Genomic DNA, 57671 nt, shown 5'->3' on the forward strand with positions numbered 1-57671 from the left:
GCTTTCATAATTTACTTTTTTCTCTTCCCAACGCTTTCTGTATGATAAATCACTTAACATTCCAAGATGTTCAAGATAAGCAGTTTTTCCTTCATAATTTAGAGTAAAATCAGGGACATAAATTTTGCCATTAACATTTAATGGCTCCTCGTATAAATAATCAACTTTAATTTTATTTAAAATATTAGCAACTATTACCTCAGACTTTGATCTAACCATTTCACCTCGACTTGTTTTATGAATCAGATTTTCTGCAAAGTATCGTTTCTGCTTTCCGATATTTATCTCCGTAATATTTGGAGTTTCGAATAAATCTGTATATCTTTGTTTGGTATCGGAATACCAATCATTGGCATACCGAATTAATTCTTCGACGGATAGATCACTTATGATCACTAATTTTTCCTTTTGACGGGAAAATGCGGTATATAATAGTTCCTTTGTGATAAATAAACTTTTTCCGTTTATAATTACTATGGTTTTTCCAAAACCGGAACCCTGTGATTTATGGACAGTTAGAGCATATGCAAGTTCTAGCTCGGAATCACTATTATCTCCACCAAAATCATCTTTCAAATAGGAAAATTCTTTTCCCTCAAAGGAAGCAAAGCGGAATTTATACCACTTCGTATTCTTATCATTCTTACCGTAATGTCCTGGATAATTTGACATGATTCCAATTTCACCGTTTGCTACATATGCCTTTCCAGATGAACCATCCCAATAGCAGCGTTCGCCATTTACATTTGATATGATTTTGTCTCCATATACTATGTTTTGAATCGATTGAGGGCTATATTTTGAATACCAATATTTATTCCATTCATCAACAATATGTTTGCGATATTTTTCGTGAATCAGACTATTTAAAAAACAACTCCCTACCCCAATAAATTTAGTTGCAGATAAAATCTGCCAATTTTCTATATATTTGCCGGTCGGATAATTGGTATACTTATCTATTGTAGCACCTAAACTAATGTTAAATCCATCAATATCATCTTCATCATCCATATTTGCAATTTGTGGTATTTTTTCAAATAAAACTTTTTTCAGATCTTCTAAATCAGTATATTGAACAAATTGAAAACGACTATCTGTTTCATTATTTTGAATACGATAAATTAGATCCTTATCGATAGAATCTGCGTTGGAAAATATTTGAGCAAATATCAAGTCATCTCCACCCGCTCCCTGCCTCATCTCCGTTTTTAATTTTGCAACATTTTTAGGATAGTAGCCTTCCAAATAATGGATTAAATCTACAAATGGACGTCCCGCTCCTATGGGAGGCAATTGATTAGGATCCCCTATAAAAATAATTCTGACTGCATGCGTACCAACCAATTTTAATATACCGGCAAACATATTCTCCGTCAACATTGAACTTTCATCAATAATTACCGTCTTAGCAATACTGGAACTTGGTTCTGTTGGCATTTTATACGTCATCGTATTCCAATTGAAACCCTTTGAACGAGTAAGAAATTGTGCCACAGTCATAAATTCAGCATTCACTCCATTTTTCTTAAATGAGTTCTCAAGCTGTACTCTCGCTTTACCTGTAGGAGTCAGCGCTAATACTCCACCGGTTTTAATCTCTTCAGAAGAAGCAAAAATACCCAATGCCGATGTTTTGCCCGTTCCGGCTCTTCCTAATAAGACAGATATCCTAGATGCTTCAAGAATTCCTAATGCCGTCGCCTTCTCCTCACGAGCTAGTTTATCATTTTCTTCATTATTTTTCTCCAGCTCTCCAAATTGGTCATCAATAATCTTTCTCCAGTTCTGTTCACTTGATAAACCGTTTTTTAAACGATTATTCACTATATCGACAACTAATTGCTTGTAATCTTGATATTCTTTCAGTTTAATATAAGTATTTTTCTCATCAACATATAATTCACTTTCATTTAAAAATTCAACTATACCTTCAATTTTTTCTATTTTAAAATCAGTTTTATAATCTAATGGTAATTTATTGATTTCTTCAACTATTTGCTCATAGCCAAGTAAAGTATGTCCAGTAGCCGCAGCTTTTTCCAAAACATATATCACCATTGCTCTAAATCGGCGTTTATCATATTTTGTTGTCATTTTAATCGGGTTCTTAAGCGGATACTTATTTATTACCAGTGGATTAACAAACATTGCATTGTCGATTTGAGAAATAGCAATCTGAATACTCTCTTCTTCTTTTCTTGTCAATTCATATAGGAGATAAGGATTATTCAAAATTTCTTCAGATTTACACTTTAACTTGTTCCATGCATAAATAGACTGTTCAACCGAAAGATTTAATCGAGACAACAGTTCGAAATATTGTACTCTTACTTCATCTTTTAACAAGCCGTAAAATTCATCTTCATTTTCAGCCAAACTCTCATCTAATTCTTCATCCTCAGTTATCTTATCTCCCATAAAATATAATTTCAATTCTGAAATCAAATCATTAGTAGATGTATCGATATATTTTGCAATATCAAATCCGTATCTTAAGCCAAAAGCTGAGAGCATAGAGCCAAGTCCCGGAAATATTCCACGCTGATTCCAAATTCTTTCTAATTGAATATCAATATATTTAAGTTGCATATTAACCCATTTATGATTAGCTTTTTTGAGATTAAGTTCGGCTATATTTTTTAATACAGTTTTTGCTTGATTTAGAATATCAATTGCCGCATCATAGCTAACCCATTCTGCTGTATATGAAAACTCTTCTCTAAAACCTGCCGGTTCAAATAATGTAATACTTTCCATATCAAAATGAGGATGACTTTGAGCATAGTCTAATATTTCATGATAAGGCATTAAAAAGCCTTCTTTGCCATCATTTCTTATAGAATGAGCCACATTTGTTTCCCAAATATAGTTCTTTTCTTCGCTACTTCCATCCGATGAATATTCCTGAAGTTCTATATTCGATACGATATTCCCTATTCCGGCAATCACACGCCTATTGTCTTCAATAAATGGTACTTGTTTGTAGTAAGGAAAAATCAGCGAATTATTTGGACTAATCCCTGAAAAAAAATATTCAAAAATCCCTTTTTGAGACTCGCCATGTGATACCCATGCACTCGACCAATTAAGCATTTGCTCTGTCTTTTCTAAATCAAAATAAAAATTATAATATTTTTGCTTTTCTGTAGCATTTTCCTTTAAAGCCCAAGAAAATGGACGCAGCAAAAAAGAATATGGTTTTAACTCAAAATCAGTTTTGGTAAAATGCTTAAACCTTTCGTTCCTTTCTTTATATGGATGGTTCATTTCAAGGCAAAGTTTAGTATCACTCATGAAAGCCGCATTTTCCGTAATCCAACTCTGCATTTTCAATGAGCCTACTTTTTCATATTTTTTACCTTTATTGTCATCTTCAAACTCTAAATCTCTTGATTCCGCAATATTAGGTATTACTTGGGCAGTCACATTAAACTTGGGATTATCGTCAATTCTTCCAGTATAATCATTGTCCTTCCAAGGAATTCTTGTCGAAAAGTGTTGTACATATTTTGTTTTTAATCTACTATCCATTGATCGCGCTCTCCTGGTTTTAATATCAAACACTCTATATGCTATTCGCTATTTTCCCTATCAATATTAAAATAACAATTCTCACATAAAAACCTAACTTAATATATTAATTAAACTATCTGTCTTTTTACAACTTTTGCAAAAGGACAGATAGTTTATTCCATATCTTATCGTGGAAAGTCGATAGAGGCTATTGTTTTAATTATTATTTTTGACAGACTTTTATATTTTAATACTATTAGAATTTTTTAACCTATAAATCATTAACAAGACTTGATTTTAAATTATTTCTTCTACTCCCATTCAATCGTTGCAGGCGGTTTAGAGCTGATATCATAAACTACGCGGTTTATACCGTTAACTTCGTTAATAATGCGGCGAGAGATATTTTCAAGCAGATCATAAGGAAGTCTTGAAAAGCTAGCCGTCATACCGTCGCTCGCATCTACAACACGGATACAAACTGCGTTTTCATAAGTGCGGTTGTCACCCATTACGCCGACTGAATTTACATTTAGGAGTACGCAGAACGCTTGCCAAGTCTTGTTATACCAACCTGTTGATTTAAGCTCGTCACGAAGTATTACGTCAGCCTTGCGAAGAAGCTCAAGGCTAGGCGTATTTACCTCTCCCATTATACGTATGGCAAGTCCAGGACCAGGGAATGGATGACGGAAGACAAGATCACGAGATAAACCAAGTTCAAGTCCGAGTTGGCGCACCTCATCTTTAAAAATTTCTTTTAAAGGCTCAATTAGCTCAAAGCTCATCCAGTCAGGCAAGCCTCCTACATTATGATGGCTCTTTATGGTTTTGCCGGCACCAACGACAGAACTTTCAATAATATCAGTATACAGGGTGCCTTGGGCTAAGAATTTTACATTATCGTGTTTTTTGGCCTCTTTTTCAAAAATTTCTATGAAAGTTTCGCCTATTATTTTGCGTTTTCTCTCAGGATCGGTAACACCTGCGAGTCGATCGAGGAAAGTCTTGCTAGCATCGATACTTACGAGCTCTACGCCAAGCTTAGTTCTAAACGTAGCTTCAACTTGCTCTTTTTCTCCAGTTCTTAAAAGTCCGTTATCAACAAAGACAAGTATTACATTTTCAGGTATCGCATTAGCTAAAAGTGCTGCGGTTACAGAGCTATCCACGCCACCGCTTACAGCACAAAGAACCTTTTTATTTCCTACCTGCTCTTTTATCTTTGCGATTTGTATTTTAGCAAAACTTCCCATATTCCAGGTGCTTTCGCAACCGCAAATATACTTAGCGAAGTTCTTTAAAATTTGTGAGCCAAATTCGCTATGTTGCACCTCTGGATGAAATTGAAGTGCATAAATTTTGCGTTTATCGTCTCCAAATACGCAATAAGGCGAATTTTCGCTAATAGCAAGTGCCTCAAAGCCATTTGGAATATTTTTAACATAGTCGGCATGACTCATCCATACTATCTGTTTTTCAGGAGTTCCTGTGAATAAACCATGCTCTTTAATTATGCTAAGTTCAGCCTTGCCATACTCTTTTTGACTAGCCAATGCAACCTCTGCCTTATTTACATGAGCGATTAGCTGCATACCGTAGCAGATACCAAGGATAGGCACTTTTAGCTTAAAAACACCATCGTCGCAAAAGTAAGCATCGCTTGCATATACGCTTGCAGGACCACCGCTTAAAATGATGCCTTTTGGCTTTTTAGACTTGATATCTTCAAGCTTGGCATTAAATGGCAAAATTTCCGTATATACACCTTGCTCACGCAATCTGCGAGCTATCAACTGAGTGTATTGAGAACCGAAGTCTAAAACGATAATATCTGATGTAGTCATAAAAAATCCTAAAAATTTTATTTAATCGACCATAAAAATGGGCGACATAAACTCTTTTGTCGTAAAATCAAAACATAGCTAAAGCGCAAATGCTTAAAATTTATTAATTCTATCCGTCTTTCTTATACTTTCTTGGCTTTCGCCAGTATCATAAAATGGATTAGCCTTATATCCGCAACCGCTCAATAAAAAGATTAATAAAAAAGATGCTAAAATCCATTTATGAAAGATGCTAAATTTATTATAGGCCATATTCTAAATAATCCTTCGTATAAAGAGCTTAAAAGCCGTAGCGAGTGCTTGGAATTCACCAAACTACTTAGCTTAAACCATCAACGGCTAATAGCTTTTTGCTATGTTAAAAATAACATTTTATTTTTTGCCCTACTTCATCCGCTAGGACTTCAGGAGCTAAAACGAGATAATAATATAAGTATGATAAAAGGCTTATTAAAAATTTATTGCAGCGTTAATAAAGATAGTAAATTGGCTCAAATTTCGGATATAAAATTTTTCGTAACTAAAAATTTACGCTTCAAACAAGAATCAAAAATTTTACTTAAAATTGTAAATTTTGAAAAGTCCAAAGGGGAGTTTATAAATTTAGCTAAAAATCCCCAAATTCATGCCAAATTTGAAGCTATAAGAGAGAAAATAAAAGCGAATTTAGATGCTAATAGATGAAATTCGCTCACTTCCAAATAGTCCAGGGATCTACCAATATTTTGACAAATTTGGCAAGCTTCTTTATGTGGGCAAAGCAAAAAATTTAAAAAACCGAGTCAAAAGCTATTTTAGCTTCACGCCAACTCTTGCGCCTTCATTAAAAGCGGGTCCTAGAATCCATAAGATGATAAGCGAAACCGCCCATCTTGAGTATATAATAACTCCAAGCGAAGCTGACGCCCTAATCCTTGAAAACTCGTTTATAAAGCAACTTAAGCCAAAGTACAATATCTTGCTAAGAGATGATAAGACCTATCCTTATATCTACGTAAATTTGGATGATGAATTTCCAAGGTTTGACATCACGAGAAAGATAGTAAAAGGTAAAAATATCAAATATTTTGGACCATATTTTAGAGGAGGGAGGGAGCTTTTGGAGGCTTTGCAGATGAGCTTTAAACTGGTTCAAAGCAAGGCCGCGCTTAAGGCAAAAGGCTCATACTTGCCATATCAGATAGGATATTCAGAGGCTCCGCTTATAAGCAAAATTTCTCCAAATGAATATTCAAAAGTCGTAAATGCTGCAATATTAGCACTACAAAATCCAAATTCCTTAATAGCAAATTTAACAAATCTAATGACAAAATACGCCCAAAACGAAAACTACGAGCAGGCGGCAAAAATCAGAGACAAGATAAATGCCATAAAAGATCTGGATACCAAAATAGAAGTCGATCTGGCCAAACTTGAAGATTTTGAAGTGTTTGCGATAAATTCTTGCCAAAATATGATCTGTGCGGTTAGATTTAGCGTTCAAAATGGCAAAATAAGCGGAGTAAATCAAAATATTACAAATTTAAAAATGAATCTTGATAACGATACAAACGATGCTTACAAGCAAATCATCTTAGAGAGCTTTCCTGTTGATATGCCAGTAATTAGTTCTAAAATTTACACACTTGATAAATTTGAAGACTCGGGCTTAGTAGAGGAAATTTTAACCGCTAGGCATGGTAAAAAATTTAGCATATCTACACCTAAAATAGGCGAAAAAAAAAGAATTTGCGATATGGCGGGCAAAAATGCGGAAATTTCTATACAAAACTATCTCAAAACTCACGATAATGAACTTTTAAAAGAGATAAAAGAGTATTTTTCGTTTACTCATACTCCATATACTGTCGAAACCTTTGATAACTCGCATATGTTTGGCAAGGCTTGTGTCGGCGCTATGGTAAGGTTTGAACATGGAAATTTTATCAAAGACAAATACCGCCACGTCCATCTAGAAAGCAAAAACGACTATGATCAGATGCGAGAGATGCTCGTAGAAAGGGCTCTTAGGTTTGATAAAATTTCCGCTCCTGATCTTTGGATAATAGACGGAGGGCAGGCTTTACTAGATCTGGCTAATGAAATTTTAAAAAGTAGCGGAGCAAACGTCGATGTCATAGCAATTTCAAAAGAAAAAATAGACTCCAAAGCTCACCGTGCTAAGGGGGCTGCAAAGGATAAAATTTATACGAATTTAGGCTCATTTTTGCTTGCTACAAATGATAAAAAATTGCAGTTTTTTCAAAGACTTCGCGATGAGGCACACAGATTTGCCATAACGTTTCACCAAAAGACTAAAAAAAGAGAGGATATGGAGGCCTCAAGGCTGATACAAGCCGGAGTTTCTCAAGGAAGCATAGCCAAGCTCGTTAAATTTTATGGAAATTTTGAAAATATACTAAATGCAAATTTTGATGAGATAACTAAAATAACAAACAAAAGCGTTGCGGAAAAAATAGAGTTAATAAAAAATAGTATTAAAGATTAGGGTTTTAGCCTTTGAGGAAATTAAACCGCAAAGGCTAAATTTGTATAAATTTATTTTTTGCTATTTTTATCCTGAGGACTGTCGCCCTTAAACCAATTTATAACCTTATCAAATACGCTTTCATCGGCACTACTTTTGCCGTTTTCTATACCAAAGCTCTCTTGAAGCTTTTTAAGTATCTCTACTTGCTCATCGGTTAATTTACTAGGTGACTTTATAGAAATTTGAGCTATCAATCGCCCTACTTTTCTACTATTTACGCTTTTTATCCCCTCGCCTTCAAATACGAATTGTTGCTTATCTTTAGCGCCTATTGGTAGCTTTAGACCTGTTGATCCGTTAAGCGTAGGTATTTTGATAGTTTCTCCAAGAATCGCTTGAGTGAAAAATACAGGAATTTCTATGTATACGTCATTTCCGTTTCTGATAAAATGTTCATCCGGCTCAACCGATATACTCACATAAAGATCGCCTCTGCTTCCATCTACAGAAAGGTTGCCTTTGCCTGCCACTCTCATTCTCATGCCGTTATCTACGCCGGCTGGGATATTTATGGTGACGCTTTGCTTCTCCTCATCATAGCCTCTGCCTTCGCATTTACCGCAAATATCTTTTACGATTTCGCCGGTCCCGCTACAATATGGACACTCTTGAACAAAGCTCATAAAGCCTCTTTGCTGGCTTATTCGCCCTTTTCCTCCACAATGAGGACAAGGCTTATACGCACCGTCTTTTGAGCCTGTGCCTTTGCAACTTTGACAAGGTTTTTTAATGCTAAATTTTACTTCCTTTTCTACTCCAAAAACAGCCTCGTTAAACTCTATATTTACAGGGATTTCAAAATCAAGAGGATACTTATCAAGGCTTCTTTTTCTCCTGCGATCACCTCCAAAATCACCGCCAAAAAACGAGCTAAATATATCTCCTAGATCAAAATCAGCACTAAAGCCTCCGCCAAATCCTCCGGCACTACCCTCAAGTCCTGCCTTGCCGTATCTATCATAAATTCTACGCTTCTCCTCATCGCCTAATACCTGATAGGCCTCATTTACTAGCTTAAATTTCTCTTCGGCCTCTTTATCTCCCTGATTTCTATCCGGGTGATATTTAAGCGCAAGTTTTCTAAATGCTTTTTTTATTGTTTCGGAGTCGCTTGTTCTACTGATCTCTAGAATTTCATAATAATTAATCTCCAAAAATTCTCCTAATTTTTTTAATTTTAAAAATAGATTTTATCCTATTGAAGCTAAAATTTAAATTTTAATTTACAAATAGCAAAACTAGGCGCTAAAAGCTATTTGTCATATAATTTAACAATTTTTAGTTATAATAAGCACCAAATCAACACAGAAAGGTTCATAATGATTAACGTTTTGATGATCGAAGACGATCCAGAATTTGCTCAAATTCTATCAGAATACTTAGATAATTTTAATATAAAAGTCACCAACTACGAAGATCCTTACCTTGGACTAAGCGCAGGCATTAAAAATTATGATTTACTAATTTTAGATCTTACGCTACCTGGCATAGACGGACTTGAGGTATGCAAAGAGATTCGCGAAAAATACGATATACCTATTATTATTTCATCGGCCAGAAGCGATATAAGCGATAAGGTCGTAGGACTTCAAATAGGAGCTGATGACTACCTTCCAAAGCCTTACGATCCAAAAGAGATGCACGCTAGAATAATGAGTCTAATTAGAAGATATAAAAAATCTAATGAAAACGTAGAAGAGGTGGCGGATTCGGCCTTTAGAATAGACGAAAAAAGGCATGAAATTTATTACAATAACGAGGCATTAACACTAACTCCTGCCGAATATGAAATTTTAACCTATCTCATCAAGCAACATAGCTTCTCAGTATCAAGAGAGCAACTTGTCTATAATTGCAAAAGCTTAAAAGACAAGGATTCAAAGAGCTTAGACGTAATTATAGGAAGACTGAGAACCAAGATAGGGGATAACTCAAAAAATCCAAGGCACATATTCTCGGTTCGCGGTATAGGCTATAAGCTAATAGGATGATAAGATACTCTATCACCACTAAAATCACCGTAGTATTCGTAATCGCGTTTTCGCTTGTTTGTATGTTGCTATTTACATTTGGCAACATACAGCTTAATAATATGCTAGAAAAGGTCAAAGACAAGCAAGTAAGCGCAATAAATTACCTTATTACGCTATATGAAAAATCAAATCCGCCAAGCGATTTATCGCACTATTTTAAAAATTTTGGACTATCTTACATAGATAATAAAAATTTAGTCACAGAGATAGTAAATAACGGACATCCGGTATTTGCTAAACAAACTCCTTTAGGGCTTATACAGTCAATTCACTACAGAGATAATCTATTTTTACAGATAAAAAATCCGGCATTTCAAATTTTGCTTGAAAGCAACGATGCAAAAAACATAAACGATCCGCTTTGGATAGGATTTTTTATTACGGTAACACTACTTGTATCACTATATATCTCTGTTATAAACTCTCTTGCTCCACTTAAAAAGCTCAGTAAAGATATACGTAAATTTGCTAGCGGCAATATGGAGGTAGAGCTATCCGCAAAGACTGCGCAAGCTGATGATGAAATTTCGCGTGTAGCAATTGAATTTGATAACGCGGCAGCCAAGATAAGAGAGCTTATAAAATCTAGACAATTATTTTTACGAACAATAATGCACGAGCTAAAAACCCCAATAGGCAAAGGCAGAATAGTAGCCGAAATGGTTCAAAACGAAACTCAAAAAAATCGTCTTATAACTATCTTTGAAAAGCTTGACATGCTAATAAACGAATTTGCAAAAATAGAGCAACTACTCTCAAAAAGCTATGCACTAAACTATCAAGAGTGCTTCTTTTCTATAATAATGGAGCAGGTCAGAGATATGCTTATGCTTGATAAATTTGAAGAGAGAGTTATTTGTGACTTTAATGATGATATGCTTTTGAGAGTTGATTTTCAGCTATTTGCTTTAGCGGTTAAAAATTTGGTAGATAACGCCCTCAAATATGCTGATGATAAAAAAGCCCAGGTAATCTGCACTAAAAATGAAATTTATATTAAAAATTTAGGCAAGCCTCTTGAAAAACCTATAGAATACTACATGCAGGCCTTTATAAGAGAAAAAAATAGCAATAGCGCAGGAATGGGGCTTGGACTTTATATCATAGATCATATATGTCAAATGCACAAATTTAACTTATCTTATTCTTATGAAGATGGATATCATATATTTTGCATCAATACAAAACCCAAGGTAGCCGCTTGAGAAAAGGACTTGAGAAATTTAACGAGCTTATAGCAGCTTTCGAAAAGCTTCCAGGAGTTGGCAAAAAATCAGCCCAAAGATTTGCTTATCATGTTTGTTTAGGAGATAGTTTCGGAGGACTTAAGCTAGCTCAAAGTATAGAAGATGCGGTTAGATTTACTAAGAAATGTCAAATTTGTGGCGGACTTAGCGAAGATGAAATTTGTGATATTTGTAGCGATGAAACGAGAGATAGAGCATTACTAGCAGTGGTAGAAAATCCAAAAGACATCTTAATACTTGAACAAAATGGAATCTATTCAGGGCTTTACTTCGTGCTTGAAGAGCTTACCCCAAAAATCATAGAAGATTTAAAAAACTGCATTATGCAAAATGGCACGGAGGAGATTATATTTGCACTAACTCCAAATATAAACAGCGATGCGTTGATAATTTTCATAGAGGATCAACTTAAAAATTTAGATGTAAAATTTAGCAAGATCGCTCAAGGTGTGCCTACAGGTGTAAGTTTAGAAAATATCGATCTACTCTCGCTTATGAAAGCTATTGAGAGTAGAACGAAAATATAACCTTAAAGCTTATCGCCTAAAATTAATTATTTAGAAGCCTTTTGAATATAGGCAAATTCAGATATCTTGGTCCACTCTCTAGCCTTTGCTAAAAACGATCTTTGAGAGTCTAAAATCTCTTTAAATAGCGGGTCTTTAGCAGCTTCTTGATCCAAAATTTCATTTGCGGCATTTTTAAGAGCGGCCATAACATCATCAGGGAAAGACTTAATCTCTATTCCAGGGAATTCTGATTTCATCTTGCTCCAAAAGTTGATATTATCAAAATAAGCTTTTGCATAAAGCTCACTTGCAACCCTACTAGAAGCAGTCTCTATGATTGCCTTTAAATCGTTTGGAAGCTTCTCGTAAACCTTTTTATTTACAAAAAACTGAGTTTGTGCGCTTGGCTCTTGCCATCCAGTATAGTAGTATTTTGCTACCTTATGAAATCCAAGACCCATATCAAACGCAGGGCTTACCCACTCTACAGCATCTATAGTACCCATTTCAAGAGCCATGTATAGTTCACCTGTAGGAATAGTATTGATAATAGAGCCTATTTTAGCCATTACCTCGCCACCAAATCCAGGAATTCTTACCTTAAGACCCTTTAGATCATCTACACTTTTTATCTCTTTTTTAAACCAGCCGCCCATCTGAGTGCCGGTGTCGCCTGCGCTAAATACTTTGATATTGTGCTTATCATAAACCTTCGCCTCAAGCTCTTTTCCACCACCAAATTCATACCAAGCATGAAGCTCAGCAGGAGTCATACCAAAAGGTAGAGCCGTAAAAAACATAGTCTTAGGATCTTTTCCCTTATAGTAATAAGATGCCGTATAGCCAAGATCATATTGACCGCTTTTTACAAAATCAAGAATACCAAAAGATGACTTATGTTTAGACGGATAGTCAATTCTAATCTCTATCCTGCCACCTGACATATCCTCAACATATGTTTTAAAATTCTTTACGGCATCACCTAAAACAGGTGTTGTGCCCTCCCATGTGCTTGCAAGCTTTAGCTTGTGCTTCTTGCCGTCATTAGCAAACGCAAATGTAGAAACCAACATAGCCATTAAAATAGCCAAAATTTTTCTCATCCACTCTCCTTGAAATTAAATTTTTTGCATTATACTTTTAGAAATTTAAAGTGGCTTTAAAATTACAAATTTAAAAAACACCAAAGATATAAGATGTATATAAATACTACATTTGAGTTTGAAATGTATCCTATTTGTATCCAATTTTTGATAGAATACGAGAAATTTAATAAGGAATATTATGATAAAAAAGACAAAAATTTTAGCCACCATAGGTCCTGCAAGCGAAGGTGAAGAGATAATCGAAAATCTAGTTAAAGCTGGCGTAAATGCCTTTAGACTAAATTTTAGCCACGGCACACACGATTATCATAAGGCAAACATAGAAAAAATAAGAAGAGTCGAAGAGAAGCTAAACTACAGGGTAGGCATTTTTCAGGATATCTGCGGTCCAAAAATAAGAATAGGCAAGCTAGATAAACCCTTTGAGCTTAAATCAGGAGATATTATAGAGGTTCACTCCGGCGAAATAATAGGTGGGCAAATTTCACCAAATCGCTATAAACTTAGCATAAATCAACCTCAAATTTTACCTATGCTAAAAGAAGGCGAATACATCTACTTATATGATGGCTCAATACGCACAAAAGTTATAAAAAGCGGAAATGATGTAGTTGAAACAGTTGTTGAAAATGATGGTTTCTTAAACTCAAACAAGGGAGTAAATTTCCCAAATACAAAGATCAATATTGATGTAATCACAGAAAAAGACCTAAAAGATATGGAATTTGGAGCCAAAAACGGAGTAAATTTCGTAGCAATCTCATTTGTGCAAAACGCCAATGACATCTTAAAGGCGAGAGAAATTTTAAAATCATTCGGCTCAAAAGCTAAAATTTATGCCAAGATAGAGAAATTTGATGCTGTTGAAAACATTGATGAGATTATAAGAGTAAGCGACGGTATAATGGTAGCTCGAGGGGACTTGGGCATAGAAGTGCCTTATTACAGAGTTCCTACAATTCAAAAGCTAATTATAAAAAAAGCGAATGAAGCCTCAAAGCCAGTCATAACGGCAACACAAATGATGCTAAGTATGGCAGAACACGAAACTGCAACAAGAGCTGAGATAAGCGACGTAGCAAATGCTGTCTTAGATGGAACAGATGCTGTGATGTTAAGCGAAGAGAGCGCTATAGGCAAAAATCCTGTCGCGGTCGTAGAGGCGATGAGAAATACGATAGTGCAGGTTCAGCAAATTTATCCTTTTAATAAATTTGATCAATTTGGCTACTTCGACGAGACAGATATGGTGGCTTCAAGCACCACTCGCCTTGCTTCGCAATTAAAAGTTGATGCGATATTATCCGTAACCGGATCTGGAAAATCGGCTATAAAAATGGCAAGATATAGACCAAACATTGATATTATAGCAATTACTCACGATGAAGAGACTGCACACTCACTCACTCTTGCATGGGGGGTAATGCCGGCCTTTACGGTTAAGCTTGAGATGCTAAACATGATAATCGCAAATACGACAAAAAAAGCTCACAAACTAGGATATATAGATCACGATAAAACCTATATAATGACTGCCGGATACCCTGCCGGAATAGAGGGTAGCACAAATATGATACGTATCTTGAAGCGCGACCAGATAGACTACTATCTAAATATAGCCGACGATAATAGCTAAATAAATTTCTCTTTGCTAATGTGAAGTTGGCAAAGAGAGGATAAATTAAAGACTAAAAGCCTCTCTCATATGGTTTTCTATAGTTTTTTCATCCAGTGAATTTGAATAAAATAGATTTAGTGCTAAAACAGCCTGATGAAGCAACATATCAGAGCCATTTTTGCAGATAGCTCCATTTAAAATAGCCATATTTAAAAATGGAGTAGGTCTATTATATATGACATCAAAAGCAAATTTCGCCCTCTTTAATAAAGGCTCTAAAATTTCAATCGGAGCAGGTAAACTATCATCATTTAAGCCCACAGGAGTTGTGTTTGCAACCAACTGAAATTCACCCCCTATAAAAGTATCCCAGCTGAAATTTTTAAATTCACCAAAATTTTCAAGCCTTAATTTGCTTCTATTTAAGATAGTGACACTGGCTCCTGAATTTTTAAGTGCATAGGCTATTGCTTTTGCAGTTCCTCCTGCGCCCAAAACAATGGCTGTTTTAATACTGCCAAATTTTTCAATCGATCGAATAAATCCGGGAGCATCGGTATTGTAGCCGTAAATTTGATCGTTTTTAAGTACTATTGTATTGATAGAGCCTATCTTTAGAGCATTTTCTTCTACCACGTCGCATTGATTAAGAGCTATCTCTTTGTGTGGAATTGTGATATTTGCACCACTTAACTTAAGACTTTTAAATTTGGAAACCAAGCTATTTCCATCTTCAAGCAAAACCCTAGTATAAAATCCATCAAGACCCATTCTCTCCAAAGCTAAATTATGAAGCCTTGGAGAGATGGAGTGCTTTATAGGATTACCAAAAACTGCAAAAAATCGCATTATTTAATATTAACTACAAACGCACCACTTGCGATATTTTTTCTTATATTGGCAAGCTCTGTTGATAGATGTGAGCCACTAAATGGCCCTATTAGAACCTTTATAACCTTTCCACCTTTAATATCTGCCTCATAGAGCTTATACGTATATCCATTTGCTTTTATTTTTTTAATTTCAGACACATTTTCATTAAATTTTTTCACAGAAAAAACTTGAACATAGCTTCCACTTGCAAGTCCTTGAGATTTTACAGTAGAGTTTTGAATGTCTTTTTTAACACTCTCTTTTGGAGACTGTGGAGGTTTTTTATCCTCTTTTGGTTTTACTACTTTTACTTTTTGCTCACTCTTCTTTGGCTCTACCTGTTTAACCTCTACCTTTGGCTTCTCCACACTCTTTGGAGGTGTTACATTTTCTGTAGTAGCAGGAGGATTTGCTGATTTGCTTTGTGCTACAGCTTGTTCTTGCTTCTTAACCTCTTTTTCCTTGAGTGTTTTAACCATATCTTCAAAGCTTTCTTGTCCTTTGTTTTCAGGTATTATAGGCACCTGCTGAAATAGGCTATCATTCTTCTGGCTATCCGAGACGGAATTTGACTGAGTATTTGGTTGAATATCTTTCTCGGCGGTATTTTGCGCCTCATCTTTGGCGATCGTCTGAGGAATAGTTTGTTTGGTTGTATCTGGCTCAGGCGGAAGAATAAGTCTGGAGTCAGGTTGAGAAATTTGATTTCCACTATCACTAGTATTTAAAATTTTCATAACTATCAAAACAGTTAAAAACAAAATAGTAAATGTGGCAATTAGTATAAGAATTTTCTTAAAACTTCTACCTTTTTTATCCTCTTCTTTTTCCAGCATGATATCTCTTAATTCATTGTATTCCATTTTCACTCCTTACATATGCTTTGACCACGATGCCCCGCGCTCTTTTTGATAGACCTTATAAGGCAAAGTAAGTATATTAAACTCTCTTGGAAGATCAAGAGTAGGAAACACTCTCCACTCTTTAACCAAACGCTGAGAGAGTAACAAAGAGAGTTTATTGGCCAGCTGGTATCCCTCATTTAATGTCGTATGCCCTTTATGAATATAAAGATGCAGATGCCCTGGCGTCTTAGTCTCATAAGCTGTAAAATTTATATATCCCTCTTCTCTAAGCAATAATTGTGCCCTATGCCAAAACCTATCTGGCATCCTGCCATTATAATCAAATACAATATTTTCAACTTTATCAGTTGCACTTATTAAAGAGTGAGCGACCACTATCTTGCCTTCGGCATGATCTTTTATAACTTTATAGTTTAAAGGCTCATCAACTCTTTCAAATTTATTGAAAAACACTCTGCCTTTATACTCAATCTTATTTACTATACTATCGCGCTTTATATAGTAATGATTAGTAATCATCTTAATAAGAGCGGTGTCAATGCTTTGCATTAAAATGTCGCTCTATCATAAATTATAAATTTGCTCGCAAGTTCTTTTAACTCGGCTTTTATTTTAGCTTGAACGGATGCATTATTAATATCATCCAGTACATCCGCGATTTTATTAGCAATTATCTCAAATTCGGCCTCTTTCATACCGCGCGCTGTTAACGCAGGGCTTCCTACGCGTATACCGCTTGTTACAAAAGGACTCCTTGTCTCGCCAGGAACAGTATTTTTATTTACTGTAATTCCAGCATTTCCAAGAGCTATATCTGCGTCTTTTCCACTAAATTCCTTATTCAAAAAGCTCATTAAAATAAGGTGATTATCAGTTCCGCCACTTACTAGGTCGTATCCCCTAGAGAGCAATACTTCTGCTAGTTTTTTAGCATTAACCTTAACCTGTTTTGCATAAACTTTCCATTCTGGCGATAGATTATGTTTAAAGCCAACAGCCTTACCAGCTATCACATGAACCAATGGACCGCCTTGAATTCCTGGGAATATAGAAGAGTTTATTTTCTTGGCATACTCCTCATTATTTGTCATAATAATTCCACCTCTTGGGCCACGAAGAGTCTTGTGCGTAGTAGAACTTACGACATCACAATGCGGGAATGGATTTTGATGCTCGCCGGCAACCACAAGACCTGCGATATGAGCTACATCTGCGAACAGTATCGCACCAACCTCATCGGCTATATCTCTAAATCTTTTAAACTCAATCTCTCTTGTATAAGCACTAGCACCGCATACTATCAATTTTGGCTTCACTATTTTAGCAATATCTAAAACCCTATCATAGTTTATACGTCCATCAAGTTCAACACCATAAAAAAAGCTCTCATACATCTTGCCTGAGCTACTTACCTTAGAGCCATGAGTTAAGTGTCCTCCATGACTTAGATCCATACCTAAAATTTTATCTCCGGGATTTAAAAGTGCACCGTATACCCCCTGATTCGCCTGTGAGCCGGAATTAGGCTGAACGTTTGCAAACTCGCAACCAAAAAGCTCTTTGCATCTATCTATTGCGATTTGCTCGATCCGATCGACAAATTCACAACCACCGTAGTAGCGCTTGCCAGGATATCCTTCTGCATATTTGTTTGTAAGAATAGAGCCCATTACTTCCATTACTTCAGGATAAGTAAAATTCTCACTAGCGATCATCTCAAGGTGATCGCACTGTCTTATAAGCTCAAGCTCGGTCAAGTCAAATATAGCTTTATCAAAATCTTTTAAACTCATTTTAATTCTCCTTAATTTCTGTTTTAAGTGGCCTCATAGCAGGGAATAATACTACATCTCTAATCGATTTTTTATTAGTAAGAAGCATCACAAGCCTATCTATACCGATACCCTGTCCAGCTGTTGGAGGCATAGCATATCCAAGAGCCTTTACATAATCCTCATCCATCTCGTGAGCCTCGTCGTCTCCGGCATCTTTTGCTTCAATTTGAGAAGCAAAGCGATTGTATTGATCTATAGGATCATTTAACTCGTTAAATCCATTAGCTATCTCACGTCCTGCGATAAATAACTCAAATCTCTCCGCGACATTTGGATTACTATCGCTTCTTCTTGATAGAGGGCTTATTTCTATAGGAAAATCCATAACAAAAGTAGGATTTATCAGTCTTGCTTCTACATAGTTGTCAAAAAGCTCAGCTTGAAGATGCCCTAAGCTAAGCTTTTCATTAGCCTCAAATCCATCCTCTCTTAATTTAGCCAAAATTTTATACTTATCTTCTACAATATCAGGAGAAATCCTACCTATCTCAATAATAGCCTTTTTGTAATTTATTCTCGTAAAAGGTCTTGAAAAATCAATTTTTAACCCATCATACTCTACAATTTTTTCCATATCAAGCTTATCAAAAAGAACACCGAAAAGCTCTTCTGTTAGTCCCATTAAATCATGATATGTATGATATGCCCAGTAAAATTCAATACTTGTAAACTCAGGATTGTGCGTAAGATCCATGCCTTCGTTTCTAAAGTTTCTGTTCATCTCATATACAGCTTCAAAACCACCTACTATCAGACGTTTTAAATAAAGTTCTGGTGCAATTCTAAGATATCTATCTACACCTAAAGAGTTATGAAAGGTCACGAAAGGCTTTGCATTAGCACCGCCTGGAATCGGGTGCATCATAGGAGTTTCGACCTCCAAAAACCCTTTATCTTCAAAAAATCTTCTAATGGTGCTGATAATTATGGAACGCTTTTTAAAATCATTTCTAACATCGGGATTCATAATCATATCAAGGTATCTTTGGCGATATCTAGTCTCTATATCAACTAATCCGTGATACTTTTCAGGAAGAGGACAGATTGCTTTAGATGCTAGCTTTAGCTCGCTTACATACATAGAGAACTCACCAGTTCTAGTTATAAACGCATATCCTCTTACAAAGATTATATCTCCGACCTCTATCTTTTTTTTAACTACCTTAAACCACTCTTCGTCAAGAGTTTTATTGCTAAAATAAATTTGTAAATTTCCATCTTCATCTTCAATATTGGCAAATATAGCCTTACCAGCGTCTCGTATCAGCTTTATGCGTCCGGCCAAGCTAACAAATTGACCCTCGGCATTCTTGCTTTCAGTATCTTTTATATGAGAAAATTTTAATCTAAATTTTGAGATATCCATATCACGTCTTAAAAAATGAGGATACGGACTTATCCCTATTTGCCTTAGTTCGTCGGCAGTTTGTAGCCTTTGAATTTCCAATTGGTTTTCAAATATCACTTTATTATTCCTTAGTATTTAAGCTTTTTTATTACATTCCTTACAGATTCCATAAAGTTGCATCATATGACCTGTTAATTTAAACCCATGCTCTTTTGCTATATTGGATTGCCTTTTTTCTATCATAGGATCTTCAAATTCTATGATTATGCCACAACGTCTACATATCATATGGTCGTGATGAGGCTTGGTGGCAAGCTCAAATTTTTTACCCTGAGAACCAAAACTTATAGATGTTACCATTTCTGATTCTTCTAGTAAATTTAAGGTTCTATAAACTGTAGCTATTCCTATGTTTAGTTCAGGATGAGCCTCTTTTATAAACAAATACAGCTTCTCCGGAGTAAAATGCTCGTCGTTATTGTAAAGGGTCTTTAACAAAATTTCTCGCTGCTGTGTATATTTAAGCCCATTATCTTTCAAAACTTTCTTAAATTTCTCAAGAAGAGCATCGTATTCTAAATTTTCAATCATTGTTACTACTCCTTCCTTGTATTATTTTGATCTTCGATAATAATAGCACTTTGCATGGTTTTATTATCTTCGAATTTGATACTATTATCTTGCGTGGTTGTATTATCCTCAATTTGAATCATATTATTTTTCATTTTATCGATAGGCGTTTGGATTCTCTCTTCTATACTTTTTTTTACACTATTTACATCTATATTCATTATCCATTTTCCAGCAGTTAAAAGAATAGGATATAGCTTACTATCTTTAAAGTATGGCTCGATTTTACTATTTAAAGCATGGATGTTTGAGACGGTTACCACTAAAACAGAAAAAATAAGGAAAATTTTTAAACTTCCCATTAAAAATCCGCCTACTCTATCTAAAAAACCAAGACCACTTAATCCCGCAAGTTTTGCTAAAAACATTCCAATACCGACACAAGTAATCCAAAAGACGATAAGGATTGATAAAAAACCTGCGAAAAATAGTATAGAATCACCTTCTATTTTATAGACATTGTCACTTATGATTTTACCTGCATCGCTAGCAAATCTACTAGCTACAACTATTCCGCCTATTAGTCCTAATAGTCCAAAGACCTCTCTTATTAGTCCATTTATTATGCCTTTAATGCCTAAAATCAAGACCGCAGCTAATATGCCAATATCAAAAATTGTTACGAAATCCATTTTACATTCCTATTAAATTTCCAAGCTCCTGCTGAGCTGTTGAGTATCTCATAGCCATCTCTTTTGTGATAAGCTTATTTTGAATAGCCTTCATAAGAGATTGTGTCTGTGTAGTCATTCCTGTTGACTGCTGATTAAGTTGCATTTGAGAGTAAATTTGATGCACCTTATTCTCTCTTATCAAGTTTGCAATAGCAGGATTGTTTATTAAAATTTCATGAACAGCCAAACGACCTCCACCATTTTTTGGAAGCAGGCTTTGTGAAATTACTGCAGTAAGAGATACTGAGAGCATATTTCTAACCTGCAGCTGTTCTCCACCCTCAAAGCTATCTATAATACGGTTAATAGTCTGAAGAGCCGAATTTGTATGAAGTGTAGCAAAGACAAGGTGTCCAGTTTCTGCTGCAGTAATAGCAGTAGATATGGTCTCTCTATCTCTCATCTCACCAACAAGTATAATATCTGGGTCTTCACGTAACGAATATTTAAGAGCTCTTGCATAAGAGTGTGTATCCGTGCCTATATTTCTATGGGAAAATAAAGATTTTTTATTCTGATGAACGAATTCTACCGGATCTTCAATCGTAATAACATGTTTTCTTTCATTTAAATTTATCTCATTTAGCATAGCAGCGAGAGTAGTTGATTTACCACTTCCCGTAGGTCCTGTAACAAGTATCATTCCCTTTTCGCGTTTTACAATCTCCTTAAAAATACTAGGAGTCTTTAGATCATCAAGAGATGGGATTTCGGTAGGTATTATACGAAATGCCGCAGCTAAATCACCATTCATAGTATAGTAGTAGTTACCTCTAAAGCGACCTATATTCGGAAGTTCTATCGCAAAGTCAAGCTCTCTATTCTCTTCAAGCTCACTCTTTTGTGCATCGGTAACAAGGGCATAGCATATATCTTGTATGTCATGACCGCTTAAAATTCCGAGCTCAAGAGGACGCAAAGTGCCATCTATTCTTATTTGAGGTTCACTTCTTGATACAAGATGAAGGTCGCTTGCTTTATTGTGAACAACAGTCCTAAGCAGAGCTTCAAGGCTTATATTGCTATCGCTATACTTTTGCATCTTTACTACTCTATAATCTTAGGAACAACAAAAAAATGATCATTTCTTGCAGGCGCATTCTTCAAAATAACATCCACAACTTCAGACTTTATGCTAATATCATCCCTAAAACGAGTTCCGCCTTCTATAGAGCTTACAACAGCCTTTAAATCATCCAAATCAAGCTCATTTAAAATATCTACAAAATTCAAAATCTCACTAAGTTGATTCTTGATCTCTTCACGCTTATCATCTCCAATTTTTAGAGAACTAAGCTTTTCAAGCTTAGTAAGCAAACTATCATCTATATTCATAAAGACCTCTTAAATTTTCAAAATTTGATGCATTATAACACATTTTAGCTTTAACTTCGCGAGATTTCAGATTTATTATGCTACAATTACAATCTTTTAATTACTAAATTTAAGGAAACAAATTGGCTATTAAAGACGATATAAAATCTATACAAGAAGAGCTAAATACTGAAGAAAAGTTTTTAGAAAATATAATAAAAAGTGAAAGATTCATAAAAAAATATAAAAAAATGATAATTATCGCTTTAGCTTTAGGAGTCTTGGGTATAGGCGGATACTATACTAACAAATTTATAAAAGAGCAAAATTTCAAAGCTGCAAACGAGGCCTATGCAAAACTTATAATAAATCCTAATGATGCAGAGGCAAAGGCGGATCTAAAATCAAAAGACATCTCCTTATATGCCCTATATCAATTTAAAAACTCTATGGAAAACAATGATAGCGCAACTTTAAAATCTCTGCTTAACGAGCCGATAGACGAACTCTTAAAAGATATAATAAAAGCTCAACTGAATGAGCCTAGTGGGCAAATTTTAAATTCATACAAAACCCTAATAAAAGGATATATCCTAATAAGAGAGAACAAAATAGGCGAAGCTAAAAACGAGTTAAAAAAGATACCTCTCAATTCACAACTTCAATCTGTTGTTAAAAATTTTGAACACTATCAAGGAAATAGCAAATGAAAAAAATTTACACTATTGTATCGATACTGTCTGCACTATTTTTACTAGGAGGATGCGGAACCAAAAGACAATATTTTGAGCCTGAAAATGTAGATTTAAGAGTGAATTTTGACTATACCCTTCCTTCTCATATTTTAACAACTAGCGTTAATGGGGCTATACTTAAAAACGGTATGGTTGTAACAAAAGACGGAGTATTATCAAATGATATCGGCTTTACAAAAGACACAATACTTTTAAACGCCTATGAAGACAAGATTATTACCTCTTCTTTAGATGGAAATTTGATAGTTACAGGCAAGACAAAAGAAGTGCTGTTTCAAAGAAGTTTTAATGAGGCAATAGTATCTGCTGCAATAGATGGCGATAAACTGGCTCTAGTAACTGCTTCAAACATAATATATCTAATAGACACAATAAAAAATATAAATTTATTAGAGTTTGAATCATCTGCTATATACACCCAGGACTCAAGAGCTGCAGCGCCTTATTTTATGAGCTCTTTAGTGATATTCCCGACTCTCGATGGTAAGATCATGATAGTGGATAAAAATCAGGGTAAAATTTTAAGAGATGTTGTTGTAAGCAGTGATGAATTCTTTAATAATATAATATTTTTAGACGTTATAAATGACACAATGATAGCGGCGACAGGAAAAAGGATAGTGGTTATCAATCCGAAAAGAACACTTTACTATAATGGTGAGATAAAAAATATAGTTTCGCATAAAGACAGACTATACATCTTGAAAAAAGATGGGGAAATTTTACTAACGGATCTAAATTTGCAGAAATTAAATTCCATAAATTTTAAATTTGCAATCTTTTCAAATGCGATCACACTAGATGACCATTTATACATAATCGAGAAAAAGGGCTATCTGATAAAGGCGGATTTAGATCTTAAAAAGCACCAAATTTTTAGATTAAATGACGAGATAGACGACAAGAGCTTTATAAGCTTTAAGGAATTTTACTACGACAATAAATATCTTAAGTTAAAATGAGATGAGAGCCCGAATCTATAAAATTTTTGAAGACAAAAAGATTGTTTTAAAAGACCTAAAAGAGATTGACCTTAGTAAATTTACAAACAAAAGAACTCTTAATTGTGCTAGTGGCGTAGATTTAAAAGGTTTTTATACTCTTGTATTTATAAGAGAAGCTAAAAGTAGATTTTTAAAAAAAGAATTTGATGAAATTCTTGAAATTTACTCTAAAATCCAAGCTGACTTAGAGATAAATTTCAAGAAAAAAACTATATTTTATAGCTCGCCAATTTGCTCTAAAGCACAAAATTTAATGAAAGAAAACGGATTTAATTATGATTTTGTGTGATATAGGAAACACAAATGCAACTATATTTGAAGACGGAAAGATCTCAAAAATAAGTATAGATAAATTCCAAAATTTCAAGCGTAATGAGAAAATATATTATATAAGTGTAAATGACAGCATAAACCAAAAGCTTCAAAATGATAAAAACTTTGTAAATTTAGAGCCATTTTTTGAAATAGATACTATATATAAAACTCTTGGAATAGACAGGGTAGCCAACTGCTACAGTATAGACGAGGGAGTAATAGTAGACGCCGGAAGCGCTATAACAATTGATGTCATGGCAAACAAAATGCATCTTGGAGGATGTATAGTGCCGGGTATTTCTCAAAGCCTAAAGACTTATGAAAACATATCTTCTCGATTAAAAATAGCTCTAAATTCGCAGATACAGCTTGATGCGCTACCTCAAAAGACCGCCGATGCCATAAGCTACGGTATAGTAAAGCCTATAGTTTTACTAATAGAAAATATCTCAAACAACTCTAAAATTTATTTTACAGGCGGAGATGGGGAGTTCTTATCCAGATTTTTCAAAAACGGAATATACGATAGAATACTCATCTTTAGAGGAATGCAAAAGCTTATAGAAGAAAAGGAAATTTTATGATAACAATCGCTCTTCCAAAGGGTCGAATAGCCGAAGAAACTCTAATGATTTTTAGGAAAATTTTTAAGACACCTTTTTTATTTGAAGATAGAAAACTCGTAATGAGCGAACGTGGTTTTAAATTCTTAATGGTCAGAAACCAAGACATACCCGTATATGTAGTAAACGGTGCTGCAGATATTGGAGTGGTTGGGCTTGATGTTTTAGAAGAGCATAAGCCGGACGTACTTAGACTGCTCGATCTAAAAATAGGAAAATGCCGCGTATGCGTAGGGATAAAAGAAAGCGATAATCTGGACTATAGTGCGCCGGAGCTTAGAGTGGCCACTAAGATGCCAAACATATCCAGAAATTACTTTTCAACAAAGGCAACCGCACTAAAAATCATCAAGTTATATGGTTCCATTGAGCTTGCTCCGATTGTAGGGCTTAGCAATGCAATAGTAGATGTGGTCGAAACTGGGACTACAATGAAGAAAAACGGGCTTAAAGTAGCCGAAACAATAATGCACTCATCGGCCCATCTAATAGCAAATAAAAATAGCTTTATAATAAAAAAAGATGAGATCTTGTCGCTTTACGACAAGATAAAAAAAGAGATTGAAGATTAATTGCTTATTAAGAGTTGAAATTTTCTATCAAATCAGCAAAAACCCCATATAGCTTTTCGATCTCATTAACACTAACTCTCTCGTTAATAGCGTGAATTCTATCGTTTATTACTCCAAATTCTACTACTTTGACACCAAATTCAGCTAAATACCTAGCATCACTTGTGCCGCCCTTAGTATTTAGCTCAGGTATTACTCCACAAATTTTTATAACGGAATTTTGTATAGATTTTACTATTTTACTATCTTTATCGGTTAAAAATGGTTTTGCATTTTGGTTGATTTCAAGTTCATATTCAAATTCGCCAAATAGCTCTTTAATATAATCTTTTAAATTTTCTGCATTAGTTTGAATAGAATTTCTAACATTAAACATTACTTTTACTTCACCAGGCGTGACATTACAGACTTCCATACCTCCTCTTATATCAGTTATCACGATTTTACTAGGATCAAAAAATTCGCTTCCGTTATCCATGTCATACCCTGCAAATTTATAAAACACGCTTGCTAGTTGATGAACTGGATTTATGCACTTAGCAGGATATGCAGCATGCCCTTGAACTCCTTTGATTATAAGTTTTCCATTTATAGATCCTCTACGCCCGACTTTAATGGTATCTCCAAGTATTTTATCGCAAGTTGGCTCAGCTACTACAGCAAAATCGGGCAACATATGATTTTCTTCCATAAATTTAAGCGCCTCTTTAGTACCGTAAATCGCATCTCCCTCTTCATCACTGGTCAATATAACAGACAGAGTTCCTTTAAAATTTTTAGCTTCTTTACAAGCGCAAACAAATGCCGCAACTCCCCCTTTCATATCTTGAGCGCCCCTAGCATATATAAAGCCATCTTTTAAAATTGGCTCAAAAGGATCACTATTCCAGCCATTTCCAGGAGGCACTACATCCACATGACCAGCAAAAGCTAGATGTGGACCATCGCCAAATTTTTTAGTTAAAATTAAATTTTTAACTCCATTTTTATTTACAAAAATAGGTTTAAATTCATTACAAAAAGAGCTTATAAACTCTAAAGCCCCATCATCTTCAGGGGTTATTGATCTAAATTTAAGAAGTTCGGTGAGAAAATTTATAACTTGCATAGCGTTTCCAATTATTTTTAAATTTTAAAGCAATGAATCTGAAGGCTCGCCTAGATAAAATCCTTGAAATTCATCTACTCCAAGATCCACGCAAGTCTCAAATACGCTTTTTGAATGAACAAACTCGGCAACTATAGTTATATTAAGTTTCTTTGCGAAAGCTATTATAGCTCCTGCTACTGAGCGTGAGTCATCATCTGTGTCTATATTTTTTATTATAGATCCGTCTATTTTGATGAAATCAGGTTTTATTCTTAGAATATATGAAAAATTACTATATCCTGAACCAAAATCATCTATGGCTATTCTTACTCCCATATTTTTAACACGCTCGATAAACTTAACAACCCTCTCTAAATTTTCAAGATTCTCATCTTCTAGTATTTCAAATACCACACGATGTGCGATTTTGTATCTATTTATCTTATCTATTATGAATACGCTCATATCGCCATCTGTCATATCTCTTCCAGATAAATTTACTGATATTACAGCCTCTGGTTTATCTGCTATAAGCTTAAAGCTCTTTTCCAATAGCATTTTTTCTATATCGACATATCTCTTGATACGTTTTGATACATCTAAAAAAACATTTGGCGATATTATCTCTCTACTATTTTGTATACGAGCTAGCATCTCATACTTAACAACCTGTTTTTTTGAATTAAATATAGGCTGGTAGAAAGGAATAATTTTATCATTTATAATTGCGTTTCTAATCAAATTAGAACGCTTAATCTGTTCAACATACTGAGTTGTGTCATCAATGCTTTTAAGATAGCAAAAATAATCCTTTCCATTACTTTTTGCATATTCTAAGGCCAACATAGCTTTTTTAAAGGTATCATACTCATCAAGAGAAAATCCTACTGTACAATGTACCTCTATAAGATCTTGCTTATCCTCATCTTCTCTTTCAACATCTATAATGAGTCCCTTTAAAGTATCTAAAAGCTTTGTGGCGAGTTCTTCATAGCGATCTATAAAGAAATTTTTATCCTCCACAAATGTAAACTGATCTGCACCAGTTCTATATACTATCATTCCCTCTTTTTCGGCTATTCTTTTAGTGAGTTCGGCCAGATATACTAAAACCTGATTACATATGTTATATCCAAAGTAGTTATTCATCTTTCTAAAATTATCTATATCCATAATGACTATCTTAGGATTTTTCATAGACTCTATATCTTTTTGCAAAGACTCTTTATTTGGTAATCCCGTTAATGTATCAAAATATAGTCTATACTCTATTTCCGAGTTCTTTTTAGTAAGCTCGGAATTGATCTTGGTCATAAGACCATGACTTGTTTTTAACTTTCTAAAAAATAGAAAATATTGTAAGAGAGCTATTATAAGTATTATAGTTGTTACAATTAGTGTTGTTTTTAGATTGACGATAACCCACTCTTTAAAATAAGGGTCACCAAAGCCTGAAATTTTAGCATTATGAAGCATACGATAGCCTATAACTACATCTTTGTGCTTTTTAAAATAACATACCAAAATTTTATTATCAGGCATTAATTTAATATCTTTGTAGTGGTCGCTATTGATTAGTTTTTGGTATATTCTTGAATCCATATTGCAAACTTCATGCGGCAGAGGTTTACCGATTAAATCCGGATATTCTGAACTAGCCAAAACAATAAATTCTTTTTTAGTTTCAGAACCCTTTAGTATCCAAACAGGAATTGCCTTAGTCTCTTTTATATATTCTTGAAATTTTGCTATATTTTCTTTGGTGATATCTTTATAAATCGTCTCTACAACATTCATAAAAGACTCTACTTTCTGATTTATGGATATGTCCACAGGATGATCAATAGATCCTTTATATTTAATACTGAAAACATAAGAAATGATAGCAATATAACATATAAATAATATTGTTATAGGTAGTATTACAAATAGTCTAGTTGATTTCTTTAAATCGAAATTTTGCATTAGAACTTCTTAAGCCTCTTTTTTATAAGACAAACTGCCTTGTATTTTATCATCTTTTGTTTTAAAAAGCTATTAACAACCATCAACAAAACATCTATCTATAAAAATAACTTATAAAGCATATTTAACGCAAATCCTACTAATATAATTACACATACAATATTCATCCATTTTACTAAATTATGAGAGATAAATTTAGTGCTTTTATAGATTCCAAAAGGCATAGACACTATCCATATAAAAATAGCGACAACAAGCCCGACCATAACTAAATATACATTCTCAAAGCTTTTAGCATAGCTTGTCACACTAAGCCAAAAGCCTACCGTATAAGGATTTGTAAGAGTTACCAAGAAACCTTTAAAATAATTTCTAAGAAAATTTCCTTTGATTGCTCCAATCTGTTCATCTACTCTTATAGGTTTATTGGAATTTTTAAGTATAAGATATGATATATAAAAAAGATAACAGATACCAAAAGCCCCTAAAATTTTTGAGACAGTATCGCCATTTAAATATTCAAGCAGACCAAAGACCAAAAGCGCAAGATAAAATATATCAGCACTCATGGCTCCAAGCCCTATAGCAAAAGCTATCCAAAACGATTTTAGAGCAGCTGTCATTATCATTATATTTATAGGGCCTATTGGGACCGCCGCACCAAAACCAAAAAACAACCCTTGCAAAAATGCCGTCAAATCAATCCTTTAAAATTTCATATTAAGTAGTATAAATTGATAGATTTGGACTACTAAAGACGAATAATCTTTGCTCCAAAACCACCCTGATTTGGCGGTGCATCAAAAAATTCCTTTACACTAGGATGCTCTCTTAAAAAATTCTTGACCGCATAAGCCAGTTTGCCAGTACCTATACCGTGAAATACGCTTACCTCATCAAAGCCCATCACAAGGCTATCGCTTATAAATTTATCCAATTTGTCTATCGCCTCATCAGCACGCATTCCGTGCAGATCAAGCACCACATTTGCACTTCTTGGCTTTTGTATTTTCAAATTTACTTCTGATTTTTTTGGTGCAGATGGCGGATTTCCGCTTTTTTTTAGCATCTTTATAGGTACTCTCAAGCTTATGGCATCGGTTTGTATAGTCGCATCACCTTTGCTTAAATTTATCACCACTCCCTTTATTTTGCCATATTTTACATAATCTCCGACATTTAGCTCAGGTGCAGTAGCAACTTCTGGTTTTACTATCGTTTTTTTAGCTTCATTAGCCCTGTTTAAAGCGCGCTGTTTCTCTTTGGTATTATCTAAATTTATAGCTCTTTTGGCCTCATTTATAGCCTTAAAATACTCTCTTTCAAGCCTATTTACAATCTCTTGCTGCTCAATTTCAAAACGCTCTTTTTGATCTCTTAGGCTGTCTATTAGGCTGTCTAATTTTTGTTCTTTTTTGAGTGTATTTTCAAGCCTTTCTTTTAGCTCAACCTCTAAATTTAGAGTCTTTGAGATTATTTCATTTAAATTTTCTTTATCTTCTCCGTAAAGTCTCTTAGCCTCGCTTACCAAATTTTGCGATATCCCATATCTGGCCGCTGTTTCAAAGGCGTATGATTTGCCTATGGTTCCTTTTAAAAACTCAAATTTAGGACGTGAATTAGCCTCGTCATAAAGCGCGGCCACAAGCTCTACTTCGCTATTTTTGGCAAGTATCATAGCTAGACGTTTATGGTGAGTTGTTATTATCATCTTGATATCCTGAGCTATCAGCTTTTCTATCATCACCCCATATAGGCTTGCAGCCTCTTCAAAATCCGTTCCTAGTTCTATCTCATCGATACCTATTAGCAAATTTTTCTTTGTAAAAAGCTTGGAGAAATGCAGCATTCTGCCTGCAAAGGTTGAGATATCGTTCTTTACATTTTGCGGATCTTCGATAATGGTATCAAACTCTTTAAATCCGCCTATGCGAGAGTTAAGAGGATCTATTCTCATAGGCAAAAGATACTTAGCCATAAAGGCAGCAGCTATTATTGATTTTAGTAGCATCGACTTTCCGCCGGCGTTTACACCGGTTATCAAAAGCACCTTTTTACTAAAATCTACACTTACGCTCTTTGGATTTTTAAGCGCAGGATGGGCGAAATTTTTAAGAATTATCTTATCTGAGTTATCACTTAAAACAAACTCGTAATCCAAGCTTCTAGCTGTTAAAACCCTAGCACTATAGGCATCAAAAAGGTCAAAGGCTGTATTTATAAATTTTAAAAAGAGTAGATTCTTATGAAAAACTCCGCTAATTTGCTTTGCATACTCGTAAACTATCTGCTCTTTTTTATCTATTAGCTCACTCTGCTCTTTTTTTAGCTTTTCGATATTTGCTGGCATTACGTAAAAATAGCCGCTAGCGCTACGTGCTATAACGGTGCCCTTTAAAGCGTGATTAAATCCTCCTCTAACAAGCAACGCCTCTTGATTATTTATAAAATGCACCTGAGTATCGACAAGATAAGGGGTTATTGACTTAGAATATATAAGCCTTTTCATATCTGCATCAATTTGCGCTTTTTTTGTATTAAAAGCAGCCCTTATACCGATCAATCTCTCATCTATTTCATCTTTTAACTCGCCGTTTTTATCAAAATAGTTTGAAACCTTCAAAACAGCTTCTGGGGTCTCTATCTTAGCAAGCCACTCTCCAAGTTTTTTCTCAAATTTTAGAGTTTTTAGATAGGTAAAATATCTTATAATCTTAGAAAATTCGTAAATTTCACTTATATGAAGCACCGCTTGCTTGCTAAGGCGTATTATGGCATCATCTAAATTTGCCGTATTTTCGGGCTCTTTAAACTCCATTAAAGAGAGTTCAAGAATTTTTTCATAATGAAGCCTAGTATCACCCGGGATAAAGAGAGGTTTTTCGCGGGCCAAAAATGAGCTAAATTTAGCTATATATTCGGTTAAATCAAGGGTTTGAATAAGCCTATCCACCTATTTAGCCTCACAGTTTTTTATATCTACTTTTACACTACTAAGCTCTTTTATGCCTCGCTTTGCCACAAAAGAGGAGGTGCCGAATTCATAATTAAATTTTGAGTTCGTTACCTCAATATCTCCACACTTTAAAACCTTGCCCTGATTAAATAGGGTTAAAATTTCTTGCGATTTAGCCTGCCTGTTTTCAAACTCAAATTGATAAAAGCAAGCGGCCGCACATACAATAGAAATAGCTATCGTAAGCAGTATCTTGGCTCTCATATTAAGGCTTTCGTGCTTTATACTAAACAGCAAAACAACCAGTAAAAAAGCTGCTAAAATAAATAAAATTCTCATAAATTTCCTCTCAACTGATATGTTATATCTCCCGCCCCAAAGCCGATTACAAGCCCGTCATCAAGCAAATTTTTTACTCCAAATTCATCTATAAATCCAATAGCATCGCCTTCTCGCTCAACTTTTTTAGTCATTACCGGATTATACTCTTTAAATTCATCCTTCAAATCGATATCTATAGGAGTTTCACCTGCCCCATAAACAGGTAAAATCACAAGCTCGTCTACACCTTTAAAACTCTCTTTGAACGCATCCAAATTCGCACCAAGCCTGGTATATCTATGCGGTTGAAATATCGCTGTCACCTTTGAGATTCCAAGCAATTTAGCATACTCAAATGCTGATTTTAAAGTAGCTTTAATCTCCGTAGGATGATGTCCATAATCATCTATAAGCACAAATTTACGACTTGCGGTAAGTATGTCAAAGCGTTTTTTTATCCCTTTAAAATTTAGCAAATTTTCTCTAATTGAGCTTAAAGATACCTCGTTAATTGCAGCCAAAATTGCCAAACTAGCGTCAATTGCTATATATTCGCCCATTCCAAGCACCTCAAATTTGCCCAAATTTTTTAGATTAAAGGTGGTATATGGGACAAAATCTCTTACAACCATATTCATATCGGTTATATCAACGCTTGGATTTAGTCTAACCGCCTCTATCTTTAGGGTGCTTAAAAACTCATCTTCAGCATTTATCACCCTAACTTTAGCACGCTCTAAAAATCCGCGATATGCGGCATGAAATTTTTCCAAATCATGCTCGTAATGCTCCATATGCTCAGGCTCTGCGTTAGTCACAACAGCAAGATAGGGATTTGAGTTTAAAAAGCTAGAATCGCTCTCGTCAGCTTCAAAGATCACATTTTCATGTGCCTCGTATTTCATATTGGAGTTAAACTGCTTAGATATCGCCCCTATGATCACAGAGCCTTCAAGCAGGCCAGACAACATCGCAGAAGTAGTACTTTTGCCGTGAGCTCCAGCCACAGCAAATACACGCTTGCCCTCTAAAACCATAGGTAATGCCTCTTTGCGAGACAGGCACTTTATGCCTTTATTTTTAGCCTCGACAAGCTCGATATTATCGCTCTTTATGGCAGCTGAATATATAACGAAATCTTGATCTTTAATAGCCTCTTTGCAGTGCGGAGTAATAACTTTAATGCCTTGATTTTGTAGCTCTATGATAGTCGAGCTCTCTTTGATATCACTACCACTTATCTCAAAACCTTTTTCATTCAAAAACCTAGCGATTGCCGAAATTCCTATGCCGCCTATACCTATAAAATGGACTTTTTTCAAAATTTGACCTTGAATTTAAAATTTATATCGATTATATCCAAAAGAGACTTAGATACTTTTAGCTATTTAAAATAAGAAATTAGACAATTAAACAAGTCCTCTCTTGTGAAGTATCTTTCTAAATTCCCACAAATTTCTTGCATTACCAATCTTTTGCTTACTAACCTTTGCCAGCAGCATCTCTTCACCGTTTCCAAGACTAGCTTCAACTTCACCTAAAGGATCAATAAGCATCGTATCTCCGTAAAAATTCCACTGACCGGCGGTTACCTTATGATTTCCCACGCGATTTACCCGTAAAATATATGTATTATTCGTAAAAGCTCTAGTCTTTAAAAGCTCTTCCCAGCGATTTTCACTAAAAAAAGTGCTCGCAGTCGGCATTACTATGATATCTACTTTTTTATTCATCATATATGCCCAGACAGGGTCAAAGTGAGATTCGTAACCAAACATCACACCGATTTTAAATTTTTCATGCATAAAGGTCATAAAATTTATCTTGTCCTCTTGAGCGTTATTAAAGAATTTCGCCTCATTCCAGTGTGAATACGGCATTAAAATTTGCTGTTCATGAAATTTGACTCCGCTATTATTAAATTTTGCAACGACTTTTATAAATTCCTTTCCTTTGCTTAAAACGAAAGGCGCAACTATAGTCAAATCATATTTACTGGCAAGATTTAAAAGCGACTCTTTTTTCCTCTCACTCTGCTCTTTTATAATGCTTTTAGGCATGGTCTCAAGTTCTTTAAAAAAGCTATTTAGAACATACTCTCCAAGCACTATAAGACGAGCATCCTCATCGGCACACATCTTAAAATAATAATCAAGTCTAGAATCGCTCATAGGTTGAGTTGCAAGCTGCAATGCACAAATTTTACTCATCTTTTTCATCCCCTACTTCGTTTATGACAAGCTTGGCGTTTTGTAAAATTTTAGCCGCCTCATCAAGAAGTTTCTTGCCCTCTTTATGGAGCTTTACACTCTCCTCTAGACTGATATTCTCATCGCTTAATCGCTCTAAAATCTCATTTGCCTTTATAAGCTTATCTTCAAACTGATCCTGCTTTATCTCTTCACTCATCTTAAAACCCTTTTTACATGATCTTCAAATTTATCAACTTCAACCAAAAACGCGTCATGACCGTAACTGCTATCTATCTCTATATATTCGCATTCGCAAGGCTTTTCAAGATTGGCAATCTCATCAGCCATCTCCTTCATGCAACTTGGCGGAAATAATATATCGCCGCTAAATGATATGAGCGTAAGTCTGGCGCGAATTTGTGAAAGCGCGTCACCAAGGCTATCGTAGTGGCGAGTGCAGTCAAAGATATTCATCATCTTAACGATATAAAGATAGCTTAGCGGATCAAATCGCTTCGGGAAATTATGCCCGTTATACTCCATATATCTATCTACTTGAAAACGCCCCGTAAGCTCGTAAAGTCCGTCTGTTTCCACATAGTTTCTGCCAAATTTCACGTCCATTGAATCAGGGCTTAAAAAACTGATATGTCCTACCATTCTACCAAGCGCCATACCAAGAAGTCCGCTTTCAGCCAAATCATTTGGATCGTATTCGCCGTTTTTAAACTCCTTGTCGCGCAAAATGCCCTCTATTGCGATTTTATTAAAGGCGATCGCCCAAGGCTTGGTCTGGTAAGTGCTTGCCATGATTATTACATTTTTTGCAAATTCAGGAAATTCGATAGCAAAACAAAGCGCTTGCATACCGCCAAGACTGCCGCCGATAACCGCGTGAGCCTGTTTGATACCAAGCCTTTTAAAGAGCTTCATCTGAGCTTTTACCACATCGCTTATCGTAAGAACTGGAAACCTCAAGCGATACTGCTTGCCTGTGCTTTTTTCGATACTAAGCGGATTTGTGGAGCCAAAATTTGAGCCTAAGATATTTACACAGATGACAAAAAACTTATTCGTATCAACTGCTTTGTCATCACCTATAAATCCGTCCCACCAGCCTGATTTCGTATCGTTTTCATACCTGCCTGCGGCATGGTGTGAGCCGGTAAGTGCGTGGCAGATGACAATAACGTTGCTTTTATCCTGATTTAAATTTCCGTAAGTTTCATAAACAAGCTCAAAATTTGAGAGAATTCGACCGCTCTCAAGGTAAAGCGGTTCGTCAAATTTCTCTCTTTTGGTTTTTAAATTTAACACTAATTAACTTTATAGTTCGGTGCTTCTTGTGTTATAACGACGTCATGAACGTGACTTTCTTTAAGTCCCGCACTGGTAATCTCAACAAATTCGGCCCTTTCTTGAAGAGTTGCGATATCTTTTGAGCCGCAATAACCCATAGCGCTTCTTAGACCGCCAAGTAGTTGGTGCACAACCTCTTTGATACTGCCGACATAAGGCACACGACCTTCGATACCCTCTGGCACAAGCTTATCTTGAGCGGTACCTTCCTGAAAATATCTGTCAGAGCTTCCTTTTGTCATAGCTCCGATAGAGCCCATACCTCTATATACTTTATATTGTCTTCCTTGGAAAGTTATAACTTCTCCTGGACTCTCCTCGCATCCTGCAAGCAAGCTTCCGGCCATAACGCAACTAGCGCCTGCGGCAAGAGCCTTAGCTATATCTCCTGAATACTTAATTCCACCGTCTGCTATAACAGGAATGCCATATTTTTTAGCCTCGTTTGCACAGTCATCTATGGCTGAAATTTGCGGCACTCCTACTCCCGCTATAATTCTTGTAGTACAAATCGATCCGGGACCGATTCCTACTTTTATGCCGTCTGCTCCTGCCTCTGCCAAGTCTTTAACTGCAGCTGGATTTGCAATATTTCCAACAACTACATCTACGTTAAAATTTGCTTTTACCTGTTTTAGAGTATCTATGATACCTTTTGAGTGTCCATGCGCAGAGTCCATAACTATAACATCCACGCCAGCTTCCACAAGAGCTTTAGCCCTATCAAACTGTCCTACGCCAATAGCAGCAGCAACACGAAGCCTGCCATATCTATCTTTATTGGCATTTGGATACTCTTTACGTTTTTTAAGATCTTTTATCGTTATAAGTCCTTCAAGATGTCCATCTTTATCGACTATAGGGAGCTTTTCTACTCTATTTTGACTAAAAATTTTCTCAGCATCATCAAGAGTGCAGCCCTTTGGAGCGGTTATCAAAGGAGCCTTTGTCATACGATCTTTTACAAGCACTCTTCTATCGTTTTCAAACCTCAAATCACGGTTTGTTAAAATTCCAATCAGTTTATTTTCGCTATCCACAACAGGAACTCCTGAGATATGAAGATCTGCCATCATATCAAGTGCATCACCAACCGTCGCATCTGGAGATATAGATATGGGATCTATTATGACCCCGCTTTCGCTCTTTTTTACTCGTCTTACTTCGTGAACTTGAGAGGCTATGTCCATATTTTTATGTATTACCCCTATACCACCTAAACGAGCCATCATAATGGCTGTCCTGTGTTCGGTAACCGTATCCATAGCAGCCGATACAATAGGGATATTTAAAGTAATGTTTTTAGAAAATACACTCTTTATACTAACTTCTTTAGGTAAAATTTCAGAATACTGCGGAACTAAAAGCACGTCCTCAAAGGTGAGAGCTCTTTTAACTATCTTCATCTTTATCCTTTTATTAAATTTTCCAAGCCAAATGCACCATCAAGCAGAGTCTGCTCATCCCATGCTTTAGCCACAAGGTGAGCCGAGACATTTAAGCCGTTTTTATCCTTAGCCACAGGAACAGATACCGCAGGAAGTCCGGCCAAATTGACACCTATAGTATATATATCAGCTAAGTATGATTGAAGCGGATCCGTAATATCACCAAATTTAGGAGCCGTAGTAGGTGCTACAGGCATTAGCATGAGATCGCATTCGCTTAAAATTTGCTCATATTTTGCTTTTGTATACGCTCTTGCTTTTTGCGCTTTTATATAATAAGCATCGTAATATCCGCTACTTAACACAAAGGTTCCTAGTAAAATTCTTCTTTTTACTTCATCACCAAAGCCTTCCGAGCGAGAGTTGATATATAGCTCTTTTAAATTTTTAGCCTCTGCTCTGCGTCCATATCTAACTCCGTCAAAACGGCTTAAATTTGCACTCGCTTCGGCAGTTCCTATTATATAATAGGTTGCTATATCATATTTTGAAGTGTCTAAATTTTTATAAACTATCTTATGTCCATTTGATTTTAATACATCAACTGCTTTTAAAAGTGCGCTTTTAGTCTCTTCACTAGCCTCGTTTATGTAGTTTTCTATCACACATATTGTTAGTTTTCTATCGGCGTTAAGCTTATCTGCAGTAGTTTCGAATTTCTTATTTACGCTTGTACTATCTCTTTCATCGTGTCCTGCGATGATATCATAAAGTATCGCGGCGTCTTCGACGTTTTGAGTTATAGGTCCTATTTGATCCAAACTGCTTGAGTAAGCTCCAAGACCATATCTACTTACGCGTCCGTAAGTCGGCTTAAAGCCCACACATCCGCAAAATGCAGCAGGCTGACGAATACTACCGCCTGTATCACTTCCAAGTGCAGCTATAGCTATACCGCCGCCAACTGCCGCCGCCGAACCGCCACTACTACCGCCAGGGATGTGGGCGTTATTTAAAGGATTTAAAGTTTTTCCATAAATTGAACTCTCGGTAGTGTTACCCATCGCAAATTCGTCCATATTTGTTCTACCAAATGGTGCTAAATTCGCCTCTAAAAGCTTTTCTATAACAGTTGCGTTATAAGGCGCTATGTAACCCTCTAAAATTTTAGAGCATGAAGTGATACTCCAGCCATCTACCTGAATATTATCTTTTATCGCGATAGGCACGCCTTCGCCAAGTTTTGAGATAGGCAAATTTGCAAGCTGTTCTACATAAGCTCCGAGTTTTTTCTCGGCTATGATTTTTGCCTCAAGCTCGCTTCTTAGCGACTTTATCTCCTCGCTTGAGAGCTTTAAAGCCTCTTTTAAAGTTATCATCTGTTTTCCTTAAATTTATTTACTAAAACTATACCGATGCCTACTACGCAAAATATCGTTGCTATAGTGGCTACGATGACGCTAAAATGTATCGGCTCAGAGAGCATTTTTAAGCACTCTTTCACATCTCGGGCAGGTTTCGCCGTCATGCTTAGCGCTAAATTTCCAGCATCTTGGGCACTTAAATTTGCTTGACATTACAAGCTTAAATTTGTCATGTCCTATCTCAAATTCAGCCAAACTATCCTTATCATCAAGGCTCTCGATCTCGCTTACCATGTACCAGTCAGTTATCTCGTCTAAATTTTCGCTCAGAATAGAATTTGAGCTGGTTTGAAGCACTAGTTCAAGAGTTGATTTTATCTTTTTATCTTTTTTAAGCACGTCTATAAGCTCAAAGAATTTCTCTCTACTTTGAGCTAAAAGCTCATCATCCACTTCAAATTCAAACTCTATGGGCGCATACTCAAGATCAAATGCATCTTTGGCTCCGTTTTTGATAATCTCAGGCGCGTAGTCCATAACCTCATCAACCGTATATGTAAGCGTCGGCGCGATAAGCGGCAAGAGCGCTCTTGTGATGATAGCCATCGCGCTTTGAGCCGATCTTCTGCGATCGCCGTCCATCTCGTCACAATATAGCCTATCCTTGCAAATATCAAGATAGATACCCGAAAGATCGGCACTCAAGAAATTCATAAGTACGCTAAAGCCTTTTGAGAAATCGTAATTTCTAAACGCCGCCTCAACCTCGCTAAAAGCACGTCTAGCACGGCTTAGTATCCACTTATCAAGGATGTTGAAATTTGAAGTCTCCAGATCATCCAAATCATTTACGTTTGCAAGCAAAAATCTTATCGTGTTTCTTATCTTGCGGTACTGTTCGCTAACTTGCTTTAAGATGTTATCGCTTATCTTTAAATCGCTTGAATAGTCACTTAGTGCAACCCAAAGGCGCAAAATTTCAACGCCGTAAGTTTTGATAACATCTTGCGGAGCTACGACGTTACCCTTACTCTTACTCATCTTTTGACCGTTTTCATCAACGGTAAAGCCGTGAGTTAAGACGCTTTTATAAGGCGCTTGTCCCTCTGCCGCACAGCTTAAAAGAAGTGAGCTTTGAAACCAACCTCTGTGCTGATCGCTGCCTTCTAAATACATATCGGCCTGATAGCCGCCCGCGTCGTAATCTCCGCTCTTTAAAACAGCAGACCAAGTGCTACCGCTATCAAACCATACATCAAGGATGTCGGTTACTTTTTCTAAATTTTTAGCGTCATATTTGGAATTTGGCGGTAGAAGCTCTTTAATTTCCATATCCCACCAAGCATCAGCTCCCTTTTCTTCAAAAATTTTGGCTACAAAATCCAAAATTTCACTGTCAAATATCGGCTCTTTCGTCTCTTTATCTCTAAAAAACGCGATTGGCACACCCCAATCTCTTTGGCGAGAGATACACCAGTCAGGGCGATTTGCAACCATCAGCCCTATCCTTCTTGCGCCGCTTGCAGGGTAAAATTTAACCTTTTCTATCTCCGCAAGTGCAACCTCTCTTAGGGTTTTTCCATCTATCTTTGGCTCGTCCATAGCGATAAACCACTGCTTGGTCGCGCGGTAAATAACAGGCTTATGTGTTCTCCAGCAGAAAGGATAAGAGTGGGTAAATTTACTAACCTTAAGCAGGCTTTTGCCCAAAATTTCTAAAATTTTCTCGTTGGCCTTAAATATATGCATGCCAACCAGCTCATCCACCACGTCCGCACGGAAAAGCTTCTTGGCTCTAAGCGTAAAGTCGTAAAGGCCAGCCTCATCCACAGGCATGATGACTTCGATGCCGTATTTTAAGCTTATGTGATAGTCATCCTCGCCGTGTCCAGGAGCCGTATGGACAAGTCCTGTTCCGCCGTCCATAGTAACGTGCTCGCCTAGGATAAATTTAGACTCGCGGTCGTTTAGAGGATTTATGGCGTGGAGATTTTCAAGTTCGCCTGCTTTGAATTCCTTAACGATATCGCCTTTTGTAAGCCCTTCTTTAACGAGCTCTTCGATCATCTCTTTGGCAAATATCAAATTTTCAGCCGTAACTACGTATTTTTCATTTGGATTTAAGCTTATGGCTTGGTTTGCAGGAAGAGTCCAAGGAGTCGTAGTCCAGATGACTGCGCTTGCCTCTTTTACTCCAAGTTTTTTTAGCGCCTCATTGCCTAGTTTAAAGGCTACGTAGATGCTATAGTCCTCTTTGTCTTCATACTCGACTTCAGCTTCTGCAAGGGCTGATTTTGCCGCCCAGCTCCAGTAGACAGGCTTGCTTCTCTCGATCAAAAGGCCGCGCTTAGCGACCTTACAGAGCGTCTTATAAATTTCAGCCTCAAATTTAAATTTCATCGTAAGATAAGGATCGTCCCAGTCGCCAACTATACCAAGCTGCTTAAAGCCCTCTTTTTGGATCCCTATAAACTCTCTTGCATGCTCTCTACAAAACTCCCTGATCTGAGTTGTGCTCATCTCCTTTTTCTTCTCGCCGAGTTTTACCTCAACTTGCTGCTCGATAGGCAAACCGTGGCAGTCCCAGCCCGGAGTATAGCGGATATCTTCGCCAAAGAAGTAGTGAGTCTTAGTGATGATGTCTTTTAGGGTTTTGTTAAGTGCGTGTCCGATGTGCAAATTTCCGTTAGCGTAAGGGGGTCCGTCGTGGAGGCTGAAGCTCTTTTTCGCCTTTTGGCGTTTGGCTTTCATTTTAGAGTAGATGTCTCTCTCGCCGTACCATTTTTCTAGCCGCGTCGGTTCGTTTTGCGGCAAGCTTCCTCGCATAGGAAATTCGGTGCTTGGAAGCAGGAGTGTATCTTTATAGTCCATCTTGTTGCCTTGTTTCAAATTTGTAAATTTTATCTAAGCAGTGATTAAAGGCTACTGAAAATCGAGCGTTAAGCCAAAAATTTAGTCGATTTTTTTGTGATATAATTTCAAAAATTAAGGAGGTTTTTATGAAAAATGCACTTTTGATAATCGGAGAGGATTTAAGCATAAACGCCGCTTTTTTGGGCTATATTTTTAGCTTTTACAAGGCTCATTTTAAAGAGCTTGGAGAGTTTAGCTTCGCCAATAAAAGCGACAAAGAGTTGCCATTTATCATAGAAAACTTATGCTCTAAATTTGATACTCTTTGCATATTTGCCTCAAATGAAAACTACGCAACTACGGCTAAAATTTTGGCTACATTAAGCGAGGATTTAATAGAACTAAAGGAGCAAAATACACTTGCGCCAAGCAAAGCTATAACAATAACGAAAGATAGCTTTTTAATAAATTTAAATAATACTCAAGTAAATCTTATAAAAGCTATTCCAACTAAAGAAATAGGGCAAATTCACATAAAACCAAATATAAATTTTACTTATTTTAACCTATTTGATATCGATAGCGAAAGTACTAAAATTTTATTAGAACCGATTGCTAAAACTTATGAGGTACAAATTTATCTATCCCAAATCATAGAGAATTTAGTTATCGTAAGGGCGGAAGCTAATAAATTTGGTCAGATAGAAAGCTTTATAAACGGTGTTAAAAATCTATTTTCTCAAAAATTTATCGCTAGCAAAAATTTAGTTGAACATATCGCAAAAACACTCATTAGAAAAAATCTAAAAATTACTTTTGCGGAGTCTTGTACAGCTGGGTTAATAGCAGCTAAATTTGGTCAATTTGCAGGAGTTTCAGCCGCTTTTGACGGCTCGCTTATAACTTATGCAAACGAGATTAAAGCAGAATGGCTAGGAGTTGGCAAGAATACTATTGAAACTTATGGAGCGGTAAGCGAACAATGCGTAAATGAGATGCTAAGTGGGGTCATTCGCTCAAGCGGAGCTGATTTCGCATTGGCCGTGAGCGGCATAGCGGGACCTGACGGCGGAAGCGTAGAAAAACCCGTAGGAACTGTATTTGTAGGAGCCTTAAGCAAAAACGGCAAGATCATAGTCGATAGGCTAAATTTAAAAGGAGATAGAAACTACATAAGAGAACAAAGCGCACTGCACGCCTATACATGCTTATTGCGCATTGCTCCTGAAATCTTTTTTTGAATAAATTTTATTTATTAAAAGGAACAGGCTCGTAGCCTTGTCTAATCAAAGCACCCATTCCGCCATTTAAATTTATGATATTTAGCCCACCAGAATCAAGCATTCTAGCTGCATGAAAGCTTCTATTGCCGCTTCTACAAATCAAAGCTATAGGTTTTGAGATATCAAAGTTATCCTTTAGCTCTTGTATGAATTTAGTAGTATTGTAAGGATCAAAGGTTATTGTTTTAGCACCTTTTACTATGCCTGTAGCTCTCCATTCTGGCTCTGTTCTGATATCTACAATCTGCTCGTAATCATTAATGTTTTGAGGTGTTACATTAACAATTTGAAACTGAGAAAAAGCAGCGGATGCAGCCATTGATAGAAGTAGAAATTTTTTCAATTTTTTGCCTTTTATTTTTAAAATTGGCGAAATATTACCACTTTTTTGTTAAAAAATTTTTAACAAGTGCTTATATTATAATCTTAACACCTTCCTCTCGGCATAAGCTGTATTTACAATACTTAATATTATTATAAGAAATAAATGCTAATATTTTGAGTTTCAATACCATTAAAAAGGATAGACATGAAAAAAAGCATATTAGCTTTAAGTTTGCTGGCAAGTTTTGCACTTGCTGCTGAAATAAACATATATTCTGCTCGCCACTATGACGCTGACACACAACTTTATAAGTTATTCGAAGCAAAAACTGGAATTAAAGTAAATGCAACTCAGGCAAAGGGTGGAGAGCTTATTAAAAAGCTTGAGGTAGAGGGCGATAGCTCTGTAGCGGACCTTTTTATCACTGCAGATGCCGGAAATTTCTACACAGCTAAGAAAAAAGGCGTATTGCAATCCGTAAAGTCTCAAACTCTAGAAAAAATCGTTCCGGCTCAATATAGAGACGCAGAGGGATATTGGTTTGCTATCTCAAAAAGAGCTAGAATAATAGCTTATGACAAGAGAAATTTTGATCCAAGTATAATTAAAAACTATCAAGACCTAACCAAACCTGAGCTAAAAGGCAAACTTCTAATTAGAAGTGCTACAGCAGGATATAACACATCTCTTCTGGCTTCAATTATAGAGAGCGAAGGCGTAGACGCAGCTAGCAAATGGGCTAAAGGCACTCTAGCCAACTTAGCTCGTGATCCAAAAGGCGGCGATAGAGACCAAGCTAAAGCAATATTTGCAGGAGAGGGTCAAGTAGCGGTAATGAACACTTACTACATAGGGCTTATGCTAAATTCTCCAAAGCCTGAGGATGTAGAGGTAGCTAAAATTTTAGGAGTAATCTTCCCTAATCAAGATAACCGCGGAACACACGTAAATATTAGCGGTATAGCGCTTACAAAAGCTTCTAAAAACAAAGAGAATGCTATCAAATTTATGGAGTTTATGGTAAGTCCTGAGGCTCAAAAGATACTTGCAGGCATTAACTACGAATATCCTGTAAATACAGCAGTAGAACCGAGCGATACAATCAAAGCGTTTGGAAAATTCAAAGAGGACTCAACTCCACTTTATAAATCTGTAGAAAAAATAAGCGAAGCCGTAAAAATATTTGATATGGCTGGCTGGAAATAAGTGAATATCAAATCTTGGGCGATTACGGTCGCCCTCATCATCCTAGTCCCTATTATTAGCATTTTTTTCGAGATAGCTTTTGGAGACTACTCCAATTTAGAGCATTTTTTTAAATATCTATTTTTAAGGTATATTCAAGGCACTTTTTTAGTAGCTTTCGGGGTCTTGGCTCTAAGTGCCACAATAGCCGTTATTTCGGCATGGATAGTAGCTAACTACCGATTTCCTTTTGTAAATTTCTTTGAATATGCCCTAATGCTTCCGCTTGCCATACCAGCTTACATATTTAGCTTTTGTTATGTCGGAATAATGGAGTTTCAAGGCTATTTTCATAAAATTTTCGGCTTTAGGCTTGATTTTATGAATATTTACGGAGCCATTTTTGTGCTTTCTTTATCGCTTTATCCATATATCTATATGTTCGCAAAAACTTCCTTTAAAACTCAGTCGAAAGTGCTTTTTGACGTATGTAAAATTTATAAACTGTCTCAGTTTAAAATATTTAGGGTAGCCGTGATGCTCTCTAGACCGGCCATTATAGGCGGAGCAATGTTAGTTTTAATGGAAACTTTAAGTGATTACGGAACTGTGGCTTATTACGGAGTGGCAACATTTAGCGCAGGGATATTTAAACTATGGTTCGATTTAGGAGACTCATACTCCGCATCTATTTTGGCTGCAATGCTAATGGTTTTAGTATTTATCATAATGATATTTGAGCATATCAATAAAAATTCGAAAGGCTATAGCTTTAATACACACAATATCGCAAAGACAACAGCCAAAAGCGAGCTTAACACTATCGGGAAAACTTTAGCTTTCTTGTGGTGCTTTGTAATTTTTTGTTTGGCATTTTTATTTCCTGTTATCTGGCTTGTTTATTGGAGCATAATGACGATTCAAGATTTCAAGCTAGAATTTATAACCATGGCTGGAAATTCGCTTCTAATGGCTATCATAAGTGCAATTTTAATAACTTTTATTAGCTTCTTTCTAGTATTTTCAACAAGAATTATCAAAAACAATAAGCTAAATACATTCTTGCTAAAAACTACCTCTCTTGGCTATGCACTCCCAGGGGCAAGCATAGGCCTATGCGTGATGATAGTATTCGGATATATAGATAGAAATTTTGGCACCCAATTTTTATCAGCCTCGTTTGTCGTATTGATCTTTGGCTATATTGTAAGATTTTTAGCGACTTCTGTATATGCCGTAGAGAGTGGTTATGCAAAGATTCCAAAAAATATAGATGACGCAAGCCTACTTCTTAATAGATCTAAATTCACACTTTTTTTTAAAGTGCATTTTCCCCTATTAAGGCACTTTTTCTTTCTTTCGTTGATTGTAGTTTTTATAGACATTGTAAAAGAGCTGCCATTAAGCCTGATACTTCGTCCGCTTGGCTTTGAAACTCTTAGCATTAGAGCGTTTTTCTACGCCACAGACGAGAGATTATATGCGGCAGCATTGCCATCTTTACTAATAGTTTTGCTATCTTTAGTGGCAGTAATTTGGCTTGAAATAATATCTAGGAAAAAAGCGTAATGGGAATTTTAAATATTAGAAATTTAAACAAGAAATTTAACAACATAGATGTTTTGAAACATATAAATTTGACACTAAAAGAAGGTGAAATTTTAAGTATTTTGGGTGAAAGCGGATGCGGTAAAAGCACTCTTTTAAGAATTATAGCCGGACTTGAGACAAAAGATAGCGGAGATATAGAACTTAAAAAAGGTTGTGGTGTGGCCATGATGTTTCAAAACTACGCTCTATTTCCGCACTTAAATGTAAATAAAAATATCGAATTCGCTCTTTCAAAAATGCCTAAAAACGAACGTGATATAGAGATAGAGAGTCTGCTTGAGAAATTTAAAATAAAAGAGCTAAAAAATAAAATGTGCGATCAAATTTCAGGAGGACAGGCTCAACGCGTGGCATTTGCAAGAGCAGTGGCAAACAAAGAAAAGCTTTTATTACTTGATGAGCCGTTTGCAAATCTAGATCACAATCTCCGCCATACTTTAAGATCTGAATTGAAACAGTTGATTAAACAAAACGGTCTAAGCGCAATAATGGTAACTCACGATAAAGAAGATGCCTTTATGCTAAGCGATAGAATTGCACTTATTAAAAATGGTATTATTTTAGATATTGGCACACCTAAAGAGCTCTATTTTAATCCAAGTAGTTTCGAGGTGGCAAAATTTTTAGGCGAAATGAATTCTGTGGCAGGATACAATATAGAAGTGCTTCCAGATGAATTTAAACAGTGGCTTAAGAATAAGAGATATATGTTTAGACCGGAACAAATTATAAGCGGCAATAAATTTGAAGCAAATGTATTAAGTTGCCGATTTTTAGGTGCATTTTATGAGCTTGAATTAGAATTTATGAATGTAAAATTTAAAAGCATCATAAACTCAAATATTGAAATAAGTGATAAATTTGGCTTTGATTTAAACTAAAATATTAACTAAATTCTCATAAAATATACCAAATAAAACAAAAAGGCTATTTTATGAATAAAATTTCAATCCTCCTAATACTTTTAACTCTACTTTTATCTGGATGCTCTGACGGCAAACAAGCTAAAGAAATAGTTGATTCCACAAAAGACGCTGCCAATAAAATCATAGAAAAAGGCTCTGACGCCGCAAAAGATGTTATCGATAAAACCTCAGAAATAAAAGGAAGCACACAAGACATCATAGATACGGTTACCGATAAGGCTATAAAAAGCGCTGAAGAGATCAAAGATAAAGTAGAGAGCACTATAGATGAGATAAGAAAAGACACTAAAGATATTTTAAATAACATGCTAGAGGCAAACAGCACAAAAGAAAAACAAAAATCAGAAGAGATTTTTAAAATATAATCAAGATGGTGTCCTCAGCGAGATTCGAACTCACGACCTCAAAATTAGGAATTTTGCGCTCTATCCAGCTGAGCTATGAGGACAAAAGGTAAAAAACAAATACTATTCTTGATAAATATTCAAATAAACCAAGTAAATTTTATAAAATATGTTTGCAATCTTATTAATTTAAATAAATTTAAAAAGGGCGAGAAAGTCCCGCCCTAAATTTTAGCCGTTTCTCTTTTTAATGATCTCTTCAGATACGTTTTTAGGAACTTCTTCATAGTGATCAAATTCCATAGAGTACGTAGCACGACCTTGAGTTTGGCTTCTTAGGTCTGTTGAGTAGCCAAACATCTGAGCAAGTGGGCAGAACGCTGTAACTATCTTATTACCGCTTCTTTCATCCATTGAGCTAACTTGTCCGCGGCGCTTGTTAAGGTCGCCGATAACATCACCCATATACTCTTCAGGAGTTTCAACCTCAACCTTCATCATAGGCTCAAGTATAACTGCGCCCGCTTTTCTAGCGCCTTCTTTAAAGCCCATTGAAGCAGCAAGTTTAAACGCCATTTCAGAGCTATCCACTTCGTGGTAGCTTCCGTCAAACAATGTAACTTTAACATCTTCCACAGGATATCCTGCAAGAACACCGCTTTGAAGAGCCTCTTTGCAACCTTTTTCAACAGCTGGGATGTATTCTTTTGGTACAACACCGCCTTTGATGTCATTAACGAACTCAAATCCGGTACCAGGCTCAAGTGGCTCAAGGCGTAAGAATACGTGTCCGTATTGACCGCGTCCACCTGATTGCTTAGCGTATTTGTACTCTTGCTCGACTGTTTTGCGGATAGTTTCGCGATATGCAACTTGAGGTTGTCCAACCTCTGCATCAACTTTAAATTCGCGAAGCATACGATCAACGATGATCTCAAGGTGAAGCTCGCCCATACCAGATATGATAGTTTGACCGCTCTCTTCATCTGTGCTAACTCTAAAGCTTGGATCTTCTTGCGCTAGTTTTTGAAGTGCAAGCGCCATCTTCTCTTGATCTGCCTTAGTTTTTGGCTCAACCGCAACAGAGATAACAGGCTCAGGGAAGTCCATTCTCTCAAGGATCACCTTGTCTTTTTCGCTTGATAGCGTATCACCTGTTAGAGTCTCTTTTAAGCCCACAACAGCGCCGATCTCACCGGCGTGAAGAACTGAAATTTCCTCTCTTTTATTTGAGTGCATCTTTAAAAGACGACCGATTCTTTCCTTTTTGCCTTTAGCTGAGTTATAAGCATAGCTACCGCTCTCTAGACTACCACGATAAACACGAACGAAAGTTAGCTGACCAACAAATGGGTCTGTCATGATCTTAAACGCAAGACCGGCAAATTCACCATCATCTGTTGATTCAACTTTTACTTCTGTGCCGTCTTCATACTCGCCTCTGATCGCCTCAACCTCATCTGGGGCCGGAAGATAATCAACGACAGCATCAAGAAGTGGTTGAACACCTTTATTTTTAAATGATGTTCCGCAAACCATAGGTATGATTGACATTGAAAGACAACCGGCTTTTATACCTTGTTTAATCTCCTCAACGCTAAGCTCCTCGCCACTAAGGTATTTCTCCATAAGCGCATCATCGGTTTCAGCCGCAGCCTCAACCATTTTCGCGCGGTACTCTTCCGCTTTTTCTAGTAAATCGGCTGGAATTTCTTTCTCTACGAATGTAGTCGGCTTGCTGTCATCTTCCCAAACCAAAGCTTTCATAGTTACTAGATCAACTACACCTTTAAATGTGTCTTCAGCACCGATTGGAATTTGAATAGGCACCGGATTTGCCTTTAAGCGGTTTTTGATTTGGCCCTCTACGTTGTAGAAATTTGCGCCAACTCTATCCATTTTATTTACATAAACCATTCTTGGAACACCGTATTTATTAGCCTGTCTCCAAACAGTTTCAGACTGAGGCTGAACGCCACCAACCGAACAAAATACAGCGACAGCGCCGTCAAGAACACGCATAGAGCGCTCAACTTCGATAGTAAAGTCAACGTGACCCGGAGTGTCTATAAGGTTGATTTGGTGATCTTTCCAGAAACAAGTTGTCGCAGCTGAAGTAATAGTAATACCACGCTCTTTTTCTTGCTCCATCCAGTCCATCGTGGCAGCACCATCGTGAACCTCGCCTAGTTTATGACTCATACCGGTAAAGAATAGAATTCTCTCACTCGTAGTAGTCTTTCCAGCGTCAATGTGAGCCGCGATACCGATGTTTCTAACCATATGTAATGGGGTTTTTCTGTTTGACATAAATATTCCTTCTTACCAGCGATAGTGAGCAAATGCCTTGTTAGCCTCTGCCATTTTGTAAGTATCTTCTTTCTTCTTAAAAGATGCACCTTTTGAATTTGCAGCATCAAGAAGCTCGTTAGCAAGCTTGTCTATCATAGTTCTTTCGCTTCTTTTTCTTGCGTAGCTGATTATCCAGCGGATAGCAAGAGCTTGTTGGCGCACAGGACGAACCTCAACAGGAACTTGATATGTGGCACCACCAACGCGGCGTGATTTAACTTCCATAACAGGCTTTACATTTTCTATAGCATCGTTAAATATGTCTATACCCTTTATGTCGCCACTTTTTTTCTCGATAGCTTTAATGGCGCCATACATAATCTCGGTTGCTACGCTTTTTTTACCATCATACATAAGCGAATTAATAAATTTAGTGATTACTTTGTTTCCATATATCGGATCAGGTAAAACTTCCCTTACAGGGGCTTTTCTTCTTCTCATTTGATTATTCCTTCAAATTTTTATAAATTTTACTCAAACGCAACTAAATTAAAAGCGCGTCTGCGAACCTAATTTCTTATTTCTTTTTTCCCGCCGCAGCTGCTGCTTGGCCAGGTTTAGGACGTTTAGCACCGTATTTAGAACGTGAAACTGTTCTTTTTGCAACACCCGCAGTATCAAGCGCACCACGAACTATGTGATATTTAACACCAGGTAAGTCTTTAACCCTACCGCCGCGAACCAGTACGATGCTGTGTTCTTGCAGGTTGTGACCCTCACCACCGATATAGCTAATAACTTCAAAGCCACTGGTTAATCTAACCTTGGCAACTTTTCTCAAAGCGGAGTTTGGTTTTTTCGGAGTTGTTGTGTAAACTCTCGTACAAACGCCTCTTCTTTGAGGACACTCTTTTAGCGCCGGAGATTTTGATTTTACAATCACTTTCTTGCGCTCTTTTCTGACCAATTGATTTATGGTTGGCACAGTAATTCCTTTCGACTAAATTTATTAAAAAGACTTAATTTTATTTAAAAATGGCTTAATTTAAGGTAAATTTCTAAATTTTTAGCTTATAGGTTGGTTTTAAAACTCTTAAATTCGTAGTTTGAGCAAGATAAATTTTAAATCTAAGCTCAAATTTTATAAATTGCCCTGCTAAATTTTGGCAGGGCAAAAAATTATTTAATTTTGTTTTAGCTTTATCTTTCTATCTTGATAAAGTCCTGTTCCAACTGGTATCATACGACCCAAAATTACGTTTTCTTTTAGATCTTCAAGATGATCTATTTTAGCAGCTATACTAGCCTCCGTTAAAACCTTAGTTGTCTCCTGGAAAGATGCTGCAGAGATCACACTATCACTTCCTATTGCGGCCCTTGTTACACCAAGCAAGATAGGCTCAGCTATAGCAGGATTGCCTCCCATGCGCATTATTCTTTCGTTTTCCTCTTTAAATCTTATACGAGAGATCATATCACCGACTATGAAATTAGTATCTCCACTATCTATTATTTTAACCTGTCTTAGCATCTGGGAAACTATAATTTCAATGTGTTTATCTGCTATTGCAACACCTTGTGAGCGGTAAACTTGCTGAATTTCACTTATCAAATAGTAATGAAGCGCCTTTTCACCTAAAATTCTGAGCACGTCATGGCTTGAGATAAGACCGTCTGTTAGCTTCTCGCCAGCATGGATAAACTCTCCGCTCGTAACTTGAATTTGTCTGGTCTTGTCTATCAAGTATTCAGACGTAGTTCCATCCTCCGCTTCGATAATAATTCTTTCTTTTGAGCGAAGCGGCTTATCAAATCTTACAATACCGTCAATCTCAGCTATGATAGCCGTATTTTTTGGACGTCTTGCTTCAAATAGCTCAGATACCCTAGGAAGGCCTCCGGTGATGTCTTTTGATTTTGCTACAGCCTTTGGAGTTCTAGCTAAAATATCGGCTTGGTCTACACTTACACCATCATTTACAAATATCGCCGTCTTTGGCTCAAGCTGATATCGAATCAGCCTTCCGTCTTTAGTAGATATAACTATCGTAGGCTTAATACCAGAAGGCAGATACTCATTGATCACAAGACGAGTCTGTCCGGTAGCCTCATCATATTGTTCTGAAGCGCTATAGTTAGGCTCTATATCTTCATAAGCCACTACTCCGGCCTCTTCGGCAATAACAGGAGTAGAGTATGGATCCCATTCTGCTACTATTAACTGCTCTTCATTTACGGGTTCAGCTATAAGATCTTTTAAGCTTACTATATCGCTATCGTTGACTTTAATAACCGAATTTCTTGGTATATAGTGACGCACAGCCTCTCTATCATCCTCATCGGCAACTACGACAAACATACCTTTTTCTCTTACAGTGTGACCCTTTTTTATATTTCTTATACGTTCTAAATAATCACCCTTTAAGATATAAAACTTCAATACTCCATTTGCTCCAGAAACTATCTTTCTGGCTACAGGATCACCGTCTGCCATCTTAATTTCACTTGCAAAAGGAATACGATTAGGAATGTTCCATCCCTCTTTAATAATTTCGGCTATACTCTCATTTTCTTGAACACTAGCTCCATGCTCATAAGGTATGTGAATTTTACCCTCTACCTTACCGCTAACTCCGGCTAGTTCGTTTGGCTTAGCAAGGTCATTTCTTCTAAGGGTGTATTTAGCCTCTTCTTTCTTACCTTTTATGGTAATATTTACATCTTCGTGAGCTATTTCTATCTCGATCTTGCCATCAAACGGAGCCTTTATCTTTGGCTCTACCAATAAAACAGCTGCGTTACGACGATTAGCTACAATTCTCTTGCCGTTATTTTCATAAGTATTAAGGTTATAATATCTTATAAAGCCTTCTTTTTGCGCTATAACCTGGCGATCTTGTTGCTCGGTAGAAGCGGTCCCGCCGATGTGGAATGTTCTAAGAGTAAGCTGAGTTCCAGGCTCGCCAATTGATTGAGCAGAGATGATACCTACAGCCTCTCCAGGTTTTACCAGCTTGCCTTCTCCGAGGTTAAGACCATAACACTTAGCACATACTCCTTTTGCGGCTTTGCAAGTAATAGGAGTCCTGATATTAACAGATTTTATTCCAGCTTCAATTATGGCTTTTGCTTTCTCCTCATCTATTAAAGTGCCTTCCGCAAATAAAATTTCATTTGCTATCGGATCTATAACGTCATCTGCAAGCACTCTTCCAAGCACTCTTTCCTCAAGGCTTTCTATAAGCTCGCCGTTTTCGGTGATCTCGGTGATCTCAACACCTTCGTGAGTACCGCAATCTTCAATAGTAACCTTAACGTTTTGCGCAACGTCAATTAGCTTTCTAGTCAGGTATCCCGCGTTTGCCGTTTTAAGTGCGGTATCGGCAAGTCCCTTTCTAGCGCCGTGAGTTGAGATAAAGTACTCAAGTACGTTTAGTCCCTCGCGGAAATTTGATGTAATAGGCGTCTCGATAATCGAGCCGTCAGGCTTAGCCATAAGACCACGCATACCCGCAAGCTGACGAATTTGCGCAGCAGATCCTCTAGCTCCGGAGTCCGCCATCATATAAATCGAGTTAAATCCGCCCTTATCGTTTTGGATGAGCTTCATCATCTCACCTGCAACTACGTTATTTGTATCGGTCCAGATATCAACAATCTTGTTATATCTTTCCGAATCGGTTAAAAGACCCGCGCCATATTGATTTTGAATCTCGCGAACTTTTTTCTTAGCACTATCTATATGCTTTTGTTTTCCTTCAGGAACGATAATATCTGCTATAGATATAGAAATTCCCGCCTTTGTAGCGTAGCGGAAGCCTAAATTTTTAAGCTTATCTAAAAATCCTGCAGTTATCTCAAGCCCGCCTACTTTATAAACGTAATCAACCAAATTTGCTATATCTTTTTTCTTAAGAACCCTATTCCACATGTTTTCAGGAACAAAATCAGGCAGTATCGAGCGGATAATCAAACGTCCGGCAGTCGTAAATAGTGTCTTGCCCTCAATCATGGTCTTAATCTTTGAGTGAACCTCAAGACAGTGCGCCTCCTCGGCTATCATTACCTCATCAACGCTTGCAAAAATTTTATTTGCCCCCTTAGTATCACTCTTTTCTAAGCTTAGATAGTAAATTCCTAAAACCATATCCTGGCTTGGAACGGTTATAGCCTTACCGCTTGCAGGAAGCAAGATATTCATCGAACTAAGCATCAAAATTTTACACTCTGCAATAGCCTCTTGTGAAAGCGGTACGTGAACAGCCATCTGGTCGCCGTCAAAGTCCGCGTTAAACGCAGCGCACACAAGCGGATGAAGCTGTATCGCCTTGCCTTCAACTAGCACAGGATGAAACGCTTGGATAGAGAGCTTATGCAGTGTCGGAGCACGGTTTAGCATGACAGGATGATCTTTAACAACCTCTTCTAAGCACTCCCAAACTTCATTCGTCTTATCCTCTACCATCTTTTTAGCTTGTTTAACGGTCGTTGCATAGCCCTTTTCTTCAAGGCGCGCTAAAAGGTGTGGCTTAAACAGCTCAAGAGCCATTCTTTTTGGAAGTCCGCACTGATCCATCCTAAGTTTTGGACCTACAACGATAACAGAACGGCCCGAGAAGTCAACACGTTTACCAAGCAAATTTTGTCTAAAGCGACCTTGTTTTCCTTTAATGATTTCAGAAAGCGACTTAAGCGGTCGTTTATTTGCGCCTTTTACGGCATTTGCTCTTCTTCCGTTATCAAAAAGTGCATCAACCGCTTCTTGAAGCATTCTCTTTTCGTTTCTTATAATGATTTCAGGCGCATCAAGCTCCATAAGTCTCTTTAGACGCGCATTTCTATTAATAACACGGCGGTAAAGGTCATTCACATCAGAAACGGCAAATTTACCTCCGTCAAGGCTAACAAGCGGGCGCAAATCAGGTGGAAGCACAGGCAAATTTGTGATCATCATCCACTCAGGGCGGTTGCCTGAATTTAAAAACGCCTCAACTACCTTTAGTCTCTTTACGATAGTTTTTTTCTTCGCCTCTGAATTTGTAGCGCTCACCTCATCTTTTAGAGTATTTAAAAGCTCTATCAGATCTAAACTTGCAAGCATATCCCTAATAACCTCTCCACCCATTCTAGCTCTAAATCCGCTATCCTCGAAACGTTGAGCAAGAGATTGATACTGCTCGTCATTTAAAACGTCATAAATTTCTACTTTTTTGCTATTCTCGTTATCATAAAATGCATCTCCTACGGCCTCAACTATATATGCCTCATAGTAAAGTACGCGCTCTAAATCCTTCATCTTGATACCAAGAAGCGTTCCTATACGGCTTGGAAGTGAATTTACATACCAGATATGCGCCACAGGAGTTACAAGCTCGATGTGTCCCATGCGTGAGCGACGAACTTTTGAGCTGGTTACTTCAACGCCGCACTTCTCGCATTTAACGCCCTTATAGCGCATTTTTTTATACTTACCGCAAAGACACTCATAATCACGAATCGGGCCGAAAATTTTAGCGCAAAACAGACCGTCACGCTCAGGCTTTAGAGTTCTATAATTTATAGTTTCAGGCTTTTTAACCTCTCCGTAACTCCATGATTTTATCTTCTCAGGACTTGCTAAGCGAAGTTGGAAAGCTTCAAAATCACGCGGGCGTTGCTCTTCTTTTATTTCAATCGGTTTTAGTTCACTCATCGTTATCTTCCTCGTCATATACTTCAACATCAAGCGCTAGAGATTTAAGCTCGTTTGTTAATACGAAAAACGTTTCAGGAATTCCAGTTTCAGGGACGTTTTCGCCTCTTGTTAGAGCCTTATACGCCATTAAACGACCTTCAACATCGTCTGATTTTACGGTTAGCATCTCTCTTAAAGTATGAGCCGCACCATAAGCCTCAAGCGCCCAAACCTCCATCTCACCAAATCTTTGACCGCCAAATAGCGCCTTACCGCCGACAGGTTGCTGTGTAACAAGACTGTATGGCCCGGTACTTCTTGCATGAACTTTTTCGTCGACAAGGTGGTGAAGCTTAAGCATATACATGCAGCCGACATTTACTCTCTCTTTTATTTTTGAACCGGTGCGTCCGTCATAAAGCTCGGTTTTACCGTCCATATCGACCTTTGCCATCTCAAACAGCTTGGCAAATTCTTCAACTCTAACACCTTCAAATATAGGAGTGGCAAATTTAACGCCACTTGCCCAATCTCTTGCGTATTCGATAAGTTGCTCATCATCTATTTTGGCAAGAGTTTTTTTAGCATCCATAAATTTAGAAACCGAAGCGATCTCTATCATTTTAGCGCGAAGCTCTTTAACCCACTCGCCTTTTTTCTCTTCGAAAATTTGATTTATTTGCTCGCCTAAACGATATCCGACAAGACCAAGGTGACTTTCTAAAATTTGACCTATATTCATACGGCTTGGAACACCTAGCGGATTTAATACTATATCCACAGGCTGCCCGCTAGGAAGGTATGGCATATCAACTTCAGGAACGATGTTTGAAACGATACCTTTGTTGCCGTGACGTCCAGCCATCTTATCGCCTACTTTAAGTTTGCGTTTTGTAGCTATATATACCTTCACAAGTTTGACAACGCCGCTTGGCAAGATATCATCTTTTTCTAAAATTTCTATCTTGGCGTCATGCTCTTCTTTTAACTTTTTCTTCTCGTTTTGGAAGTAGTTTTTAAGCTCGTCATATTTCTTCTGAACATCTCTTGCAAAGCTTTTTACAATAGTATTTAGTGTAAAGCGGTTGATATTTTCAAGATCTGCCTTATCTATCCTGCTTCCTTTTTTATACTCTTTTTTACCGATAGTTAAACTATCAGAAAGAGCGTTTCTAGATAATAAAGAAGTTACTTTTAGCATCTCCTCTCTATCCATCATCAAAAGTCTATCATGATGCTCTTTTTCCAAATTTAACTTCTCTTCCTCATAGGCCTTATTTGTTCTATTGTCTTTCTCATAGCCTTTTTTTGTAAAGATTTTCACATCTACAACGACACCTTCCATAGAAGCTGTTGCATATAATGATTTATTTACGACATGCCCCGCTTTTTCGCCAAAGATCGCTCTTAAAAGTCTCTCTTCAGGAGTTGGTTTAACCTCGCCTTTTGGAGATACTTTTCCAACTAGTATCATGCCAGGCTTTACATGAGTTCCGATCTTAATGATTCCGTTTTCGTCAAGGTGTATCAGATCTTCCTCTTTAATATTGGGAATATCTTTTGTTATCTCCTCTACTCCGTCTTTTAGCTCACGAGCTTCTATCTCTTTTTCATAGATATGAACACTCGTAAATGCATCTTCACGTATCATCTTTTCACTAATTACGATCGCGTCTTCATAGTTATAACCATTCCAAGGCATAAATGCTATAAGTGCGTTTTTACCTATGGCAAGCTCGCCTCTTTCCATACTAGGGCCATCAGCTATCACTTGTCCTGCTTCAACCACATCGCCCTTTTTGACTATCGGATGCTGAGAAAATGTGGTGTTTTGGTTGGTTCTTAAATTTTTCTCCATAAAGTAGTGATCTATATAAGGTCCTGCTTCATCTTCACCCAAAATAAATATATTTTTATTATCTACTTTTTCGACAACACCTGAACGTCTTGCTTTGATAGCTTCCCAAGCATCGCGCGCTACGATTCTTTCCATTCCCGTTCCCACGATAGGAGCAGACGAGCGAAGAAGCGGCACTGCTTGACGCTGCATGTTTGAACCCATAAGCGCACGGTTGGCGTCATCATGTTCCAAGAATGGAATAAGAGAAGCCGCGACACCTGCTATCATGCCCGAACAAAGGTCTATTAGCTTAACATCCTCGCGTTTAGCAAGTATCATCTCACCATCTTGTCTAGCTTCGATCAGATCTTCAACTATATAGCCGTTATCATCTATAAGAGTTGAAGCCGGGGCTATTACTATATTTTCCTCTTGAGTTGCCGTTAGATAAACGATCTCATCGGTTACTTTGCCGTCAACAACTTTTTTATAAGGTGCTTCAACAAAACCAAGGTTATTTACTTTCGCATAAGTTGAAAGTGTGTTTATAAGACCGATGTTTTGACCTTCCGGAGTCTCTACGGGACAAATTCTGCCGTAGTGTGTAGGGTGAACGTCACGCACCTCAAATCCTGCGCGCTCTTTTACGAGTCCTCCCTCACCAAGTGCCGATAGACGGCGCTTATGTGTAACTTCGCTTAGCGGATTTGTCTGATCCATAAACTGGCTTAACTGCCCGCCCGTGAAAAATTCCGTTATAGTCGTAGTAATCATCTTTGGATTTACAAGATCATAAGGCATTATCTCTTCGATATTGCTGCTTAAACTCGTAAATTTATCACGGATTGCCTTTTGCATCTTAACAAAGCCAAGGTGAAGCTCGTTTGCTAAAAGCTCGCCGATAGATCGGATACGTCTGTTTCCGAGATGATCTCTATCGTCTATATGTCCTTGTCCGTTTTTAACTTTTATAAGATATTTTGCCGTTTTTATAATGTCTTCGTTTGTTAAAACTGTTACGTATTCAGGAACGTCAAGACCTAGCTTGTGATTCATCTTCATACGACCGACTTGCGTTAGATCATATCTTTCGGGGTTGAAGAACAAGTCATTTACAAATGTCTTTGCGGCATCTTTTACGACAGGTTCACCGGGTCGCATAACTTTGTAAATTCTAATCGCTGCAAGGTCGTTTTCATCTTCAACATTTTCAGTTTGTTTAAGAAGCTTTAGAGTCTCGCTATCTGCAATAAATGAGTTTATAATCGCATCATCAACGCCAGCTGCTAGATCGTTTGCTATCTCTATACTATCTTGCTCGGCTAAAATTTTAACCAGTTTATTTTCATCAAGCTGTGCAAGAGTATCATAAAGCACCTCTCCGCTCTCTTTATCGATAACAGGAGAAGCTAAAAATCTATTAACCAAAATTTCGGTCGGATACTCGACCCACTTTATACCATCGCTTATGATCTTGTCTGCTTTTTT

General features: G+C 36.8%; 47 protein-coding genes and 1 tRNA gene (2 of these 48 cut by a window edge). 16 read left to right on the forward strand and 32 right to left on the reverse strand.

What is annotated here, in order from left to right; translation table 11 throughout:
* Nucleotides 1-3534 carry the 5' portion of an ATP-dependent DNA helicase gene (locus CDOM16190_RS01495; RefSeq protein WP_170018584.1) on the reverse strand. The gene continues 114 nt to the left of window position 1, outside the view, so only the first 3534 of its 3648 coding nucleotides appear in the window; its start codon is at nt 3532-3534; the stop codon falls past the left edge of the window.
* Between the two features lie 293 nt (nt 3535-3827).
* Nucleotides 3828-5363, reverse strand: coding sequence for a glutamine-hydrolyzing GMP synthase (gene guaA / locus CDOM16190_RS01500; protein WP_170018585.1), 1536 nt, complete (start codon nt 5361-5363; stop codon nt 3828-3830).
* A gap of 222 nt (nt 5364-5585) precedes the next feature.
* Between guaA and CDOM16190_RS01505 the strand changes: the two genes are divergently transcribed.
* Together CDOM16190_RS01505 and uvrC are read left to right on the forward strand one after the other, a co-directional pair.
* Entirely contained in the window at nt 5586-6047 is a 462-nt protein-coding gene (locus CDOM16190_RS01505; RefSeq protein ID WP_170018586.1) for a hypothetical protein, read from the forward strand.
* A complete protein-coding gene (gene uvrC / locus CDOM16190_RS01510) occupies nt 6034-7851 on the forward strand; it encodes an excinuclease ABC subunit UvrC (protein WP_170018587.1) in 1818 nt (605 codons plus the stop codon). The genes CDOM16190_RS01505 and uvrC overlap by 14 nt, the downstream gene beginning before the upstream one ends.
* 50 nt (nt 7852-7901) lie before the next feature.
* Here uvrC and dnaJ read toward each other — a convergent pair whose 3' ends face one another.
* Nucleotides 7902-9047, reverse strand: a complete 1146-nt coding sequence (gene dnaJ / locus CDOM16190_RS01515) for a molecular chaperone DnaJ (RefSeq protein WP_170018588.1) — start codon at nt 9045-9047, stop codon at nt 7902-7904.
* A gap of 165 nt (nt 9048-9212) precedes the next feature.
* Here dnaJ and CDOM16190_RS01520 point away from each other — a divergent pair, with 165 nt between their 5' ends.
* Genes CDOM16190_RS01520 through recR form a run of 3 tightly spaced genes read left to right on the forward strand, consistent with a single transcriptional unit; the run spans nt 9213 to nt 11700 of the window.
* Nucleotides 9213-9884, forward strand: coding sequence for a response regulator transcription factor (locus CDOM16190_RS01520; protein WP_170018589.1), 672 nt, complete (start codon nt 9213-9215; stop codon nt 9882-9884).
* On the forward strand, nt 9884-11131 hold the full coding sequence (locus CDOM16190_RS01525; protein ID WP_170018672.1) for an ArsS family sensor histidine kinase: 1248 nt from the start codon (nt 9884-9886) through the stop codon (nt 11129-11131). The genes CDOM16190_RS01520 and CDOM16190_RS01525 overlap by 1 nt, the downstream gene beginning before the upstream one ends.
* Nucleotides 11128-11700 carry a recombination mediator RecR gene (recR, locus tag CDOM16190_RS01530; RefSeq protein WP_170018590.1) on the forward strand — a complete coding sequence of 191 codons (573 nt, stop codon included), beginning with the start codon at nt 11128-11130 and terminating at the stop codon, nt 11698-11700. The genes CDOM16190_RS01525 and recR overlap by 4 nt, the downstream gene beginning before the upstream one ends.
* A 26-nt stretch (nt 11701-11726) precedes the next feature.
* On the opposite strand, the gene CDOM16190_RS01535 is transcribed toward recR, so the two are convergent.
* A complete protein-coding gene (locus CDOM16190_RS01535; protein ID WP_169974323.1) occupies nt 11727-12785 on the reverse strand; it encodes a TRAP transporter substrate-binding protein in 1059 nt (352 codons plus the stop codon).
* A 181-nt stretch (nt 12786-12966) separates the two neighbouring features.
* On the opposite strand from CDOM16190_RS01535, the gene pyk reads away from it, so the two are divergent.
* Nucleotides 12967-14424, forward strand: a complete 1458-nt coding sequence (gene pyk / locus CDOM16190_RS01540) for a pyruvate kinase (protein WP_170018591.1) — start codon at nt 12967-12969, stop codon at nt 14422-14424.
* A 45-nt stretch (nt 14425-14469) separates the two neighbouring features.
* On the opposite strand, the gene CDOM16190_RS01545 is transcribed toward pyk, so the two are convergent.
* From CDOM16190_RS01545 to gatC, 9 genes are read right to left on the reverse strand one after another with little or no spacing between them, the layout of a single operon-like run.
* Complete coding sequence (locus tag CDOM16190_RS01545; protein WP_170018592.1) at nt 14470-15255, reverse strand: shikimate dehydrogenase; 786 nt, start codon at nt 15253-15255, stop codon at nt 14470-14472.
* Nucleotides 15255-16142 carry an SPOR domain-containing protein gene (locus CDOM16190_RS01550; RefSeq protein ID WP_170018593.1) on the reverse strand — a complete coding sequence of 296 codons (888 nt, stop codon included), beginning with the start codon at nt 16140-16142 and terminating at the stop codon, nt 15255-15257. The genes CDOM16190_RS01545 and CDOM16190_RS01550 overlap by 1 nt, the downstream gene beginning before the upstream one ends.
* Nucleotides 16143-16151: 9 nt before the next feature.
* Nucleotides 16152-16694: a DUF1882 domain-containing protein gene (locus CDOM16190_RS01555; RefSeq protein ID WP_170018594.1), complete on the reverse strand. Its 543-nt coding sequence runs from the start codon at nt 16692-16694 to the stop codon at nt 16152-16154.
* Nucleotides 16694-17938 (reverse strand): serine hydroxymethyltransferase, encoded by a 1245-nt coding sequence (locus CDOM16190_RS01560; protein WP_170018595.1) that lies wholly within the window; start codon nt 17936-17938, stop codon nt 16694-16696. Before CDOM16190_RS01560 ends, CDOM16190_RS01555 begins: the two co-directional genes overlap by 1 nt.
* Before the next feature lies 1 nt (nt 17939).
* Nucleotides 17940-19442, reverse strand: coding sequence for a lysine--tRNA ligase (lysS, locus tag CDOM16190_RS01565; protein ID WP_349644370.1), 1503 nt, complete (start codon nt 19440-19442; stop codon nt 17940-17942).
* A 21-nt stretch (nt 19443-19463) separates the two neighbouring features.
* The gene (locus CDOM16190_RS01570; protein ID WP_169974337.1) at nt 19464-19919 is read right to left on the reverse strand and encodes a Fur family transcriptional regulator; all 456 of its coding nucleotides are present in this window, start codon (nt 19917-19919) and stop codon (nt 19464-19466) included.
* A 5-nt stretch (nt 19920-19924) separates the two neighbouring features.
* The gene (locus tag CDOM16190_RS01575; RefSeq protein ID WP_169974339.1) at nt 19925-20590 is read right to left on the reverse strand and encodes a CvpA family protein; all 666 of its coding nucleotides are present in this window, start codon (nt 20588-20590) and stop codon (nt 19925-19927) included.
* Nucleotide 20591: 1 nt separating this feature from the next.
* Complete coding sequence (locus CDOM16190_RS01580) at nt 20592-21674, reverse strand: type IV pilus twitching motility protein PilT (RefSeq protein WP_170018597.1); 1083 nt, start codon at nt 21672-21674, stop codon at nt 20592-20594.
* Between the two features lie 5 nt (nt 21675-21679).
* Nucleotides 21680-21967: an Asp-tRNA(Asn)/Glu-tRNA(Gln) amidotransferase subunit GatC gene (gene gatC, locus CDOM16190_RS01585; protein WP_170018598.1), complete on the reverse strand. Its 288-nt coding sequence runs from the start codon at nt 21965-21967 to the stop codon at nt 21680-21682.
* 122 nt (nt 21968-22089) lie between these two features.
* Between gatC and CDOM16190_RS01590 the strand changes: the two genes are divergently transcribed.
* From CDOM16190_RS01590 to hisG, 5 genes are read left to right on the forward strand one after another with little or no spacing between them, the layout of a single operon-like run.
* Complete coding sequence (locus tag CDOM16190_RS01590) at nt 22090-22656, forward strand: hypothetical protein (protein WP_170018599.1); 567 nt, start codon at nt 22090-22092, stop codon at nt 22654-22656.
* A complete protein-coding gene (locus CDOM16190_RS01595) occupies nt 22653-23663 on the forward strand; it encodes an L-seryl-tRNA selenium transferase (RefSeq protein WP_170018600.1) in 1011 nt (336 codons plus the stop codon). Before CDOM16190_RS01590 ends, CDOM16190_RS01595 begins: the two co-directional genes overlap by 4 nt.
* A 1-nt stretch (nt 23664) precedes the next feature.
* Entirely contained in the window at nt 23665-23994 is a 330-nt protein-coding gene (locus CDOM16190_RS01600) for a hypothetical protein (protein WP_170018601.1), read from the forward strand.
* Nucleotides 23981-24604 (forward strand): type III pantothenate kinase, encoded by a 624-nt coding sequence (locus tag CDOM16190_RS01605; protein ID WP_169974350.1) that lies wholly within the window; start codon nt 23981-23983, stop codon nt 24602-24604. Before CDOM16190_RS01600 ends, CDOM16190_RS01605 begins: the two co-directional genes overlap by 14 nt.
* A complete protein-coding gene (gene hisG, locus CDOM16190_RS01610) occupies nt 24601-25215 on the forward strand; it encodes an ATP phosphoribosyltransferase (RefSeq protein WP_170018602.1) in 615 nt (204 codons plus the stop codon). The genes CDOM16190_RS01605 and hisG overlap by 4 nt, the downstream gene beginning before the upstream one ends.
* Before the next feature lie 7 nt (nt 25216-25222).
* Here hisG and dapE read toward each other — a convergent pair whose 3' ends face one another.
* From dapE to ileS, 12 genes are all read right to left on the reverse strand, one after another.
* Nucleotides 25223-26323 (reverse strand): succinyl-diaminopimelate desuccinylase, encoded by a 1101-nt coding sequence (gene dapE / locus CDOM16190_RS01615; protein ID WP_170018603.1) that lies wholly within the window; start codon nt 26321-26323, stop codon nt 25223-25225.
* A gap of 24 nt (nt 26324-26347) precedes the next feature.
* Nucleotides 26348-28138 carry an EAL domain-containing protein gene (locus tag CDOM16190_RS01620; RefSeq protein ID WP_349644366.1) on the reverse strand — a complete coding sequence of 597 codons (1791 nt, stop codon included), beginning with the start codon at nt 28136-28138 and terminating at the stop codon, nt 26348-26350.
* Between the two features lie 230 nt (nt 28139-28368).
* Nucleotides 28369-28968 (reverse strand): LysE family translocator, encoded by a 600-nt coding sequence (locus CDOM16190_RS01625; RefSeq protein ID WP_170018605.1) that lies wholly within the window; start codon nt 28966-28968, stop codon nt 28369-28371.
* A gap of 53 nt (nt 28969-29021) precedes the next feature.
* Nucleotides 29022-31223 (reverse strand): endonuclease MutS2, encoded by a 2202-nt coding sequence (locus CDOM16190_RS01630; RefSeq protein WP_170018606.1) that lies wholly within the window; start codon nt 31221-31223, stop codon nt 29022-29024.
* On the reverse strand, nt 31224-31565 hold the full coding sequence (locus tag CDOM16190_RS10630) for a hypothetical protein (RefSeq protein ID WP_170018607.1): 342 nt from the start codon (nt 31563-31565) through the stop codon (nt 31224-31226).
* Nucleotides 31562-32869 (reverse strand): UDP-N-acetylmuramate--L-alanine ligase, encoded by a 1308-nt coding sequence (gene murC / locus CDOM16190_RS01640; RefSeq protein WP_170018608.1) that lies wholly within the window; start codon nt 32867-32869, stop codon nt 31562-31564. Before murC ends, CDOM16190_RS10630 begins: the two co-directional genes overlap by 4 nt.
* An 87-nt stretch (nt 32870-32956) precedes the next feature.
* A complete protein-coding gene (locus tag CDOM16190_RS01645) occupies nt 32957-33757 on the reverse strand; it encodes a carbon-nitrogen hydrolase family protein (protein WP_170018609.1) in 801 nt (266 codons plus the stop codon).
* Nucleotides 33750-33956: an exodeoxyribonuclease VII small subunit gene (gene xseB, locus CDOM16190_RS01650; RefSeq protein WP_170018610.1), complete on the reverse strand. Its 207-nt coding sequence runs from the start codon at nt 33954-33956 to the stop codon at nt 33750-33752. The genes CDOM16190_RS01645 and xseB overlap by 8 nt, the downstream gene beginning before the upstream one ends.
* Nucleotides 33953-35056, reverse strand: a complete 1104-nt coding sequence (gene metX, locus CDOM16190_RS01655) for a homoserine O-acetyltransferase MetX (protein WP_170018611.1) — start codon at nt 35054-35056, stop codon at nt 33953-33955. Before metX ends, xseB begins: the two co-directional genes overlap by 4 nt.
* Complete coding sequence (guaB, locus tag CDOM16190_RS01660) at nt 35056-36504, reverse strand: IMP dehydrogenase (protein ID WP_170018612.1); 1449 nt, start codon at nt 36502-36504, stop codon at nt 35056-35058. Before guaB ends, metX begins: the two co-directional genes overlap by 1 nt.
* Nucleotides 36505-36506: 2 nt before the next feature.
* Nucleotides 36507-37865, reverse strand: a complete 1359-nt coding sequence (gene gatA / locus CDOM16190_RS01665) for an Asp-tRNA(Asn)/Glu-tRNA(Gln) amidotransferase subunit GatA (protein ID WP_170018613.1) — start codon at nt 37863-37865, stop codon at nt 36507-36509.
* Nucleotides 37866-37961: 96 nt separating this feature from the next.
* Complete coding sequence (gene ileS, locus CDOM16190_RS01670; RefSeq protein ID WP_170018614.1) at nt 37962-40721, reverse strand: isoleucine--tRNA ligase; 2760 nt, start codon at nt 40719-40721, stop codon at nt 37962-37964.
* A gap of 128 nt (nt 40722-40849) precedes the next feature.
* On the opposite strand from ileS, the gene CDOM16190_RS01675 reads away from it, so the two are divergent.
* Complete coding sequence (locus CDOM16190_RS01675) at nt 40850-41944, forward strand: CinA family protein (RefSeq protein ID WP_170018615.1); 1095 nt, start codon at nt 40850-40852, stop codon at nt 41942-41944.
* Between the two features lie 7 nt (nt 41945-41951).
* Here the strand turns inward: CDOM16190_RS01675 and CDOM16190_RS01680 are convergent, their stop codons facing one another.
* Nucleotides 41952-42329 carry a rhodanese-like domain-containing protein gene (locus CDOM16190_RS01680; RefSeq protein ID WP_170018616.1) on the reverse strand — a complete coding sequence of 126 codons (378 nt, stop codon included), beginning with the start codon at nt 42327-42329 and terminating at the stop codon, nt 41952-41954.
* 186 nt (nt 42330-42515) lie between these two features.
* Between CDOM16190_RS01680 and CDOM16190_RS01685 the strand changes: the two genes are divergently transcribed.
* From CDOM16190_RS01685 to CDOM16190_RS01700, 4 genes are read left to right on the forward strand one after another with little or no spacing between them, the layout of a single operon-like run.
* On the forward strand, nt 42516-43517 hold the full coding sequence (locus CDOM16190_RS01685; protein ID WP_170018617.1) for a Fe(3+) ABC transporter substrate-binding protein: 1002 nt from the start codon (nt 42516-42518) through the stop codon (nt 43515-43517).
* On the forward strand, nt 43518-45065 hold the full coding sequence (locus tag CDOM16190_RS01690) for an ABC transporter permease (RefSeq protein ID WP_170018618.1): 1548 nt from the start codon (nt 43518-43520) through the stop codon (nt 45063-45065). It begins immediately after the preceding gene.
* A gap of 5 nt (nt 45066-45070) precedes the next feature.
* Nucleotides 45071-45988: an ABC transporter ATP-binding protein gene (locus CDOM16190_RS01695; RefSeq protein WP_349304321.1), complete on the forward strand. Its 918-nt coding sequence runs from the start codon at nt 45071-45073 to the stop codon at nt 45986-45988.
* A gap of 53 nt (nt 45989-46041) precedes the next feature.
* Nucleotides 46042-46398: a lipoprotein gene (locus CDOM16190_RS01700; protein WP_170018620.1), complete on the forward strand. Its 357-nt coding sequence runs from the start codon at nt 46042-46044 to the stop codon at nt 46396-46398.
* Nucleotides 46399-46404: 6 nt separating this feature from the next.
* Here CDOM16190_RS01700 and CDOM16190_RS01705 read toward each other — a convergent pair.
* From CDOM16190_RS01705 to rpoB, 6 genes are all read right to left on the reverse strand, one after another.
* Nucleotides 46405-46481 (reverse strand) — tRNA-Arg (locus tag CDOM16190_RS01705).
* Between the two features lie 127 nt (nt 46482-46608).
* Nucleotides 46609-48687, reverse strand: a complete 2079-nt coding sequence (gene fusA, locus CDOM16190_RS01710; RefSeq protein ID WP_170018621.1) for an elongation factor G — start codon at nt 48685-48687, stop codon at nt 46609-46611.
* Between the two features lie 12 nt (nt 48688-48699).
* A complete protein-coding gene (rpsG, locus tag CDOM16190_RS01715) occupies nt 48700-49170 on the reverse strand; it encodes a 30S ribosomal protein S7 (protein WP_170018622.1) in 471 nt (156 codons plus the stop codon).
* 76 nt (nt 49171-49246) lie between these two features.
* Nucleotides 49247-49654 (reverse strand): 30S ribosomal protein S12, encoded by a 408-nt coding sequence (gene rpsL, locus CDOM16190_RS01720; RefSeq protein ID WP_169974390.1) that lies wholly within the window; start codon nt 49652-49654, stop codon nt 49247-49249.
* A 198-nt stretch (nt 49655-49852) separates the two neighbouring features.
* Nucleotides 49853-54361, reverse strand: a complete 4509-nt coding sequence (gene rpoC, locus CDOM16190_RS01725) for a DNA-directed RNA polymerase subunit beta' (protein ID WP_170018623.1) — start codon at nt 54359-54361, stop codon at nt 49853-49855.
* Nucleotides 54354-57671 carry the 3' portion of a DNA-directed RNA polymerase subunit beta gene (gene rpoB / locus CDOM16190_RS01730; RefSeq protein WP_170018624.1) on the reverse strand. The gene runs 822 nt beyond the window's last position, so 3318 of the gene's 4140 nt are visible here — the last part of the coding sequence; the start codon falls outside the window, past its right edge; the stop codon is at nt 54354-54356. Before rpoB ends, rpoC begins: the two co-directional genes overlap by 8 nt.

This window comes from Campylobacter sp. RM16190, assembly GCF_012978835.1.
In the GTDB taxonomy this organism is placed as follows: domain Bacteria; phylum Campylobacterota; class Campylobacteria; order Campylobacterales; family Campylobacteraceae; genus Campylobacter_A.

Coding starts and splice junctions, on each gene's coding strand:
- guaA (WP_170018585.1), bottom strand. CDS start 5,363: ATGACTACATCAGATATTATCGTTTTAGACTTCGGTTCTCAATACACT.
- CDOM16190_RS01505 (WP_170018586.1), top strand. CDS start 5,586: ATGAAAGATGCTAAATTTATTATAGGCCATATTCTAAATAATCCTTCG.
- uvrC (WP_170018587.1), top strand. CDS start 6,034: ATGCTAATAGATGAAATTCGCTCACTTCCAAATAGTCCAGGGATCTAC.
- CDOM16190_RS01520 (WP_170018589.1), top strand. CDS start 9,213: ATGATTAACGTTTTGATGATCGAAGACGATCCAGAATTTGCTCAAATT.
- CDOM16190_RS01535 (WP_169974323.1), bottom strand. CDS start 12,785: ATGAGAAAAATTTTGGCTATTTTAATGGCTATGTTGGTTTCTACATTT.
- pyk (WP_170018591.1), top strand. CDS start 12,967: ATGATAAAAAAGACAAAAATTTTAGCCACCATAGGTCCTGCAAGCGAA.
- CDOM16190_RS01545 (WP_170018592.1), bottom strand. CDS start 15,255: ATGCGATTTTTTGCAGTTTTTGGTAATCCTATAAAGCACTCCATCTCT.
- CDOM16190_RS01550 (WP_170018593.1), bottom strand. CDS start 16,142: ATGGAATACAATGAATTAAGAGATATCATGCTGGAAAAAGAAGAGGAT.
- CDOM16190_RS01555 (WP_170018594.1), bottom strand. CDS start 16,694: ATGCAAAGCATTGACACCGCTCTTATTAAGATGATTACTAATCATTAC.
- CDOM16190_RS01560 (WP_170018595.1), bottom strand. CDS start 17,938: ATGAGTTTAAAAGATTTTGATAAAGCTATATTTGACTTGACCGAGCTT.
- CDOM16190_RS01570 (WP_169974337.1), bottom strand. CDS start 19,919: ATGATTGAAAATTTAGAATACGATGCTCTTCTTGAGAAATTTAAGAAA.
- CDOM16190_RS01575 (WP_169974339.1), bottom strand. CDS start 20,590: ATGGATTTCGTAACAATTTTTGATATTGGCATATTAGCTGCGGTCTTG.
- CDOM16190_RS01580 (WP_170018597.1), bottom strand. CDS start 21,674: ATGCAAAAGTATAGCGATAGCAATATAAGCCTTGAAGCTCTGCTTAGG.
- gatC (WP_170018598.1), bottom strand. CDS start 21,967: ATGAATATAGATGATAGTTTGCTTACTAAGCTTGAAAAGCTTAGTTCT.
- CDOM16190_RS01595 (WP_170018600.1), top strand. CDS start 22,653: ATGAAAAAAATTTACACTATTGTATCGATACTGTCTGCACTATTTTTA.
- CDOM16190_RS01600 (WP_170018601.1), top strand. CDS start 23,665: ATGAGAGCCCGAATCTATAAAATTTTTGAAGACAAAAAGATTGTTTTA.
- CDOM16190_RS01605 (WP_169974350.1), top strand. CDS start 23,981: ATGATTTTGTGTGATATAGGAAACACAAATGCAACTATATTTGAAGAC.
- hisG (WP_170018602.1), top strand. CDS start 24,601: ATGATAACAATCGCTCTTCCAAAGGGTCGAATAGCCGAAGAAACTCTA.
- dapE (WP_170018603.1), bottom strand. CDS start 26,323: ATGCAAGTTATAAATTTTCTCACCGAACTTCTTAAATTTAGATCAATA.
- CDOM16190_RS10630 (WP_170018607.1), bottom strand. CDS start 31,565: ATGAGAATTTTATTTATTTTAGCAGCTTTTTTACTGGTTGTTTTGCTG.
- CDOM16190_RS01645 (WP_170018609.1), bottom strand. CDS start 33,757: ATGAGTAAAATTTGTGCATTGCAGCTTGCAACTCAACCTATGAGCGAT.
- xseB (WP_170018610.1), bottom strand. CDS start 33,956: ATGAGTGAAGAGATAAAGCAGGATCAGTTTGAAGATAAGCTTATAAAG.
- guaB (WP_170018612.1), bottom strand. CDS start 36,504: ATGAAGATAGTTAAAAGAGCTCTCACCTTTGAGGACGTGCTTTTAGTT.
- gatA (WP_170018613.1), bottom strand. CDS start 37,865: ATGATAACTTTAAAAGAGGCTTTAAAGCTCTCAAGCGAGGAGATAAAG.
- ileS (WP_170018614.1), bottom strand. CDS start 40,721: ATGGACTATAAAGATACACTCCTGCTTCCAAGCACCGAATTTCCTATG.
- CDOM16190_RS01675 (WP_170018615.1), top strand. CDS start 40,850: ATGAAAAATGCACTTTTGATAATCGGAGAGGATTTAAGCATAAACGCC.
- CDOM16190_RS01685 (WP_170018617.1), top strand. CDS start 42,516: ATGAAAAAAAGCATATTAGCTTTAAGTTTGCTGGCAAGTTTTGCACTT.
- CDOM16190_RS01700 (WP_170018620.1), top strand. CDS start 46,042: ATGAATAAAATTTCAATCCTCCTAATACTTTTAACTCTACTTTTATCT.
- fusA (WP_170018621.1), bottom strand. CDS start 48,687: ATGTCAAACAGAAAAACCCCATTACATATGGTTAGAAACATCGGTATC.
- rpsG (WP_170018622.1), bottom strand. CDS start 49,170: ATGAGAAGAAGAAAAGCCCCTGTAAGGGAAGTTTTACCTGATCCGATA.
- rpoC (WP_170018623.1), bottom strand. CDS start 54,361: ATGAGTGAACTAAAACCGATTGAAATAAAAGAAGAGCAACGCCCGCGT.